A 57671-nucleotide genomic window follows, 5' to 3' on the forward strand; every position below is an offset into this window, starting at 1 on the left:
GTCCGGTCATACCCCGAGGAGGGTCGCTGCAAAGCGGCTCTCGATAGATGATGACGATGGCGGCGCAAAACCGAACCGGTCAGAACAATTTGCCCCGAACCAGTTCTCAGCGGACCGTCCGGCCCGCCCCGGCGCCACCGCCGTCGTCGATGAACGCGATATAGGCCACCCCATCCGGACCTGTCAACGACCTTAGTCGCAAAAACTTCGCAAAGTTCGATCGGATCGGCCGCGGGCCTCGGCAGGGCTGAGGTAAACTGCTGTTCAGACTGGGGGTTTTGGAAAGGCGGAGATCTCGCATGGACGATGCCGACGGTGGCGGTCCTGCAAATCGGGCGCTGGCCCGTCTGGCCGAACCCCTGGCCGAAGGAAGTGCACAGCGTTCCGATCAGCATATGGGTGCCCCACGAACTCTGATCAGAGTTCGGCCATCGGTTCGGCCGGCTGATGGGTGCGTTATCGCAGGGCTCCGAATGGAATCCGGACTGCGTCGCTCTGGAATGCGCCTCCCAGAATGCCGGAGGAGCGGATTGGGGAGGCCATGGCACTCCCCATTCAACGCTCACCCTTCACGGCCTTTCGCCTCCTGATATCTTCGCCAGCGTTGCGCCGGAGCGAAGCTCGACCGCGAGATCATCCCGGTCGTCGTCTCCTCGATCAATCACTGCCATTACTGCCTGACCGCCCATGGCGCCGCCGGGCTCGACGACCAGCGTGCCGCGATGCTGGATTTCGTCGTCCAGCTGACCGAGCGCCCGGACACCATCGTCGAGGCGGACCGGCAGGCGCTGCGCGACGCGGGCTATTCCAACCGGGGCATCTTCGACATCGCCGCGGTGGCCGCCTTCTTCGGCATGAGCAACCGCGTCGCCTCGGCCACCGACATGCGCCCCAACGACGACTATCACGCCATGGCGCGGTAGCGCGGGGGATGGGGTGTGTGCGGCGATGGCGCCGGGGGTGACGCCTGCGCCGGGGCGGCGAGGTACACGCGGTGGCAGCGGTCCGGGACGCGAAAAGTGAGCCCGCGACCGTTTGTGCAGCGGCAGCGGTTTGGCATGGGTCCTCGGGTCAAACCCGAGGATGACACCTGAGTTGGGTGATGCAGATCCCCGTCATCCGCTGCACCGAGCCGCAATCGGTCCGACTATGCGCGCCACATTGTCCTCCGAGACAAGCGCTCACCCATCCACCGCGCGTCATCCTCGGGCTTGACCAGAGGACCCATGCCTCGACCGCGCCTGCATCCTCTCCGCTGCAGAAGGCACACGGGCCGGACCGCGCGTCGAGATGGTCCGCGCAACGGCTGCGCCCCCCCCGCACCACGCCCGCTAGGCGCCTGGGTGCCCCACGAACCGGCGTTCTGCCATCCCGCCGACGCGCCTCCAATCGACGACACCCCGGCCCCGCCATGCGGGGCCTTCGCACGCCCTTTCCCCAGTATCGCGCCGTCTCCGGTATATGGAGTCGCGCGCGTACGCGTGAGAATGGAAGATCGATCGAAGGACAGCCGGTGACTTGAGACAGGCCGGCGGGCCCTGTATGCCCTATGGATCATGTCACCCGCGGCAGCTCGCCGGGGATATGGTCGATATTTCGCCACCTTGTGCGCCGAAGGCGGAAGCGGGGATATCCAGAGGCGACGACGAGAGGGATGGTGCGCTTGCCGCAACACACGCCGGCATTCGGGGACGAGCCGCCGCTGATCAGCGACCGAAGGCGCAAGCCCGACCGTCGTCAGGTCTCGGCGCGCTGGCTGGCCGGCACGCTTCTCACCGGTCTGACCTCGACGGCGCTCATGGGCATCGCCCTGTCGGCCGCCCTCGACGGCCATCGGGGCGCCGCCCGGCCCGCCGGGCTCGCCGCCGCCTTCGCCCCCAGCGAGGATCTCAACGAAAAGGGCGAGCGCGTCGTCGCCACCGCCCTGCCCGTGGCGCGCAGCCGGCAGGTCGTCGAATTGTCGACCATGACCCGCGAAGGCGACCGCGAGGTCATCCGCACCCTGCCCTTCGGCTATGTCAACATGCTGCTCGGCGCCCGCCACCAGACCAGCATCGACTACCCGGCCTTTGATCCGCTCAACATCTTTGCCGACCCGGACGCCGACGAACCGGAATCCGGTGACGAAGGCCAGGCCGCGCAGCTCTACGGCGCGCGGGTCGAGGCCGAGGTGCGGCTGAAGGTCGAGCCTTTCGACTTCGACCCCGACAGCTACGAGCGCGTCGACGACATCGGCACCAGCGAGGCCGAGCGCCTGGTGCGGCAGGTCTCGCCGTCGCTCGCCTATGCGCCGGTGCAGGTCGCCTCGCTCAACACTGTCGATCCGCTGCGCTTCAACCTGACCAGCGACGCCGCCGAATACGAGCCGGGCTCGGCCTTCCGCGTGATCGAGGAGAACGTCTCCCTCGCGCCGTCCGACACGGGCAGCGACCGGCCGGAATTCCACGAAGAGGTCATCCCGCTGCGCGAGGCCGCGAAGATCGCCGCCGTGCTCGATGCCAATGGCTATGACGAGAGCAAGAGCGGCAAGGCGGTCGAGGCCCTCGCGGCGCGGCTGGAAGCCGATGCGCTGAAGCCGGGCGACGCCCTGCGCGTCGGCGTCGAGACGATCGGCGAGGCCGCCACGGTGGTCCGGCTGTCCGCCTATCGCGGCACACGCCATCTGGGCACCGTCGCCGAAACCGAGGACGGCCCGTTCGAGCCGGCCCAGGCCCCGGAAATGGGCGGCTCCGTCGCCGCCGCCTTCGACAGCAGCGAAAGCGAGGCGCCGCTGCGCGCCAAGATGCCGACCGTCTATGACGGGCTCTACCAGGCCGCGCTCGCCTATGGCCTCAACGACCGCCTCTGCCAGCAGCTCGTGCAGATGCTGGCGACCGAGGTCGATCTGCAGTCCCGCCTCAGCCCGACCGACCGCATCGCCGTCTTCTACTCCATGGAGGAAGGCAAGGAGGAGGCGACCGACGAATCCGAGATGCTGTTCGTCGATGTCCGCTTCGGCGAGACCTCCCGGCGCTTCTACCGCTTCCGGCCGAAAGACGCCGAAAGCGCGGACTATTTCGACGCCGACGGGCGCAGCGCCAAGCAGTTCCTGTTGCGCAAGCCCGTCCCCAGGGGTCGCTTCAGCTCGGCCTTCTCGACCGGCCGCAAGCATCCTGTGCTCGGCTATGTCCGCCCGCATTGGGGTGTCGACTGGGCCGCCCCGGGCGGCACGCCGATCCTGGCGTCCGGCGACGGCGTGGTGAAGAAGGCCGGCTGGGTCAGCGGCTACGGACGGCAGACCATCGTGCGCCACGCCAATGGCTACGAGACCTCCTATTCGCATCAGAGCGGCATCGCCAAGGGCGTCAAGGTCGGCTCGCGCGTGCGCCAGGGCCAGGTGATCGGCTATGTCGGCTCGACCGGCCTGTCGACCGGCAACCACCTGCATTACGAACTCGCGGTGAACGGCCAGAAGGTCGACCCGATGCGCATCAAGCTGCCGTCGGGCCGGGTGCTGGAGGGCGAGGAACTCGCGACCTTCCAGCGCGAGCGCGACCGGATCGACGAATTGCTGCGCGAGCGGGTGGAAACGCCATTGCTGGCGGCCCGCTAGGCAGCGTTCGCGCGATCAGACTCGTGCTGCGGACAGGCCGCCGACCGAAGCCGGACGACGGCGAGGTGCCGGATTATTCGAAGGCGTTGAGGGAGCGGACGAACCGGCTTTCCTCGACCATCCGCCAGCGCAGGCTTTCGGACAGCGGGACGATCTCGTTCGGACGGCCCATATCGCCGACATCGGCGCGGATATGGGCGTCGAGCAGGGACATCGACCGGTCCAGCCGTTCTGCCGATTTCATGGCCTGGCCAGCACGCTGCGAGCGCTTTGCGATCTTCAGTCCGAACATGTCGCCACCCCTTCGGCGGATCATCATCAATCCATGGGATGTGCGATAGTCGCGCTGGCATTTCCAGCGATAAGATCTAAACTGATCGGTGAGTTGCACTCATCGGTCCCGCGCATGTCCCGGCACAGCCAGCTTCCCCTGATCGAAACCGATCTCGCGCGCACCTTCGTCGCCATCTGCGACACGGGCAGTTTTTCGCGCGCCGCCGACCGCGTCGCCCGCACGCCCTCCGCGGTCAGCCTGCAGATGAAGAAGCTGGAAGAGATATTGCGCCGCGAATTGTTCGTGCGCGAGGGCCGCACCGTGCGCCTGACCAGCGATGGCGAGGCGTTCCTGGGCTACGCCCGGCGTCTGATGGATCTCAACGAAGAGACCGTGTCGCGCTTCCTGACGCAGGGCATCGAGGGGCGCGTCGTCTTCGGCGCACCCGACGACATCGGCTACATCGCCGTGCCGCAGATCCTCAAGCGTTTCGCCTCGACCCATCCGCAGGTCGAGGTCGACGTGAAGCTGCGCTCGAGCGACGATTTGCGCCGGCTCTGCGATGCCGGCGAGCTCGACCTGGCGGTGCTGGCCTGCGGCGAATACGGCCAGCGCAAGGTCACCATCGTGCACACGGAAAACCTCGTCTGGGCGGGCCTGAAACATGGCGGCGCCATCGCCCGCGAGCCGTTGCCGCTGGCGCTCGCCAGCCGCGGCTGTGCCTGGCGGGCCATCGCGCTCGATGCGCTCGATGCCGCCAATGTGCGCTATCGCATCGCCTATTCCAGCGGCCATTCCCAGGGCCAGATCGCTGCGGTGCTGGCCGACCTCGCGATTGCGCCCCTGCCGGAAAGCCATGTCACGCCGCCGCTGCAGAAGCTCGGCGCGGCGGAAGGCCTGCCGCCCTTGCGGCAATACGAGGTGGCGCTGATGAAACGGCGCGGCTGCAGCGCCGTCGCCGACGCGCTGGCCGAGCATGTCGTGGCGAGTTTCGCCGACCTGCAGCCGACCCCGACGCTCGCCTTCGCCTGACGGCGTTCCGGCTGCGTCCGAACCTTCAGCCCCACCCCGCGGCACGACCCGCGCGGCGTCACTTGCAATAGGTCGCCCCGTTGCGACGGGCGGCGATGTCGAGATGGAAATGCGTCGCATGGTCGGCGTCGGTGCCCGGTCCAAGCACCGTCTTGAACGGCCCGCAGGCGCCCTCGCGAATCTGGCGCTGGAACGCCTGCTCGGGCGAGCCCTCCGCCTGCTTTTCGACGCCCAGCCGGCGTCCGCTGGCAAAGCCGAAATCGGCAACGTCAACGGCGCTGCCGCGGGCATGTTCGGAAATGCGGCTGCCGGACGAGCGGCTGCGGCAGACATAGGTGGAGGCGTGGCGAAACGCGGTGACCGCATCGCCGGGAAACTGCGTCTTTGCCGCGGGGACGACGCTGCTCGCCACCCAGATGTCCAGCGCCAGCGCCGTGCGGCAAAGAAGCTGTGTCGGCTGGGCGAGCGTCACGCCCGACGACAGCCGGTCGAGATCGACCGGGCGCAGGACACCGCAATCGCCTTCGCTGATGCTTTCGCCCACCGTGAAGGTGACGCCGCGCCGGGTGAGTTCGTCCTCGCAGATCCTGGCGTCGGCGATGGCGGCCGCCGCCGCGACGGCGGCTTCCGGGGTGATGGCCGGGTCCCGGTCGCGCAGCTCCGCTGGCGTCGCCCGGTCGCTCTGATCGGTGGGTGTGTCTGCTGCGGGCGATACGGCCTTGCGACCGGCGGGACGCCGCTCCGGCAACGGAATCGCGGTGACAGGACGCTCGGCGGCTTCGTCGCCGGACAACGGCGCATTGGCGGTATCGTCGATCGCCTCGGACGAAGCGTCGGTTTCCTCGCCGTCCGGGCGTTGGGCGTTCGCCGGGGCAACGGTGATCAGCAGCATCGCGATCAGGGCTGACCCGGCCACCCGACGCCGTGGCAACGGGAAGAGACGGCTCTGGAAATTCCCGGTACTCGGCATGACGCGTCGCCTTCGATTTGCCGCCGACGCGATGCCGCGGCACCGCTGCTGGCCTGAAGACCGCAGCTAGTGGCACGGGTCACGCCCGCCAGTATCCGTAGGGGAAGCGCGTCGAGCCCGTGCGGCCCTCCACGGCGCGCCGCGCATCGCGCCTCTTGCGCCGCAGCCGAAATACGACGATCTGCCCACCATCGTCGCGCATGCCCTGCGCTGGGAGGACCGGCTGCGCTTTCGCAATCAGCGATAGGGCGACATGAGCATGCGGGGCCGCAACCGATGGCGGCCCACCCTCTGACCGGCAGCCGGATATTGCGGGAATGCAGCCGTCATGGCGCAACCTTCGCCCGGCCATCCTGTTGCGGACAGTTGGATGCGAAGGACGAAACCGGGCATGGGTCCGCGAATGATTGAGATGAGTTGCACCGACCCCGAGATTCCGCAGGCCATGCCCATCGCGCCCGTGCCCGCCGGGCCGTCGCAGTGGCAGATCTTCCATTACAACGAAACCATCTGGCCGGCGGTGCTGGAGCTGTGCGACGGCGCCCGCACGAGCCTTGCGATCGAGCAGTACATCTTCGGAGCGGACACGATCGGCACCCGGCTGATGGATGTCCTGACCAAGGCCGCCCGGCGCGGCGTCCATGTCCGCCTGCTCGTCGATGCCTTCGGCAGCGCCGAGCTGGCCCGGAGCCCAGCGGGGGCCGCGTTCCGGCAGGCCGGCGGTGAACTCGTCCGCTACAATCCGCTGAGCCGGCTTCTGCGCAATCCGATCAGCGGCATGCACCGCCTGCACCGCAAGTCGGTCATCGCCGACGGGCGCCGGATGATGGCTGGCGGCGCCTGCTATTCCGACCGCATGGCCGACTGGCGCGACACGATGGTGCGCATCGAGGGCCCGATCGTGCCGGCAGCCCTCGCCGCCTTCGAGACCGCCTGGGCCTATGCCAACGGCATTTCGGCGCGCCGGAGCCGCAGCCAGTCTGCCGAAGCGACCTGCGGCGCCGGCCACTGGAATTACCTGACCAGCGATCCGGTGCGGCCGGCCCGCCAGCAGATCTACCAGTCATTGCTGAGCCGGCTGCGCGACGCCGAAACGTCGATCGACCTGGCGACGCCCTATCTGTTCCCGGACCGGAAGATCTGGTCGGCGCTCACCGGAGCAAGGCAGCGCGGCGTGCGCGTCCGCCTGCTGCTGCCGGCCGTCAGCGACCATCCGGCCATCGATCTCGTCTCGCAGCGTTTCGCCGCCGCGCTCGCCCGCCGCGGGGTCGAGGTCCACGGCTATCTGCCGGGCATGATGCACGCCAAGCTGGCGATCATCGACGACTGGAGCATGGTCAGCAGCTTCAATCTCGACATGCTGAGCATCGGCCTGAATGTCGAGAACGGCCTCGCCACGACGTCGCCGGCCTTTCGCGCGGTCCTTGCCGATCAGTATGCGTGCGACATCGCCACGTCCCGCCGCTTCTGATCGCCGTCGGCGCCCATCAGCGACAGATCGGCCCAGACCGGCAGATGGTCCGAGGCGAGCCGCGCCCGCTCTGAGCTGTGCACCGCCGCCGCATCCACATGGATGTCGAGGCTGGTGATGATCCGGTCGAAGGAGACGAAGGGCATCTGCGAGTGGAAGCTGAGCCCCGGCGCGATGACGTGATGGTCCTCGGCGAAATGCGCAAGGCACCCGCCTTCGGTGTTCCACTGGTTGAGGTCGCCCATCATCACCGTCGGCAGCGGTTCTTCGAGGCTCGCCAGTTGGTCGAGCACCGCCCGGGCCTGCCGCTTGCGCCACAGCCCGACAAGGCCGAGATGCATGCCGACGACGCGGATCTTCAGATCGCCGATCTGCAGATCGGCCAGCGCCGCGCCGCGCGGCTCCAGCGCCGGCAGCACCAGCCGCTTGCGGCGCAGCAATTCGACGTCCTTGCGCACCAGGATCGTGTTGCCGTGCCAGCCGAGACTGCCCGGCCGCACGCCGAAGCGGATCGGCCGAAAATGCGTCATCTCCGCGATCAGGCCGGGCGACAGGGACGACAGCCGGTCGCCGAGCCGGCGATCGACCTCCTGCAGCGCGACGATATCGGCATCGAGTTCGGTGAGGACGTCGAGAATCTGCTTCGGCCGCCGGCGCCAGTCGGTGCCGACGCTTTTGCGGATATTGTAGGACGCGACACGAAACATGAGACCTCGTTCCCAAGCCGGAGCCGGGATCATTGCCCCTGTCCGCGCTCTCCGCAATGACCGCCCCTCAAGGAACGCGCCGGGATGCGGGATCATCCGGCCGCAGCAACGCCGCTGTCACGACCGGGAAAATGAACCAGCGGCGCGTTCGATCCATCGGCCGCGTGCCTTCCTACCCGCGCGAGGCTTTATGCGTCTCAGGCAGCGACCGGCAGGATCACCAGTTCGAAGGTCACGCAGACCGGATTGTCGCCATGGACGAGCCGGCCCTCGAAGATCGTGCCGTCCATCGCCACCACGCTGACGTCGAGCCGCGGCTGCGATGCGCCCATTTCGATCCGGCCGTCGCGGATCAGCAGTTCCAACGCATAGGAATCCATCGCCGGGCCGTTCACAAAGCGCCCGCCGTTGAGGCTGCCGATGCCGAAGAGGCGCGCGTTGGTGATCCCGCGTTCCGCGCAGATCGCCGCGATGGCGGTGCCCACGTCCTGGTTCGGCCGCAGGGTGACGGCCAGCGCGTGGGGACCGTCGCCGGTAGCGGATCCGGACACGCCGTCGCGCAGCATCGTTTCGGCGGCGAACAGGGTGAAATTGGTCTCGGCGTCGTGCCGCGCGACGAAGCTGGCACCGACGAGGCCGGTGCCGCGGACATGCAGCGGCGCGGCCGTGCGGGTGTCCAGCGGCAGCATATGCCCCATCGCCCGCGCGCCGGCCGGATCGGTCCAGATGCCGTGGCAGTGGAGGAAGGGTTCGCCGTCGCGCCAGCCGACGATGGCGCCGGCCACCTCGACGGTGACGACGCCTTCCGGCGCGAAGGTCTCGCTGTACCAGGCCGCGTGGCTCGGGCCCGGCGAGCCCGCGGGCATCACATAGCGAAACGGCGCGAAGCGACCGCCGGACAAATCGACCCAGGCGCCGTCACAGCCTGCCGCCGCGAGACCGTCGGCGATCCCGGCATTGACGATCTCGCCGGCCGGCACGGTGAAGTCGAGCGGCACCGCGCGCGCCGGCGCGACGCAGGATCGGTGGGCCGCCTCCGGGCCCGGGTGAGCGATCCGCCGGGCCGCCGTCACGACAACTCCGTTCGCGAAGACATCGCCGGACGGAGGGCTGGCCCGATGCTCACGCCGCGCGCTCGCCGTCCAGAAGCCCGCGCTCTTCCAGCGCCTGGCGCACCAGCTTCTTGGTGATCTTGCCATAGGCCGATTTCGGCATCTCGTCGACGAAGACGAAGCGCTTGGGCAGCTTGTAGCGCGACATCTTGCCGTTGAGGAAAGCCCCGAGCTCGGCCTCGCCGACGCTTTCGCCGGCGACAGTCACGCAGACCGCGATGCCGACCTCGCCCCAGACCGGGTCAGGCACGCCGAGGACCGCGACCTCGCTGATCTTCGGATGGGTGAGGATCTTCTCCTCGATCTCGCGCGGATAGACGTTGGAGCCGCCGGAAATATACATGTCCGAGGCGCGACCGGTGATCAACAGATAGCCCTCGGCATCGAGATGGCCGAGATCGCCGGTGCGGAACCAACCGTTGCGAAACGCCTTCGCATTGGCGTCCGGGTTGTCATAATAGCCCGCAAAGACCGCCGGGCCGGTGACGCAGATCTCGCCCGTCTTGTTCGGTCCGAGTTCGGCGCCCGCCTCGTCCTGGATCGAGATCGCCATGCCGGTGCGCTCGTAGCCGCAGCTGCCGATGCGCGCTGCCGCGTCGTCGGTCGAATGCTCATGGGCCGGCAGGACGGTGATGTTGCCGGTCACCTCGCCCAGCCCGAAATACTGCACGATGACCGGGCCGAGCGTCTCCAGCGCCCGCTTCTGGTCGGCGCGGTACATGGGCGCGCCGGCATAGATCACGTGGCGCAGCGAGGAATGGTCGTATTCGGCGGCCGCGGGATGCTCGACCAGCATCTTCAGGATGGTCGGCACGGTGAACATGTTCGTCACGCGCCATTCCTCAACGAGGCGCCAGGCGGCGGCGATGTCGAAGCGCTCGGTCGGCATCAGGATCGTCTTTGCCCCCGCCGCGACCTGCGTCAGCTGATGGACGCCCGCGCCATGCGACAGCGGCGCGACCACCAGCGAGGCGTCGCGTGGCCCGGTGCCTGGCATCAGATCGCAGAGATGGTTGGTCGCCACGAAGGACATCTGGCCGTGGGTCAGCACCGCCGCCTTCGGCCTACCTGTCGTGCCCGAGGTGAAGAAGAACCAGCAGGGATCGTCGCGATCGACCGTCACATTCGCCACTGCCACCCCGCGATGGGCGGCAACCAGCGTGTCGTAATCCTCGCCGAATGCCGCCGCGCCGATCGCCACGACGAAGCCGAGATCGGGACAGGCAGCCCGGCAGGCTTCGGCATGATCGGGAAAGGCGGCGTTGCAGATCATCCCCGTCGCGCCGCTGGCCTTGGCGAGATAGGCGACCTCATCGGGCGTCTGGCGGAAATTCGTCGGCACCCAGACTGCCCCGAGGCGGAAGCAGGCAAACATGGATTCGAACATCTGGTTGCAGTTCTGCGACTGCACCAGGATCCGGTCACCCTTCGACACGCCGTAGCGATCGCGCAGCGCTGCTGCCATGGCCGAGGCCCGCGCGTCGATCTCCGCCCAGCTCCATTCCGTCTCGCCCCAGACGAGGCCGACCTCGCCGCCGAGGCGGCGGGCGGCCCGCGTCAGGAAATGCGCGAGATTGGCGACCCGCGTCGATTGCGGCGCGACGCCGCCCTTCGGGTCGCCCGTCAGGACGCCTGTCGTCACTTGGCACGCTCCAGAATGGAGACGTAGTTGGCGACCGCGGCACCGCCCATGTTGAAGACGCCGGCCATCTTCGCCTCCGGCACCTGCATGTCGCCGGCCTCGCCCATCAGCTGCATCGCCGCCATCACATGCATCGAGACGCCGGTGGCGCCGATCGGATGGCCCTTCGACTTCAGCCCGCCCGACGGGTTGACCGGCAGCCGGCCGTCCTTGGCCGACACGCCGTCGCGGATCACCCGGTAGCCCTGGCCGGGCTCGGCGAGGCCCATGGCCTCGTATTCGATCATCTCGGCGATGGTGAAGCAGTCATGGGTCTCGACGAAGTCGAGATCGTCCAGCGAGACGCCGCCATCCTCCAGCGCCCGGGACCAGGCCCGGCGCGCGCCGGCGAACTCGGTCACGTCGCGGCGGCTGAGCGCCAGGACGTCGTTCATGTGGCGGCGCGAGCGGAAGGCGATCGCCCGCTCGAGGCCGGCCGCCGTCTCCTCGTCGGCCAGAACGATTGCCGCCGCGCCGTCTGAGATCAGCGAGCAGTCGGTGCGCCGTAGCGGCGCGGCGACATAGGGGTTCTTGTCGGAGATCGTATTGCAGAACTCGAAGCCGAAATCCTTGCGCATGTGGGCGTAGGGATTGGCCATGCCGTTCTTGTGGTTCTTGGCGGCGATCATCGCCAGTTCCTCGGAGCGGTCGCCGTATTTCTGGAAATATTGCTGGGCGATCCGCCCGAACAGGCCGGCAAAGCCGCCTTCCACCTCGGCCTCTTCTTCCCGGTAGCTCGCCCCCAGCAGGATGTCGCCGGTCTGGACCGTCGGGATCGCCGTCATCTTCTCGGCGCCGACCACCAGCGCGATCCGGCCGCGGCCGGATTCGATGAAATCGATGGCGCTGTAGAGCGCCGCCGAGCCGGTGGCGCAGGCGTTTTCCATCCGCACCGCCGGCACCATGCCGAGCCCCTCATGGGCCATGCCGACGAGGGCGCCCTGGAAGTCCTGCTTGGAAAAGCCGTTGTTCATGACGCCGACGAAGACGCCGTCGACGCTTTCGGCGCCGATCCCGGCATGCTCCAGCGCCGGGGCCACGACCTCGCCCATCAGCGCCTGAGTCGTCGGCGCCTCGGACTTGCCGAAATGGCTGTGCGACCAGCCGACCATCTGTGCCTTGCTCATTGCCTGATCCTTTCGAGTTCGAACTGCGCCGCGGCCTGCCCGCTTGCGGGGCCGGTTGCTGCGGCGCGCTTGTCCGCCGGTGGCGTCGTCTGCGTTCTCGTATTGTCCTGTCGCGGGCCGTCGGGCGCGAACATCTGGCGCAACCGGGCTTCGACGGCCTTGACCTCATGGTCGATGAGGGAGGCCAGCTCGCCTTGCCGGGTCTCCCCCATGCGGCTGTCGATGGCCGAGAGGCTGAGCGCGCCGGCGACCCGGCCGTCGGGATAATGCACCACCTTCGCGATCGCCCAGGAGTTCGGCAGCACCAGCCCCGGATTGACCGCGAAACCGCGCGCCCGGGTCAGCGCCACATGCTCGCGGATGATCTCCGGCGAATAGAGCGGATAGCCCGCCGCCATGATCTCGCGATTGGCGCCCAGCACCCGCTCGATCTCGGCGTCCGGCAGCGTCGCCAGGATCGCCAGCGATCCGCCGCCGACGCCGAGCGGATGGCGGTCGCCGACCTCCAGCGCATGGGTTCGGATCGGATAGGCGCCCTCCTCGCGGTGCAGGCAGACCGCGAAGGCGTCGCGCCGCACCGACAGGAAACTCGTGTCGCCGCTGCGGGCCGACAGGGCGATGAGGCTTTCCATTGCGACATCGAGCAGGCCGTAGCGGCGCGAGGCCAGAACGCCGAGGACGAACGCCTCCTCGCCGAGATGGTAGCGCCGGCTGACCGGTTCCTGCTCGACGAGACGCGAGCGCATCAGTGCCAGCAGAAGCCGCCGCGCGGTGGCGCGGTTGAGACCGCTTTCCTCGACCACGGTGGAGAGCGACACGCCCCCGGCGTGCCGGCTGATCAGCGACAGGAGCGCCAGCGCCCGGTCGACGCTCTGGGCTCCGCCGATCTCGCGTGCAAAGGGTTGGTCTCCACCCAATCGCGCCTCCCCGATGTCCACATTATGGATGCCGTTTCTCACGGCACATTGTCGAGCAAAGGATATCCGGTTGCAAGCGGTCCGGCATGCTGGCAATGTTTGCCCCGCTTACAAGGTCGATGGTCCACCATGTGGATGCTCGGGAGGTTGAGCCGGCCTTTGACTTCATTCGATCGGGGAGGACCGACCTTGAAATTCGCCAGATTCGTGGCCGCAACGGCCATCGCCACCACGCTTGCCGCCCTGCAGCTGACGCCGACCTTCGCCGAGACGCTGCGCCTGTCCCACAACACCAACGACACCACGACCTGGCAGAAGGGCGCCGAGAAGTTCAACGAGCTGCTCCAGGAAAAGAGCGGCGGCGAGCTCGACATCCGCATCTTCCCGAACGCCCAGCTGACCGGCGGCGACCAGATGAAGCAGGCCGAGATGGTCGGCCGCGGCGCCCTCGACTTCGTCGTCACCTCGGCGATCAACGTCACCCCGCTGGTGCCCGAGATGGCGGTGTTCTCGCTGCCCTATCTCTACACCGACTATGACGACGTCGACGCCACCACGTCGGGCGCGCCCGGCGACCGCATGGAAGAGATCATGGCCGGCCACGGCATCGTCGTCCTTGCCTGGGGTGAGAACGGCTTCCGCGAGGTGACCAACAACGTCCACCCGATCAAGACGCCGGACGACCTCAAGGGTCTGAAGATGCGCGTCGCCGGCCCGATGTATATCGACGTCATGAACGCGCTGGGCGCCAACCCGCAGCAGATGCAGTGGACCGAGACCTTCTCGGCCCTGCAGCAGGGCGTCGTCGACGGCCAGGAGAACCCGATCGGCGCGGTGATCATCCCGCAGCGCGTCTACGAGGTACAGAAGTACATCACCCCCTGGCACTATTCCTACGATCCGATCTTCGTCGGCGTCAGCCAGAAGCTCTGGGACAGCTGGGATGCCGAGCGCCAGGAGATGGTCCGCGCCGCCGCCGAGGAGGCGATGGCCTACCAGAAAAAGATCACCCGCGAGGACACCGCCTCGGGTATCGAGTTCCTGAAGGAAAAGGGCATGGAGGTCTACGAGGCGGACGCCGAGGAGATCGACGCCTTCCGCCAGGCGACCAAGTCGGCCTACGACACCTGGGCCGCGAAGGTCGGCCCGGAACTGGTGGCGCTGTTCGAGGACACCGTCGCGAACTCCGGCGGCGACGCCGCCAAGCCCGCGAACTGATCGCCTGAAGGGCGGCGTTCTCCGGATCGCCGCCCGTCCCACCCTGCCGGCAAGCTGGATATGTCGATGCGCGCAGTTCTGGAGGATGCGGAGAAGATCGTCTGCGCGGTGATCTTCCTGGTGATGACCGGGATCGGCTTTCTCAACGTGGTCGTGCGCTATCTGACCAGCTATTCCTTCGCCGCTACCCAGGAGATCCTCCTCAACGGATTTCTCCTGCTGACCATCTTCGGGGCCGCCATCGCCGCCCGCCGCGGCGAGCATCTGGCCGTCACCCTGTTCGCCGACCTTTTGCCGCCGGCCGGGCGCCGCGTCGGCCTGTGGCTCTCCACCAGTCTCTCGGTCTTCCTGCTCTGCCTGTCGGCCTGGTACTGCTACGGCCTCGTCGCGCATCAATATGCCAGCGGCGTCACCTCGCCCGGCCTGCAGGTCCCGGCCTGGTACTATACGCTCGGCCTGCCGCTGGGCTTCCTGCTGATCGCCCTGCGCCTCGTCCAGCACACGCTGGGCTTCGACCGCGCCCTGCGCGCCGGGGACGAGCGGCATGCCTGATCTCGATCCGGGCACCCAGATGGTGCTCCTGTTCTTCGTCCTGTTGTTCCTGCGCGTGCCGGTGGCCTTCGCGCTCGGCCTGTCCTCGCTCTACGCCATGTGGGCGATCGGCTTCGGCCTCGACCTCGTCGGCGATCTCCTGGCCAGCGGCATCTCGAAATTCTCGCTGCTGGCGATCCCCTTCTTCATCCTCGCCGGCACTTTGATGGGCACGGTCGGCATCGCCGAGCGGATGATCCGCTTCTTCCGCGTGCTGGTCGGTTCGCTGCCGGGGGGCATGGGCATCGTCGGCACGGTGGTCTGCCTGTTCTGGGGCGCCGTCAGCGGCTCCGGCCCCGCCTCGGTCGCCGCCATCGGCCCACTGATCATCAAGGGCATGGCCGAGGATGGCTATCCGCGGCCCTTCGCGGCGGCGCTGGTGTGCACCGGCGCGGCCCTGTCGATCGTCATTCCGCCCTCGATCGGCCTCGTCATCTACGGGGTCATCGCCGAAACCTCGATCGCCGAGCTCTTCATCGCGGCGATCGTCCCGGGCATGGTCATGGGCGCGCTGATGCTGCTGACCCTGCCCTTCGCCGACCGCGCCCGCACCGCCGCCCGGTCCGGCGCCGGCCTCGCCTCGCTGGTCCCGCCGCCCTATGCCGACCGCCCCTATGGCGAGCGGCTGGCGCGCTCCTTCGTCGACGCCTTCTGGGGCCTGCTGACGCCGGTTGTCATTCTCGGCGGCATCTATGCCGGCATCTTCACCCCGACCGAGGCGGCGATCGTCGCCACGGTCTATGCGCTTCTCGTCGGTCTCTTCGTCTATCGCACCCTGACCTGGCGCACCCTCTACGCGGCGCTCGTCGAGGCCAGTTCCTCCTCGGCCGTGGTCATGCTGGTCGTCGCCTTCGCCAGCCTGTTCGGCTGGGTGGTCACGGTGGACGACCTCGTCGGCAAATATTCCTCGGTGCTGCTGGGCCTCAGCGACAACCAGTGGGTGATCCTCTTCGTCATCATGGCGGTGGTGCTGGTCGCCGGCATGTTCATGGATGCCATCACCATCATGTTCATCACCCTGCCGATCTTCCTGCCGGTGGTACGCGAGCTCGGCTGGGACCCGGTGTGGTTCGGCGTCCTCCTGATGGTCAATCTGGCGATCGGCCTGTTCACGCCGCCCGTCGGCATCAATCTCTTCGTCGCCGCCAACATCACCCGCCTGTCGCTGGAAAAGATCGCCATGGGCGCGATCCCCTTCCTGTTGACCAGCCTCGTCGGCCTTGCCCTCGTCGCCGCTTTCCCCGGCCTCTCCCGGATTCTCACCGCCTTCATGGGCTGAGCGCCGGGCAACTTGGGAACGGTGCGGCTGCCGATGACGGGCGCAGCGAAGATCGCTATCGTCGCGCGCGACGGCGCCCGCCTCCCAGCCGGCGCCCCTGAAGAGGAGCTTACCCTTGGCCGAGACCAACGCCCTGCACACGACGCCGCTCGACGCCCTGCATGTGGCGCTCGGCGCCCGGATGGTGCCCTTCGCCGGCTATTCCATGCCGGTGCAATACCCCGCCGGCGTCATGAAGGAGCATCTCCACACCCGCGCCGCCGCCGGCCTGTTCGACGTCTCGCATATGGGCCAGGTGGCGATCCGGCCGAAATCCGGCGATCTCGCCGACGCCGCGCTGGCATTGGAAACGCTCGTGCCCGTCGATGTCGCCGGGCTGAAGGAGGGTCGTCAGCGCTACGCGGTCTTCACCGGTTCCGACGGCGGCATTCTCGACGACCTGATGATCGCCAATCGCGGCGACCATCTCTTCCTGGTGGTCAACGCCGCCTGCAAGGATCAGGATATCGCCCATCTGCGCGCCGGGCTCGAGGCTTCCTGCGAGGTCGAGCCCCTGACCGACCGCGCGCTTCTGGCCCTGCAGGGCCCCGCCGCCGAGGCGGCCCTGGCCACGCTGAACCCGGCCGTCGCCGAGATGCGTTTCATGGACGTGCGGGCGCTCGACCTTCTCGGCGCCGCCTGCATCGTCTCGCGCTCCGGCTATACCGGCGAGGACGGCTACGAGATCTCGGTTCCCGCCGACGCCGCCGAGAAGCTGGCGAAAGCCCTGCTGGCGCTTGAGACGGTGGAGCCGATCGGCCTCGGCGCCCGCGACTCGTTGCGACTGGAAGCCGGGCTCTGCCTCTATGGCAACGACATCGACACGACGACGACCCCGGTTGAGGGCGCGCTGGAATGGTCGATGCAGAAGGTCCGCAAGGCCGGCGGCGACCGCGAAGGCGGTTTCCCCGGTGCCGACATCGTCCTGAAGCAGCTTGCCGAGGGTGCGACCCGGCGCCGCGTCGGCCTGTTGCCGGAAGGCCGGGCCCCCGTGCGCGGCGGCACCAGCCTGTTCACCGAGGCCGAGGGCGGCGCCCCGGTCGGCGCCGTCACCTCCGGTGGTTTCGGTCCGACACTGGAGGCGCCGGTCGCCATGGGTTACGTTCCGGCCGAACTGGCCGGATCGGGCACCCGGCTTTTTGCGGAAGTCCGTGGCAAGCGGCTGGCCGTGACCGTCACCCCCCTGCCCTTCGTCACACCCGGCTACAAGCGCCGCTGAAGCGAGAGGACGTTTACATGTTGAAGTTCACCGAGGAACACGAGTGGCTGCAGATCGACGGCGACATCGCAACGGTCGGCATCACCGAACACGCCACCACCCAGCTCGGCGACCTCGTCTTCGTCGAACTGCCGGCGGTCGGCGCCAGCTTCGCCAAGGGTGACGACGCCGCCGTGGTGGAATCGGTCAAGGCAGCCTCCGAGATCTACGCGCCCCTCGACGGCGAGATCACCGAGGTCAATCAGGCGATCGCCGACGACCCCTCCATCGTCAACAACGACCCCCAGGAGGCTGGCTGGTTCTTCAAGATGAAGCTGACCGATCCCTCCGCCGCCGAGGCGCTCATGGACGAGGCCGCCTACAAGGCGATGGTCGGGTAAGGACTGAACAGCATGGGCACCGAATTCACCGACTACGATCCGTATGATTTCGCCAATCGGCGCCATATCGGCCCGTCTCCCGCCGAGATGGACGAGATGCTCGCCTTGCTCGGCGTCGACAGCCTGGACGCGCTGATCGACCAGACCGTCCCGGCCTCGATCCGGCAGGCCGAGCCCCTGGACTGGGGCACGCCGATGACCGAGCGCCAGGCCCTCGACGCGCTGCGCGAGACCGCCGACATGAACGTCAAGCTCGTCTCGCTGATCGGCCAGGGCTATTACGGCACGATCACGCCGCCGGTCATCCAGCGCAACATTCTGGAGAACCCGGCCTGGTACACGGCCTATACGCCCTACCAGCCGGAGATCAGCCAGGGCCGGCTCGAGGCCCTGCTGAACTTCCAGACGATGATCTGCGACCTCACCGGCCTCGACATCGCCAGCAGTTCGCTGCTCGACGAGGCAACGGCGGCCGCCGAGGCGATGGCCATGGCCCATCGCGTCTCCAAGTCGAAGCGCGACGTCTTCTTCGTCGACGCCGACTGCCATCCCCAGACCATCGGCGTCATCCGCACCCGCGCCGAGCCGCTCGGCCTGTCGGTGGTGGTCGGCGACCCGATGACCGATCTGATCGCCTCGGACGTCTTCGGCGCCATCGTCCAGTATCCGGGCACCTACGGCCACGTCCACGACTTCACCGCGACCTTCTCGGCGCTCCATGCCGAGAACGCGCTCGCCATCGTCGCCGCCGATCCGCTGGCGCTGGCCCTCCTCAAGACGCCCGGCGACATGGGCGCCGACATCGCCGTCGGCTCCATGCAGCGCTTCGGCGTGCCGATGGGCTACGGCGGCCCGCATGCCGCCTACATGGCCGTCAAGGACGCCCACAAGCGCGCCATGCCCGGCCGCATCGTCGGCGTCTCGGTGGATTCGCGCGGCAACCGCGCCTACCGCCTGGCCCTGCAGACCCGCGAGCAGCACATCCGCCGCGAGAAGGCGACGTCGAACATCTGCACCGCCCAGGTGCTGCTGGCCGTCATGGCCTCCATGTACGGCGTCTTCCACGGCCCGACCGGCATCAAGGCGATCGCCCAGCGGGTGCATCAGCGCGCCGCACTGCTCGCCACCGGCCTGGAGAAACTCGGCTACACCATCGAGCCGGGCGCCTTCTTCGACACGATGACCGTCGAGGTCGGCCGGCTGCAGCGGGTGATCCTCGACGCGGCGGTGGCCGGCGGCGTGAATCTGCGCAAGATCGGCGACGACCGCATCGGCATCAGCATCGACGAGCGCACCCGCCCGGGCAATCTGGAGGCGGTCTGGCGGGCCTTCGGCGGCGATTTCGCAGCCGATGATTTCGAGATGGGCTACCGGCTGCCGGACGGCATGCTGCGCACCAGCGACTACATGACCCATCCGGTCTTCCACATGAACCGGGCCGAGAGCGAGATGACCCGCTACATGCGCCGGCTCTCCGACCGGGATCTGGCGCTGGACCGCTCGATGATCCCGCTCGGCTCCTGCACGATGAAGCTCAACGCCACGGCGGAGATGCTACCCATCACCTGGCCGGAATTCGCCGAGCTGCATCCCTTCGTGCCGCAGGACCAGGCGCTCGGCTACAAGGCGCTGATCGACGATCTGTCGGCCAAGCTCTGCGTCATCACCGGCTTCGACGCCGTGTCGATGCAGCCCAATTCCGGTGCGCAGGGCGAATATGCCGGGCTCCTGACCATCCGCGCCTATCACCACGGACGCGGCGACACCCACCGCGACATCTGCCTGATCCCGACCTCGGCCCACGGCACCAATCCGGCCTCGGCGCAGATGGCCGGCATGAAGGTCGTGCCGGTGCGTTCGGCCGAGAACGGCGACATCGACGTCGAGGATTTCCGCGCCAAGGCGGAGAAGCATGCGGACAATCTCGCCGCCTGCATGATCACCTATCCCTCGACCCACGGCGTGTTCGAGGCGAGCGTCGCCGAGCTGTGCGACATCGTCCACGCCCATGGCGGCCAGGTCTATCTCGACGGCGCCAACATGAACGCCCTGGTCGGCCTCGCCCGGCCCGGCGACATCGGCGCCGATGTCTGCCATCTCAACCTGCACAAGACCTTCTGCATCCCCCATGGCGGCGGCGGTCCGGGCATGGGGCCGATCGCGGTCAAGTCGCATCTGGCGCCGCATCTGCCCGGCCATCCCCAGACCGGCGGCGAGGCCGGCCCGGTCTCGGCGGCGCCCTTCGGCTCGCCCTCGATCCTGCCGATCTCCTGGAGCTACTGCCTGATGATGGGCGGTGCCGGCCTCACCCAGGCGACCAAGGTGGCGATCCTCAACGCCAACTACATCGCCCGGCGCCTGCAGGACGCCTATCCGGTGCTCTACAAGGCGAAGAACGGCCGGGTCGCGCATGAATGCATCATCGACACCCGTATCCTGCAGGACAGCGCCGGGGTCACCGTCGACGACGTCGCCAAGCGGCTGGTCGATTGCGGCTTCCACGCCCCGACCATGAGCTGGCCGGTGTCCGGCACGCTGATGATCGAGCCGACCGAATCCGAGCCCAAGGCCGAGCTCGACCGCTTCTGCGACGCCATGCTGGCCATCCGCGAGGAGGCGCGGGCCATCGAGGAAGGCCGGATCGACCGAGACAACAACCCGCTGAAGAACGCCCCGCACACGGTGGAGGATCTGGTCGGCGACTGGGATCGTCCCTACAGCCGCGAGCAGGCCTGCTTCCCGCCCGGAGCCTTCCGGGTCGACAAGTACTGGGCGCCGGTCAACCGGGTCGACAACGTCTATGGCGACCGCAACCTCGTCTGCTCCTGCCCGCCCATGGAGGCCTATCAGGAAGCCGCCGAATAGCGGAGGAGCGGCCGGCACCAAGGGCGTAACGTATACATTGACATGGCGCGTTGCGGCACCGATAGTCGCAGCCGGAGTTGAGGCGTCGCCGCGAGGCGGCGCTTCGAGAAGGGGAGACGGGGCAGACATCCTGCCTCTGGCGGGCAGCCATCCGGTACTGCCGCGCAACTGATCTGGGAGGATCCATGTACAGACGCACCTTGATGACCCTCGCCGCGGCACTGATGGGCACGACGCTGCTCGGCGCCGGCGCAGCGACCGCACAGGAATATCCGGACCGGCCGATCCAGATGATCGTGCCCTGGGGCGCCGGCGGCGGCACCGATGCGGTGGGCCGCATCTTCGCCTCGCTGCTGCAGGAAGAGCTGGGCGTTCCGGTCAATGTCGTGAACCGCACCGGCGGTTCGGGCGTTGTCGGCCACAGCGCCATCGCCAATGCCGAGCCCGATGGCTACACGCTGGGCATCATGACGATCGAGATCGACATGATGCACTGGCAGGGCCTGACCGAGCTGACCTATGAGGATTTCGACATCCTCGCCATGGTCAATGCCGATCCGGGCGGCGTCATGGTCTCGGCCGATTCCGAATATGATTCCCTCGAGAAGCTGCTCGAGGCGCTGAAGTCGGAGCCGAAGGGCACCTTCAAGGGCTCCGGCACCGGCCAGGGCGGCATCTGGCATCTCGGCCTCGCCGGCTGGCTCCTGTCGGAAGACCTCGCACCCGATCAGGTAACCTGGGTTCCGAGCCAGGGCGCCGCACCGGGCATCACCGACATGGTCGCCGGCGGCGTGGACATCGTGCCGTCGTCGCTGGCCGAAGGCCGCTCGATGATCGACGCCGAGCGCGTGCGTCCGCTGGCCACCATGGCCGCCGAACGCCAGGAAGCCTTCCCGGACGTACCGACCCTGAAGGAAGCCACCGGCTCGGACTGGACCCTCGCGGTCTGGCGCACGGTCGTCGGCCCCGACGGTCTGCCTGACGACGTCAAGTCCAAGCTGACGGCCGCCATCGAGAAGGCCTACAACAGCGACGAGTACCAGACCTTCATGAACGACCGCGGCTTCGGCATGCGCTGGGCCGCCGGCGAGGAAGCGACGAAGATCGTCGCCGACGACGACGCCAGCCTCGGCGAAGTCATGAAGAAAGCCGGTCTGGCCAAGTAACGGGACGACAGCGGCGGCGCCTCCGGGCGTCGCCGTTGCTTTTTCGGGCACCCGCGACCAGCAGACGCGTCGGCTCCCGACAGGCTGCCCCCGCCCGGCGGCGGTCCCGCCGCACCGCTCCACATGCTGCCCTCTGCCCTGCCCTTCGCGGCGGGAGACGCTCTTCGAACCGGCGCCAGGCGCCGTCCGATTTCCCGAACGGCCCTGAGGCGAGGATGTCACCGCGTCCATGAAACTGAACGATCTTTCCCTCGGCATTCTCGCGCTTCTGTGCGGCGGCGGGATCTACCTCTCCGCGCTGCAGTTCTCGCCCATTCCGGGGCAGGCCTACGGGGCCGAGACCATGCCCACCACCATCGCCCTCGTCGCGATGGGCCTCGGCCTGTTCATGATCGGCAAGGCGGTGGTCGCCGGGACCGACCAGCCGGCCTTCGCGCTGGCCGAATGGGCCCGTTCGCCGGTGTCGCTGATCGGCCTGTCGGTCGCGCTGGGCCTCATCCTCTTCTACATCCTGTTTTCCAAGGCACTCGGCTTCGTGCCCACCGCCTTCGTGGTGATCCTCACCTTGATGCTCACCCTGCGCACCCGGCCGGTGACCGCGATCGTCGTGTCGCTCCTGGCGACCATCGTCATTCAGCAGGCCTTCGGCCGCCTGCTGCTCGTTCCGCTTCCGCGCAGCGCCCTCGGATTTCTCTGGTAGTCGATCATGTCCGTTATCGTGGAAGCCCTCGGGCTCGTCTTCCAGCCCTATGTCCTCCTGGTCATCCTGGGGTCCGCCTGCTTCGGCATGTTCGTCGGCGCCATCCCCGGCCTGACCGCGACCATGGCGACGGCGCTCTTGGTGCCGATCACCTTCTTCATGGATCCGGTGCCCGCCATCGCGGCGATCGTCACCGCCACGGCCATGGCAATCTTTGCCGGTGACATTCCCGGCGCCATGCTGCGCATGCCCGGCACGCCCGCCAGTGCCGCCTATGTGGAGGACGCCTACCGCATGACGCGGTCCGGCCGATCCGAGGAAGCCCTCGGCGCGGCCCTGGTGTTCTCCTCGATCGGCGGCATCTTCGGCACCATCGTCCTCGTCACCGCCTCGCCGGCGCTCGCGGAAGTCGCGCTGAAATTCTCCTCCTTCGAGTATTTCTGGCTGGTCGTGCTCGGCCTCTCCTGCGCGATCTTCGTGTCGCCGGGCTCGGTGACCCGCGGCATCATCTCGCTGCTGATCGGCCTCTTCGCCGCCACCGTCGGCATCGACAATCCGGCCGGCGAGCCGCGCTACACCTTCGGCAATGTCGAGCTTCTGGCCGGCGTCCAGTTCATCCCCGCCATGATCGGCCTCTTCGCCGTCTCCGAGGTACTGCGCTCGGTCGTGGCGCGGGTCGCCCGGCCGGCCATCGCCCGGTCCAGCGGCGACGGCGTCTTCCTCAGCCAGTGGAAGAACTTCAAGCGCTACCCGGTCCAGGTGTTTCGCGGCAGCGCGTTCGGCACGGCCATCGGCGCGCTTCCGGGCGCCGGCGCCGACATCGCCGCCTGGATTTCCTACGCCGTCAGCAAGCGCTTCTCCAAGACGCCGGAGAAGTTCGGCACCGGCCATGTGGAAGGCCTCGTGGAATCCGGCGCCTCCAACAACGGCGCCGTCAGCGGCGCCTGGATCCCGGCGCTGGTCTTCGGCATTCCCGGCGATTCCATCACCGCGATCGTCATCGGCGTCCTCTACATCAAGGGCATCAACCCGGGACCGACGGTCTTCATCAACGACCCGCAGCTCATCTACGCGGTGTTTATCGTCTTCTTCCTGGCCAACATCATCATGCTGCCGCTCGGCTGGGTGGCGATCAAATCGGCCGGCACCATCCTGTCGATCCCCGAACGGGTCCTGATGCCGATCATCCTGATGTTCTGCATCGTCGGCTCCTTCGCCATCAACAATTCGATCTTCGGCGTCATCCTGATGCTGATCTTCGGTATCCTCGGCTTCCTGATGGACGAGAACGATATCCCGATCGCCCCGGCGATCCTCGGCCTCGTCCTCGGGCCGATGCTGGAGCAGAACTTCATCACCTCGATGATCAAGGCCGATGGCAGTTTCCTGGCCTTCTTCGAGCGGCCCATCGCCGCCGGGCTCGGCCTGTTCACCATCGCCATCTGGTGCCTGCCGCTGATCATGATGATGCTCATGCGACGCAAAAAGGGGTCCGCCCGGCCGGAACCGGCGGCCGGCGACTGACCCGCGTCGGCGCAGGCCGGCGGCGCGAAGCCCCTCTATCATAAGACTTGCGTAACAAACGCCGGCGATGAATTCAGACGATTCATCGCCGGCAAACGACTTTACGTGCAGTGCAGCAGAAGCTATGAGAACGATCGTTCGCTCTCAGACCCGGATGCTGCTCTTGCCTGCGACCACGCCCCTGCCCGACGGCCCCGCGATGACGGCCCAGGACCAGCGCCGCGTTCAGGTGCTGGCTGCGGCGCGGGCCTGCTTCGCCCGGGCCGGCTTTCATGGCGCGTCGATGCAGCAGATCTGCGCCGAAGCGAAGATGAGCCCCGGGGCGCTCTACCGGTATTTTCCGTCCAAGGACGCGATCATCGAGGCGATCGCCGAGGAAGAGCGCGGTAACGCCGCCAATTGCATGGCGCTGCTCGGCGGCCCCGGCAGCATCTTCGACCGCATCGTCGCCGTGGCGATGGAGTATCTGCGCCAGACGCTGGATCCCGACACCGGCGGGCTGATGGTCGAGATCTGCTCGGAAAGCATCCGCAACACCACCATTGGCAAGCGCTTCCACGAGATCGAGATGGAAGTGCGCCGGGCCTTTCGCGAAGCCCTGCAGCAGGCCCATGACCGCGGCGAGATCGCCGCCGACATCGATCTGGGCGTCGTCCTCACCGTGCTCCTGTCGGTCGGCGACGGTCTGGTGATGCGGCTGCAGATCGAACAGGACTTCGACATCGAAACCATCGAGCCGTATCTGCGGCGCATCGTCGAGGGCCTTCTGGCCCCCCGGCCACCCGCCACCGCTTGAATTCCGCGCCGCCCTGCGGCGATCACCTGACCCGACATGGTCGGCGACGGACGTTCCATCAGGCGGGCCCGGCCCGCAAGAGATCGAGGCCTCCCATGTCCCTGCGTCCCCTCGCCCTTCTTCTGGCAGCCGCCGTCGCAGCCTTGCCGGCCGGCGCCATGGCGCAGGATGCGCCGGCCGCGACCGCCGCGCTGCAGGCGCCAAGCGTCTCCGTCGTCGAGGCGAAGCGCCGCGAGATCGTCTCCACCGTCACCGTCACCGGCACGTTGCGACCGCGCGAGACCGTCGTCGTCGGCAGCGACGTCGAAGGCTTGCGGATCGAGGCGCTGCTGGCCGACGAGGGAGACATCGTTTCAGCCGGCGACATCCTCGCCCGGCTCGACACCGACATGATCGAGATCGGCCTCGCCCGCAGCCAGTCCCAGACCGCCCGTGCCGATGCCGCCATCGCCCAGGCCAAGAGCCGTATCGCCGAAGCCGAGTCCATCGCGACCGAGGCCCAGTCCGCCCTCGCCCGCACGAGGCCGCTCGCAGAGAAGGGCATTGTCGGACAGGACGTCCTCGACCAGCGCGTCTCGGCCGCCGCCTCCGCCGAGGCCGCGCTCGCCAGCGCCCGCCAGGGTGTCGCCGTCGCCGAGGCCGACCGGGCGCTGACCCTTGCCGAGCGGCGCGAACTGGAACTGCGCAAGGCGAAGGCCGAGATCAAGGCACCCACGGACGGGCTGATCCTGTCGCGGGCCGCCCGCCTCGGCAGCGTCGTCTCGGGGGCCAGCGGCGGCCTGTTCGAGATCGCCCGTGACGGTCAGATCGAGCTGGACGCCGAGGTCGGCGAGACCGTGCTGCGTCGCCTGGCCGAAGGGCAGGCGGTGACGGTCACCCTGGCCGGCGGCGGCGAACCGGTCACCGGCAAGATCCGCCTCGTTTCGCCCATGGTGGATGCGACGACGCGGCTCGGCCGCATCCGCGTCGCCCTGCCCGCCTCGTCCGAGCTTCGCACCGGCAGCTTTGCCCGCGGCGTGGTCGAGACGGACCGCTCCACCGGCGTCGTCGTTCCGCGCACCGCGATCATTGCCGATGCCGACACGGCGGTGGTGCAGGTGGTGCGCGACGGCACCATCGAGACCCGCGAGGTCACGCTCGGCATCACCACCGGCAGCGACGCCGAGATCCTCGAAGGGCTCGAGGCCGGCGACCAGGTCGTGGCGCTGGCCGGTACCTTCGTGCGCGACGGCGACGCGGTGACGGCCGTCGCCCTGAAGAGCGCGGAGGGCGAAGGATGAACTGGAACTTCTCCGCCTGGGCGATCCGCAACCCGGTCCCGCCGATCCTCCTGTTCTTCGTGCTGGTGGCGCTGGGCATCTCCAGCTTCATCAACCTGCCGATCACGCGCTTCCCCAATATCGACGTGCCGGTCGTCGCCGTCACCATCACCGAATCCGGCGCCGCGCCTTCTGAGCTGGAGACGCAGGTCACCAAGAAGGTTGAGGATGCCATCGCCGGCATTTCCGGCGTCAAGCATGTCACCTCCACCATCACCGATGGCTCCTCGGTGACGGCGGCCGAATTCCGGCTGGAGATCGACACCGACCGCGCCACCAACGACGTCAAGGACGCGGTGGCCAAGATCCGCTCCGATCTGCCGCTGACGATCGACGAACCGGTCATCCAGCGCATCGAGGTCGAGAACCAGTCGATCGTCACCTATGCGGCGGCCTCGCCCGGCAAGACGCCGGAGCAATTGTCTTGGTTCGTCGACGACGTGGTCATCCGCGCCCTGCAGGGCCTCAACGGCGTCGGCCGGGTCGAGCGCATGGGCGGCGTCGAGCGCGAGATCCAGGTGCGGCTCGATCCCGACCGGCTGGCCGCCCTCGGCGTGACCGCCGGCGAGGTCAATCGGCAGCTGCGCTCGACCAATGTCGACCTGTCGGGCGGTCGCGGCGAATTCGGCGGCCAGGAACAGGCGATCAGGACGCTTTCCTCCGCCGACACGGTGCAGGGGCTCGCCGAGACGCGCATCTATCTGCGCGGCGGCCGGCAGGTGCGTCTCGCCGAACTCGGCGAGGTCGTCGACAATTGGGAGAAGCCGCGCTCCTTCGCCCGGCTCGACGGCCGGCCGGTCGTCGCCTTCTCGATCTACCGCTCCAAGGGCGCCAGCGACACGACCGTCGCCGACCGCGCCGCCGAGGCCGTGGCCAAGCTCGCCGCGGCCAACCCGGACGTCACCTTCTCCAAGATCGACGACAGCGTCACCTACACCTACGGCAATTTCGAATCCGCCATGGAGACCCTCGCCGAGGGCGCGCTCCTGGCGGTCATCGTGGTGCTGCTCTTCCTGCGCGACTGGCGCGCCACGGCCGTCGCGGCGATCACCCTGCCGCTCGCCGCCATCCCCACCTTCTGGGCGATGGACCTGATGGGCTTCTCGCTCAACCTGGTCAGCCTTCTCGCCATCACGCTGGTCACCGGCATTCTCGTCGACGACGCCATCGTCGAGATCGAGAACATCGAGCGCCATATCGGCATGGGCAAGAAGCCCTACCGCGCCGCCATGGAAGCGGCCGACGAGATCGGCCTGGCCGTCATCGCCATCACCATGACGATCATCGCCGTGTTCTCGCCCGTGAGCTTCATGGGCGGCATTGCCGGCCAGTACTTCAAGCAGTTCGGCCTGACGGTCGCGGTGGCGGTGTTCTTCTCGCTGCTCGTCGCCCGGCTGATCACCCCGATGCTGGCGGCCTATTTCTTCCACGCCCATGCGGTGGGCGGGCCGAGCTTCGGACGGCTGCTGCGCCGCCGGCTGATGCTGCTGGCACCGCTGGCGGGCCTCGCCATCGGCATGCTCTTCGCCATCGCCTTCCTGCCTTCGGCCGGACCGGACAATCCGGTGGCCGGAGCGCTCGGCCCTTATGCCGCCATGGTGCCGGCGCTGAGCTTCGATCAGGCGACCGAGCTGTCCCTCTTCGTCATGGCCGGCGCGGTGGGGCTGGCGATCCTCCTTGCCTATCTCGGCATGCCGCACCCGACCGAGCAGAGCGACGGCCTGTTGATGCGGGCCTATACCAGCTTCCTGCGCCTGACCGTGCGCTGGCGCTGGATCACGCTGGCGGTCGGCATCGGCCTCTTCGCCCTGTCGATCGATGCGGTGAAATATCTGCCGACCGGCTTCATTCCCAAGGAAGACGCCTCGCGCATCGTCGTGTCGCTGGAACTGCCGCCCGGCTCGACGCTGGAAACCACCCGCGCCGTCACCGACGACGCCGTCGCCTCGATCCGCGAACTGCCGGAGGTGCGCAGCGTCCTGGTGATCGGCGGCGCCAGCCCCACCGGCACGCTGGAAGTGCGCCGTGCCGCACTGACCATCAATCTGACGCGCAAGTTCGAGCGCACCCGCAGCCAGGCCCAGCTGGAGCCGATCATCGACGCCAAGCTGGCGGCGATCCCCGACATCCGCTCCTATTACGTCAACGATCGCGGCGAGCGCGAACTCTCCGTCGGCATTCTCGGCGACGACGGCGCCAAGGTCTCCGCCGCCGCGGCCGACCTCGAAGCCCAGATGCGGCGCGATCCGATCTTCGCCAACCCGTCGGCCATGGCGTCCTTCGCCCGGCCCGAGATCCGCATCGTGCCGCGGCTCGACAAGGCCGCCGATCTCGCCATCGCGCCCGACGCCATCTCCGAGACGGTGCGCGTCGCCACCATCGGCGACGTCGGCGCCAATCTCGCCAAGTTCAATGTCGGTACGCGGCAGGTGCCGATCCGGGTGGAACTGCGCGAAAGCGCCCGCCAGGACCTGTCGACCATCCGCAATTTGCGGGTGACGACCGGCACCGGCGCCTCGGTGCCGCTCGACAGCGTCGCCGATATCGCCTTCGGCCAGGGCCCCTCGACGATCGACCGCTACGACCGCGAGCGGCTGGTGAAAGTCGGTACCTCCATGGCGCCGGGCTTCGAGATCGGCCAGGGCAGCGAGCGGATCATGTCGCTGCCGGCAGTCAAGAACCTGCCGCCCGGCGTCCGCATCCAGGAAGTCGGCGACGCCGAAATCCAGGGCGAGGTCTTCGCCGGCTTCGCCTCGGCCATGAGCGCCGGCATCATGATGGTGCTGGTCGTGCTGATCCTCCTGTTCGGCAGTGTCTTCCTGCCGCTGACCATCCTCGCCTCGCTGCCGCTGTCGGTCGGCGGCGTCGTCGGCGCCCTGCTCCTCACCCACACGGCGATCTCCATGCCGGTGGTCATCGGCATCCTGATGCTGATGGGCATCGTCACCAAGAACTCGATCATGCTGGTGGATTTCGCCGTCGAGCAGGAAAAGCACGGCATGCCCCAGACCGAGGCGATCATCGACGCCGGCCGCAAGCGCGCCCGTCCGATCATCATGACCACGCTGGCCATGGCGGCGGGCATGGTGCCGGCGGCCATGGCGACCGGCGAAGGCGGCGAGTTCCGCGCACCCATGGCGATCGCGGTGATCGGCGGCCTTCTGGTCTCCACCGTCCTGTCGCTGATCTTCATCCCGTCGCTCTATACGCTGATGGACGATCTCAGCCACACGGTCGGCCGGCTGTTCCGCTGGCTGGTGCGGCCGAATGCCAGCGACGACGGCGACGCGACCGGCGAGCATCCGGCCGCCCCCGCCCGTGCCGCCGCGGCCGATGCGACGCAGGATGAGCCGAACGCGCCGTCCTGGCGCCGGGTGACGGAATTCCCCCAGCGCGCCAAGGACGAACTGCCGCCGCCCAAGATGCAACCCGCCGCCGAATAGTCCCGGCGGCGGCCGGCGGTCGGTATCAGCCGGTCTTGCCGTCCGATCCGGCGAGGCCGAATTCGGCGAAGACCGCGTCGGTGTCCTCGCCGAGCGCCGGCACGCGGCCGAACTCCGGCAGCTTTCCATCGACGAGGAAGCCCGGCGCCAGCATCGTCACCGGCCCGGTCGGCGTCTCCACCGTCACCGTGCGGTTCTGGGCGTGGTGCTTGACGTCCTCCATGGTCGACAGGCGCCCATAGGCGATCTTCGCCGCTTCCAGCTTCTCGGCCATGGCGTCGCGGTCGAAGCGCGAGAACACCTCCTGGATGATCGCCTCCAGCGCCGGCCGGTTGGCGACCCGCGCATTGTTCGAGGCGAAACGTTCGTCGGTGGCCAGATCCGGCAGCTCGAGCGCCTTCGCGCAGAGATTGGCCCATTCCCGCTCGTTCTGGATCGAGAACAGGATCGCCCGCTTGTCGGCGCATTCGAAGACGCCGTAGGGCGCGATGGTCGGATGCGAGAGGCCGTTGCGCGGCGGTGTCTTGCCGCCATAGACATATTGCAGATACGGCACGTTCATCCAGTCAGACAAAGCGTGGAACAGCGACAGCGAGATGTGCCGGCCCTTGCCGGTGCGCTCGCGCACGAACAGCGCCTGCATGATCGACGACAGCGCCGTCATGCCGGCGGCGATGTCGCAGACCGAGACGCCGACGCGGGCCGGGCCTTCCGCATTGCCGGTCACCGAGGACAGGCCGGTCTCGGCCTGGACCAGGAGGTCGTAGGCCTTCAGATGCGCGAAGGGGCCGTCGTCGCCATAGCCGGAAATCGCGCAGGTGATCAGCCGGGGGAAGCGTTCGCGCAGTTCCGCCATGTCGAAGCCCAGTCGCGAGATGACGCCGGGGGCGAGGTTCTGGATGAACACGTCGGCCTCGCCGATCAGCACCGCCAGGCGCTCCCGGTCGGCCGCGTCCTTCAGGTCCAGCCGGATCGATTCCTTGCCGCGGTTCAGCCAGACGAAATAGGCGCTTTCGCCATGGACGAGACTGTCATAGCCGCGGGCGAAATCGCCCTCCGGCCGCTCGATCTTCAGGACCCGCGCCCCGGCATCGGCCAGCCGCCCCGACACGTAGGGGGCGGCAACCGCCTGCTCGACGGAGACGACCAGGATGCCGGCGAGATCATCGTTCATGGGGCTCTCCGCAGGTTTCGAGCGGCAGACAGGATGCGCTCGGATCAGGACGCGGGCCGCCTGGCGCGACCGTTCTCACGGCGGTGACATCGTAAGGCAGGAAATGCAATAACCGGCCGGCCCGTCATCGATGCGACGCGACGCGGCCATAAGCGCCGGGTATGGGCGGGGGCCGGCCGGGAGAGAACCGACATGCACACAGCGCCGATTGCCGAAGCCGACTTCATCCGCTCCGTCGCCGACGCGCTGCAATACATCTCGGTCTATCATCCGCCGGACTTCATCGCCCATCTCGCCCGGGCCTATGAGCGTGAGGAAAGCCCGACCGCGCGCAACGCCATGGCGCAGATCCTGGTCAATTCCCGCATGTCGGCGCTCGGCAAGCGGCCGATGTGCCAGGACACCGGCACCGTCAACGTCTTCGTCAAGATCGGCATGCAGGCGCGGATCGACAGTCGCCGTCCGCTGGCCGAGCTCGTCGACGAGGCCGTCGCCCGCGCCTACACCGACCCGGCCAATCCGCTGCGCGCCTCGATCGTCGCCAATCCGATCTTCGAGCGCCGCAACACCGGCAACAACGCGCCGGCCGTCACCCATGTCGAGATGGTCGCCGGGGACAGCGTGAAGGTGACCGTCGCGGCCAAGGGCGGCGGCTCGGAGAACAAGGCGCGCTTCGCCGCGCTCAATCCCGGCGCCTCCATCGTCGACTGGGTGCTGGAAACGGTCGAGGGCCTCGGGGCCGGCTGGTGCCCGCCCGGCCTTCTCGGCATCGGCGTCGGCGGCACGGCCGAAAAGGCGATGATCCTCGCCAAGGAATCGCTGCTCGCACCGATCGACATGACCGACCTTCTCGCCCGCGGGCCCGCCTCGAAGCTCGAGGAACTGCGGATCGAAATCTACGAGGCGGTGAACGCCCTCGGCATCGGCGCCCAGGGCCTCGGCGGCCTGACCACGGTGCTCGACGTCAAGATCGCCACCCATCCGACCCATGCCGCATCCAAGCCGGTCGGGCTGATACCGCAATGCGTCGCCGACCGGCACATGAGCTTCGTCCTCGACGGCTCCGGTCCCGCGACCTTCGTCCCGCCGTCGATCGATCTGTGGCCGCAGATCGCGCTGGCCGGCGCCGGGGAGACCCGCCGCGTCGATCTCGACCGGATCGCCCCGGAAGAGGTGGCAGGCTGGAAGGCCGGCGAGACGCTGCTCCTGTCGGGCCGGCTCCTGACCGGCCGCGACGCTGCCCACAAGCGCATGGCGGCGATGCTCGATCGCGGCGAGCCGCTGCCCGTCGATCTGAAGGGGCGGGCCATTTATTATGTCGGCCCGGTCGATCCGATCGGCGACGAGGTGGTGGGCCCGGCCGGCCCCACCACCTCGACCCGCATGGACCCGTTCACCGACCAGATCCTCGCCGCGACGGGACTGCTGGTGATGATCGGCAAGGCCGAGCGCGGTCCCGCCGCCATCGACGCCATCCGCCGGCACGGCGCCGCCTATCTGATTGCCGTCGGCGGCGCGGCCTATCTGGTGTCGAAGGCCATCCGCGCGTCCCGGCTCGTCGCCTTCGAGGATCTCGGCATGGAGGCGATCCGCGAATTCACCGTCGAGGACATGCCGGTCACCGTCGCGGTCGACGCGACCGGCACCTCGGTCCACACGACGGGCCCGGCCGAATGGCGCCGTCCGCAGATCCGCGTCGGCGGTGCGCCGGTCTCCGCCTGATCCGCGCGTTCGCGTTCACGCAATGGCGATTGCAGCCCTGGCCGAAGTGGCGATAACGTCGCGCGGACAGGGATGAGGAGACCGCCGTATGAGTGACGCACCGACCGACGAGCCGCGCTGGAAGCACGACGGCGTGCGCGTCATCAAGGGCGACCGGCTGGATTCCAACACGGCGCAGACGCCCGGCATGTTCCGCCAGGCGGCGATCAACCATGCCCGCGTCGGGGCGCAGAAGATCTGGGCCGGCACGGTGACCATCGAGCCCGACGCCAAGACCGGCGTGCATCACCACGGCGCGCTGGAAAGCGTCATCTTCGTCCTGCGCGGCAAGGCCCGGATGCGTTGGGGCGAGCGGCTGGAATATGTCGCCGAGGCCGAGGCGGGCGACTTCATCTTCGTGCCGCCCTATGTGCCGCATCAGGAGATCAACGCCGATCCCGACGCGCCGCTCGAATGCGTCCTGGTGCGCTCCGACAACGAGGCGGTGGTGGTCAACATCACCGATGTCGAACCGGTCGAACGCCCCGAGGAAGTCTATTGGGTCGATCCGATTCACAGCCATCCCGACGCCGACAGTAACGCGTCTTGAGCCGGTGCCGCGGATCGGCGACAAGCGCGATCAGATGACGGCTGGCACAGCCGCAGACCGGCAACCGATGCCCCGCAGAGGAGACCCCATTGATGGCCGACACTGACGAGACGACGCCGGCCGACGTCCTGGTCTTCGGCTCGCTGAATGTCGATCTCGTCTGCCGGGTGGCGAGCATCGCCCGGCCCGGCGAGACCGTACTGGCGCCGCGCTACGAGCAGTTGTTCGGCGGCAAGGGCGCCAACCAGGCGGTCGCGGCGGCGCGCATGATCGGTGGCGGCAACAGGGTCGCCATGGTCGGCGCAGTGGGCAACGACGTTCTTGGCCAGGCGGTCGCCGACAATCTGCGCGGCGAGGGCATCGATGTCGGCGGGCTGCAGACCGCCCCCGAGCGCACCGGCTGCGCCTTCATCTCGATCGACGCGGCGGGCGAGAACGCCATCACAGTCGCCAGCGGCGCCAATGGCTGCGTGACCGCCGGGGCGCTGGCGCCCGGACGGCTCGGCCCGCAGAGCATCCTCGTCCTTCAGATGGAGATCCCGCTGGCCGAATGCGTTGCGGCGGCAAGAGCGGCGCGGAATGCCGGCGCCCGCACGGTGGTCAACCTCGCACCCGTGCCGCCGGATCTCGACGAGGCAGGCATGCTGCAGCTCATGGAACTGGCCGACGTGCTGGTCGTCAACGAGAGCGAATTGCGTTCGGCCGCCACGATCTGCGCGGTCGAGAGCGGCAACGCGTCCGAGCGGGCGCGCACCCTGTCCGAACGCCTGGACCTCGCCGTCATCGCCACACGCGGGTCGCGTGGCCTGATCATCGCCGACCGGAACCGGCCGGTGCGCTCCATCCCGGCAATGAGCGTCGAGATCGTCGACACCACCGGCGCCGGCGACACCTTTGTCGGCGTCTTCGCCGTGGGCCTGTCCGAAGGGCGCGCGCCGGACGACGCGGCCGAACGCGCCGCGGTCGCCGCCTCCCTCGCCTGCCGCAAGCTCGGCGCCCAGTCGGCCATGCCGACCGCAGCGGAGGTCGAGCGCGCTTTGGCGGAGCTCAAGCCATAGAACCGCGCACCCACGGGCGGTGGCCGACCTGCCCGGCCAGCGGCCCCATCCGCCAGACCCCGACGGCAAGGCGCCGCCTCATCGGCATCTCGGCGATCCTCGTCGCGTTGGCGGGAACGCTGACGCCGGCATGGGCGGCCTCGACGCGCGTGGCCGTCGCCGCCAATTTCACCGAGGCCGCGCGGGAGATCGCCGCCGCCTTCACGGCCGCGACCGGCGACACCGCCGAACTCAGCTTCGGCTCGACGGGAACGCTCTACACCCAGATCTCGCAGGGTGCGCCCTATGAGGTGTTCCTGGCCGCCGATGCCGAGCGACCGGCGAAAGCCATCGCCGAGGGGCTCGCCGTCGCCGGCAGCCGCTTCACCTATGCCACCGGCCGCCTGGTCCTCTACAGCGCCGAGCCGTCCCGCGTGACCGGCGAGACCACGCTGACCGAGGGCGCCTTCGACCGGCTGGCCATCGCCAATCCCGCCACCGCCCCCTATGGCGCAGCTGCCGTCGCCGTGCTGCAGGCACTCGGGATATACGAGGCGGTTCGGCCGAAGCTCGTGCAGGGCACCAGCATCGTCCAGGCCTACCAGTTTGTTGCGACCGGCAATGCCGAGCTGGGGCTCGTCGCGCTGGCGCAGATCGCCGGCAAGCCGGGCGGTTCGCACTGGCAGGTTCCGGCAGAACTGCACACCGCGATCGACCAGGATGCCGTACTCCTCGAAACCGGGCGCGACAGCGCCGCGGCCAAGGCCTTTCTGGACTTCCTGAAGAGCCCGGAAGCGGCCGCCATCATCCGCCGCTACGGCTACGAGACCGGAGCCTGACGGCCGATGTTCGATGGCGGCGACATCTGGACCCCGATCCTCCTGACCATCCAGCTCGCCGCGGCGACGACGCTGATCCTGCTCGTCCTCGGCACGCCGCTGGCCTGGTGGCTGGCGCGCTCGACGGCGCGGTGGAAGGAGATCGTCGGCACCCTCGTCGCCCTGCCGCTGGTGCTGCCGCCGACGGTCCTCGGCTTCTATCTGCTGATCGCGCTGGGGCCGGAGGGGCTCGGCGGCCTTCTCGGCCTGCGCACCCTCGCCTTCAGTTTCGAGGGGCTGGTGATCGGGTCGGTGATCTATTCCATGCCCTTCGTCGTCCAGCCGATCCGCAACGCCTTCGAGGCGATCGGCGACCGGCCGCTGGAGGTCGCGGCCACCCTCAGGGCCTCGCCCCTTGATCGTTTCAGGACCATCGCCCTGCCGCTGGCGCTGCCCGGCTTTCTCACCGGCGCGGTGCTGGGCTTTGCCCATACGGTCGGCGAGTTCGGCGTCGTCCTGATGATCGGCGGCAGCATTCCGGGCGAGACCAAGGTGCTGTCGGTGGCGATCTACGACTATGTCGAGACCCTGCGCTGGGCCGAGGCTCATATCCTCGCCGGCGGCATGCTGGTCTTCTCCTTCCTCGTCATCCTGGCGATGACCCTGTTCGGCCGCCGCATCGGCCAGCCCCAGCCGTGAGCGCCGAGGCCGAAACCGGGCCGGCCGGCCTCTCCGTCGCCCTGGCGGGCCGTCTCGGCGCCTTCGCGCTCGACATCGCCTTCGCGGCGCCGGCGAGTGGCGTGACGGCGCTGTTCGGCCCGTCCGGCTCCGGCAAGACCTCGGTGCTGCGCGGCGTCGCCGGGCTGGCCGCCTTCGACGGCCGCGTCACCGTCGGCGACGAGATCTGGCAGGACGCCGCGAGCTTTCGCCCGCCCCACCGGCGGGCCGTCGGCTATGTCTTCCAGGAAGCCAGCCTGTTTCCGCATCTCACCGTGGCGAAGAACCTCGTCTATGGCGCCCGCCGCAGTCCCGGCGGCGTCGATGCCGCCCATCACGCCGAGATCGTCGAGCTCCTGGGGCTCGCACCGCTGCTTGCCCGCGCGCCGGCCGGCCTGTCGGGCGGCGAACGCCAGCGGGTCGCGCTTGGCCGCGCCATCCTCTCCCGGCCGAAGCTGCTGTTGATGGACGAACCGCTCTCGGCCCTCGACCGCTTCGCCAAGGACGAGATTCTCCCCTATTTCGAGGCGCTGCAGGCCGAACTCGCCATCCCCGTCCTCTATGTCAGCCACGACATCGCCGAGGTGGAACGGCTGGCCGACCGGATCGTCGTGATCGAAAAGGGCCGGGTCCGGGCCGCCGGCGCGCTCAATGCGGCGCTCACCGATTCCGGCCTCGGCTTCGTGCGCGATCCCCATGCGGCGGCGGTGCTGCCGGCCCGGGTCCTCGCCCACCACGCCGAAGACGCCCTCACCGAACTCGACCTCGGCGGCCAGCCGGTCTTCGTCGACGGCAGCGGCCCGCACGATGTCGGCGCGGCGCGGCGCCTGCGTATCGAGGCCCGCGACGTCAGCCTGTCGCGGGAGATCCCGACCCTGTCGACCATCTCCAACACGCTGAAAGTCCGCATCCTTGCGATCGAACCGGCCAATGCCGCCGATTATTCGGTCTTCCTGGCGCTGGAGGGGGCCGAACAGCTCAGCTTCGTCGCCAAGGTGACCCGCCGCTCGGCACGCCGCCTGTCGCTGGCGCCCGACGACCGCGTCTTCGCCCAGATCAAGTCCGTCTCTCTCGCCACCGCCCGGGCGATCGGCGGCTGACGGCGCGCCGGCCGGGCGGACTTCTGAAAGTCACCGACCTGACCTAGGGTAGGGTCCCGAGCCGGAGGTCGAGCCAGAATGACGATGCAGGACAGGATCGCATCCCACCCCCTCGCCTATCCGGTCGCCTCGCGGCTGATGCACTGGGCCGTCGCGGTTCTCGTCCTGGCGGTCTGGCCGCTCGGCGCGGTGATCAGCGTGGTCAAGGACGACGCCAAGACCGGCTTCTACTTCTTCCACGAGTCGCTCGGCTTCCTGATCCTCTGGCTGATGCTGGCGCGAATGGCCCTGCGGCTGCTCTACCCGCCGCCGCCGCATCCGCCGATGCCGGTCTGGCAGGCGCGCATCGCCAATCTCGTCCACGGCCTTCTCTATGTCGTCCTGATCGTCCAGCCGATCGTCGGCTTCCTCGCCACCAATGCCTTCGGGTTTCCGCTCGACTGGTTCGGCCTCGGCACGGTCTGGAGCCCGGTCGGCAAGTCCGACGATCTGGCCCCGATCCTGATGCAGGTGCACGAAATTTTAGCCTGGTCGATCCTCGCTTTGTTCGTGCTGCATATGGGCGGCGTCCTGCACCACCACATCCTGCGCCGCGACGCGACCTTGCACCGGATGATCTGACGCCGCCGGCTAGCGCGGCAGGGCCAGCACGTCGAGATGGCCGACGCGACAGGTGCCGCGCCCGGCATTCTCCATCCGCATCTGCCGCCAGTCGGCAAGGTCCGGCGTCGCGATCGCGCCGGTTTCCGCCACCGCATCCGCCATGCCGGCATCGAAGAGCCGCCGCAGTGGCGCCTCGTCCGCGCCGAGACGCCATGGCGAGGGCGCCGTGCGCACGGCGTATCCCCGCGCCGCGAAGGCGTCGGCGAGGGCCGGCCCCGCATCGGGTCCGAGCGCCGCGCCCAGCCCCTTGTCGCCGCCCTGATGGCCGTTGAAGGCCGCCACCACCGCCGCGTCGAGCCGATGCGCCTCGCTCCAGGCGACGCTGCCGTCATAGCTGAGCGCGGCATAGAGCCCGGCCCCTTCGGCAACGAGCAGGTCGGCCAGCCGCTCGACGAAATCGCGCGAGGCAAGATCGAACAAAGCGGACGCCGTGACCAGCCGGACGCCGGACAGATCGAGGGCATAGAGATCGGTCAGATCGGCCTGCACGGTCTCGACATTTTCCGTGGCCGCAAGCCGCCGCCCGGCCTCGGCCAGGAGCGCGGCATCATTGTCCACCAACCGCCAGCGCAGGTCTGGCGCGTGGGGCGACATGGTGCGCAGGGTCGAGCCGGTGCCACAGCCGAGATCGACGGCGAGCGGGGCGTCGCCGGCAGCCTTCAGCCAGGCGACGGCACCCTGCAGCAGGCCCGTGTCCCGCGCCGCCCCGTCGGCGCGCTCGCGAAGATCGAGCCAGTTCGTGTCGAAGCCGCTCATGCCATGGCCCTTGTCAGAATGTGTGAAAGTGTCCCGGCGCTCTCGCGCCATGACGGCAGCACCTGTCCCGCCGCATAGGCCGCGTCGCCCGTCGCGCGGCGCCGCTCCGGCCCGCTCAAGAGCAGGCGCAGCGCGTCGGCGATGCCGGCGACATCGCCCGGCGGCACGAGCATGCCGGCCGTCTCCGGCACGACCTCGGGCACCGCCCCGCCCGCGCAGCCGACGATCGGCAGGCCGTGCGCCAGCGCCTCGGCGAAGACCATGCCATAACCCTCGTAGCGGCTCGCCAGGGCGAAGATGTCAGCCGCGGCATACTCCCGGTCGATCGCCTCGCTTGCACCGCACAGGGTGATGCGGTCGCCAAGCCCCAGTTCGGCGATCCGCGCTTGCAGGGCCTCCGCCGTCGCCGGATCGGCAGTCTCGTCGCCGATAATCCGGCAGTGCCAGACGAGATCGTGGATGCGGGCCAACGCGTCCACCAGGGTCGCATGATCCTTGCGGGCAATCAGGCTGCCAACCGACAGGATCGTTGGAACGTCGCCGCTGCCTTGTGCCTTCGCGGCTGCCTCGGTACCGGGCACCACGACGGCAAGCCGGTGGTCGGCGACGGCGAAGTTGGCGACGAGCTCCCGCGCCGTGGTCGGGCTGGTGGTCACCACCTCCCGCGCGAAACCGAGGGCGCGCCGCTCGCTCGCCGCCAGTGCCGCGGCCGTTGCGGCGTCGAGCCCGGTTTCCAGCGCCAGCGGATGATGGACCAGCGCCACGAGACGCAGACGTTCGGCCTCGGCCGCGGCGATCTCCGGCATTGCGCCGAAGGCCAGCCCGTCGACCAGCACCAGCGCCTCGTCCGGCAGTCCGGCCAGCCGGCGCGCCGTTTCGGCAAGGACCGCGGCGTCCGGCTGGGGAAAGCCGTCCGGCAGCGACAGATGTTCGACCTGCCAGCCGAGGGCGCCGAGTTCGGCGATCATCCGGCGGTCATAGCCATAGCCGCCGCTGTGGGTCGCCAGATTGCCGGGGATCGCGAAATACAGCGTTCCGATCAAAGATCGGCCTCGTACCAGGCGCGCGCCACATGGGATTCATGCAGCTGGATCTTCAGGCGCTTCACCCGGGCTCCGCCGTCGCCGAGCTTCCCGGCGGCGATCTTTTCGGCGATCGCGTCGAAGAGATGCTTCGCCAGGAATTCCGTGGTCGTCACCTTGCCGGCGAAGATCTCGAGTTCGTCGAGGTTCTGGTAGTTCAGCGGCTTGACCACGCTAGCAAGGATCTCGGTCGCCAGGCCGATATCGATGGCGAGGCCATCCTCGTCGATGCTGTCGGTGAAGAATGCCGCGTCGACGACGAAGGTCGCGCCGTGCATGCCCTGCGCCGGCCCGAAGACCGGACGCGGCAGGCTGTGGGCGATCATCATGTGGTCGCGAACTTCGACGGCGAACATGGGCAGGTCCTTTCGGGAAGCGGTCGGATGGAAAATCAGTCGTAGCGGATGCGATGGCACAGTGTCGCCGGGTCGGCGAGGATGCCGGCATAGCTCGCGGGCAGGTCGGCGAAGCGGGTTTCGCCGGAGACGAGCGCGTCGAGACGCGGGTCGGCGAGCAGCGAAAGGGCCGTGGCCATCCGGCGGCCGAGGCTCCACCGCGCCCGGCGCTCGGGCGGCACATGGCCGACCTGCGAGGCGACGATCTGCAGGCGGCGACTGTGGAACGCCCCGCCCAGAGGCACGCTGACCGGACGGTCGCCATACCAGCTCAATTCGACGATGCGCGCCTCGAAGCCCGCCACTTCGATGGCGGTCGCAAGCCCTGCCGCGCTGGCGGAGGCGTGGACGACCACGTCGCAATCGGCCGGTGCCCCGGCCGGGGAGGCGAAACGACAGCCGAGCGTCTGCGCGATGACGGCGCGCTCGGGGTTCAGATCGACGAGGCAGGTGTCGGTGCCGGGAATGCGGGCGGCCAGCCAGGCGACCAGCAGGCCGACGAGGCCGCCGCCGACGATGGCGACCCGGTCACCGGGCGCGATCCCTGCGTCCCAGACCACGTTGAGCGCGGTTTCCATGTTGGCGGCGAGCACCGCCCGTTCCGCCGGCACGTCGTCCGGAACCGGAACGGCCATCGCGGCGGGCGCCTGAAACCGGTCCTGATGCGGATGCAGGCAGAAGACCGTCTGGCCGAGCCGTTCGGGCGGGCCGGCAACGATCTCGCCGACGGTCGAATAGCCGTATTTCACCGGAAACGGGAAATCCCCCGCCTGAAGCGGCGCGCGCATCCGCTCGTGCTCGCTCTCCGGCACGTGTCCCGCCGCCACGAGCGCCTCGGTGCCGCGGCTGATCGCCCCGAACCGGCTGGCGATCTCGACGGAGCCGGCGGCAAGCGGGCCGAGGTCTTCCACGCGCAGGCCCGGTCGATCCGGCCCCTCGAGCCAGAGAGCGCGACATATGGTCGTCATGGGCACAGTCGCCTTTCGATCGATCGTGGCTCGCCGGCAGCAGCGATGTCGGCGTCCCGACGCTGCACACGCCGGCCTCGGCACGCGAGGTCGTCGCGCAAGTGGCTGAATTCGCAGCCGGGGCCGCGCGGCGTCAGCGGGACTGGTGAATCTGGAGAGAGGAACTAAATCCCCGTGTGGTCCGGTCAACAGGACTGCGACGGCGCGGCCGTTTCGCAAGGGGTGACGATCTATCCCATATCGGGCGCTGGGGATTTTCCCCATCGACCCGACATAGGGTGCCAGCGATCGGGTTCCGGTCGAAGCAACGCGAACGGTCCGCGAAGGGGCCAGAACGGGCGGGTAGGATGACCATCCACACCAACGCGTCAGCAGCCGACCCGGCACAGGTGTCGCTGGCGTCCTTCGGTCCCGATGCGGCGATCCGCTGCGAGCGCGCCGCGGCGGAACTGCGCTTCGGGCGGCCGATCCGGATCGTCGGCGAAGACGGCGCGGCACTGGTCGCGCTGACGCTCGACACGGCGACGCCGGCCGGCTTCCGCGACCTGTCCGACATGTTGGGCGACCGCCTGCAGCTCTATCTGACGCCGCAGCGCGCCAGCGTCCTCGCCATCGACGCCCCGGATGGCGCCATGATCGGCATCGACGGCATGGACTTCGACACCGCCTGTCACCTGGGCTATCTGCGCGGTGCCGTTCCACCGGAAGGCTGGCAACCGGCCAGCCCCCTGGCCGAAGAGGCTGCCGGCGTTGCCCGCCTGGCGCTGCTGCTGCCGGCCATCGTCTGCGCGTCGATTGCCGCGGACGATCCGATCTTCGCCGACTGTGCGACCATCGGAATCGGCGACATCGCCGTGGCGCTCGCCGCGACGTCGCGCCGCTTCGAGGTAGTGGCCGAGACGGCCGTACCGCTGGCGGGAATCAAGGAGGCACGCTTCGTCGTGTTCCGCGGCGGCTTTGCCCAGCGCGACCAGATCGCCATCGTTGTCGGCCAGCCGGACCGCACCTTTCCGGTGCCGGTGCGGGTCCACTCCTCCTGCATCACCGGCGACCTCTTCGGGTCGCTGAAATGCGACTGCGGCGACCAGCTGCGCAACGGCCTGAAGACGCTGGAAGCGCGCGGCGGCGGCGTGCTGCTGTATCTCGATCAGGAAGGGCGCGGCACCGGCATCGCATCCAAGATGCGCGCCTACGGCCTGCAGGCCGAAGGCCTCGACACGATCGACGCCGATGCGGAGCTGGGCTTCGGGGCCGACGAACGCCGCTACGAGACCGCCGCCGCCATGCTCGACGGTCTCGACATCAAGTGCATCGACCTCCTGACCAACAACCCGCTCAAGGTGGCCTATCTGAAGGCCTGCGGCATCGACGTGGTGGATCGCACCCCGGTGACCGGCACGGTGACGGAGCAGAACCGCCGCTATCTGCGCACCAAGGCCGAACGCGGCGGCCATCTCCTGGCCGTCGATCGCCTGTTCGGCGGCTGACAGCAGGTCGATTGCGCCACGTCAGGCGGTGTCGAGGAAGCAGTAGACGTCGCCGGAATTCGCCGCTTCCGGCAGGCGTGACAGATGCGCGGCCATCGCCTTGGCGGTGTCGCCCGCCGGCGTTTCCCAGGCATGGCTTTCGCCGATCGACAGGCGAAACCGGCGATAGCCCAGCGCGCGCGCTCGGGACAGCGCGGCCAGCGCGACGTCCCGCTGCAAGGTCGTGAACTCGAAGGAGAGGATCGGCACCGGGGCGCTCAGCCCGGCAAGTACCCGGTCCTCCAGTCCCTCGACATCGATCTTGATGAAGGCCGGCCGGCCATGGGCCGCGATCAGATCGTCGAGCGTCACCGCCGGCACGATCACCACACCGTCCCAGACCTGATCGCGCCAGCCGGTCCCGCTTGCGGCGGCCGCAACCAGCGCGTGCGAACCCGTGGTGACGGTTGGATTGGCGCTGTTCACATGCAGTCGGATCTCGCCCGGCGCATCGGAAACGGCCGCCTGCATGATGTCGATGCGGCGGCGCCAGCCGAAGGCGAGGCGCAGCAGGGAGGCGAGCCTCGGCTGGGGTTCGACCGCCACCACCCGCGCGCCGAGCCCGTGCAGGACTCGGGTCCGGTCGCCGACATGGGCGCCGATGTCGAAGACCAGATCGCCCGGCCGGACCAGACCGCCATAGAAGGCTGCGAGGCGCCGCAGATGCCGGCGGTCGCCGTGATAGATGGCAAGGCTGCGCAGGATGCCCGACCAGCCCCGGAAGCTGCCGACGCCCCGCCCGCCCATCAGCGGCGGCCGATGTCCGCGTCGATCCGGATCGGCACCGGCGCGGCATAGGCGTTGCGGACAGCCTCGCCCGCGGCGGGACGCCGCCAGCGCCGCGCGGTCGCCGGCACCAGATCCTTCAGCACCATCGGCAGGGCCGATTCCTCCGGCACGGCAAACAGGCCGGCCCGCGACAGGACGCGGCCGAGGACCGGCATGGCGGTGACGACGGTGAAGGGGATCGCCACGAGGAGGCCGGCAACGAAGGGCAGCGACCAGACCAGCGCCAGCGGCGCGGCGGCGAACAGCGTGACCGCCATCACGCCGCCGAACAGGGTCTGCGGCCACATCGCCCGGATCGCCGAACCCCACCCGACGCCCAGCACGTCGCGGTTCTGGCCGCTCCATGTCACCGAGCGCCCGAAGGGCAGCCCGGCCAGGAAGATCGTCACATAGACCGCGACGACCGGCGCCATCAGCATGGACATCAGGATCTCGGCAAGGGTCGAGACGGCGAAACGCAGCGGCCCGCCATAGGAGCGTACGGCGCCCCGGGTCAGCACCACGTCCAGCGCGCCGGCAAGCTTGGGCGAGATGCTCAGGAAGAAGATCACCGCGAACAAGGCCAGACCCAGCTCGACATAGCGGGCGTCGAAGGTCCCGGTCACGGCCTTGGCGCAGGCCGCGATGGTCATCGCCAGCCAGGCGGGCGGCGCCATGTACATCAGGATCGCCTGCAGGATATGGAAGCGGCTGAGCGGCGCAAGGCCGGGCGTGAACAGGAACCGCCAGTACTGCATGTTGCCCTGGCACCAGCGCAGGTCGCGCTTGGCGAAGTCCGGCAGGGTCGGCGGATTGGTCTCGTAGCTGCGGGTCTCGACCGGGATCACCCGGACCTCGTAGCCGGCGCGCCGCATGAACGCCGCCTCGAGCTGGTCGTGGCTGAGCACCGGACCGCCGAGCGGCGGGCGCCCCGGCAGGTCCGGCAGCCTGCAATGGGCCCGGAACGCCGCCGTGCGGATGACGGCATTGTGCCCCCAATAGGGCCCGCAATCGGCGTTCCACCAGGCTGCGCCCATGGTGAAGGAGCGCATGCCATGGCGCATGCCGAACTGGAAAATCCGCGCAAAACCGCTGTTCGCCGGCATGCCGACGACGAGGCTCTGCAGGATGCCGAGCCGCGGATGCCGCTCCATCGCCGCCACCATGCGCACCATGACGTCGCCGGCCATGACGCTGTCGGAATCCAGCGGCAGGAAATAGTCGTACTCGGCCCCCTCGTCGGCGAGGAACGCGGCGATGTTGCCCGCCTTGTAGCCGGCATTGTCGCGGCGGCGGCGATAGACGGGCTCCCGGCCGGGCGCGAAGATGGTCGTAAAGCGCTCGAAAGCCGCCTCTTCGCGCTGCCCGATCTCGGCGTCGTCCGTATCGCTAAGGACGAAGAAGCGGAAATGGTCGGCAAGCCCCGTCTTGGCGAGGCTGCGGCGCATGGCCTCCAGCCGCTCGAAGCTCGGCTCCGGCGCCTCGTTGCGCAGGGTCATGACGATGGCGGTGCGGCTGGTCAGCCGCGCCGGGCGCCCCGCGGGTCCGGCCTCGAAGAACGGATAGACGCTGGCCGCCGGATCCGCGGGCCCGTGCAGCAGGACGAGACCGATCACCGCGTTCCAGAAGCCCAGCACCGTCCACGGCGTTGCCAGCGCGAAACCGGCAAGGATGACGGCCTCGAGAGCATCGATCCCGTCGCCCGACAGGATCAGCGTCACGCCCGCGGCGAGCCCGACGATCGTCGCCAGATTCAGCGCGGCGACAAACCAGCGACGCAGGGCAATTGGCCAGCCGGCTGTCTCGATGACCGGCAGCGCGGCCTCTGGCGCCGGCACGCGGTCGGTCTCGACCATCTCGCGGATGTCGCCGCCGCCTTGGGGTTCGCGCAGCACGTCTCGCACCTCGAATGACGATGAATGTCTCGGCCAAAGCCTTGCGGGCCACGCGCCGCCAGGAGCGTCCGCATGAAGCGCGGAAAACGCGACCGTTCGATGACCGTTGCATCACGAAACCGCGTCCGATCGCCTCAGGCGCGGCGATCCAGGCGCGCTAACGCTGCGCTGCCGCGGTGGTCGCCGGCGAGAAGGCGGGCCGGTCCGCATCCGGATACCAGTATCGGGCCGCCGGCTTGTCGCGCTCGATCAAAACGAAATTGTTGGCAAAGACCCGGTAGGGATGGCTCCATTCGCCATCCGGCCATTGCACGCGGATCTCCGCCCGTTCGGCCGTGCCGAGCCCCAGATGCACGAAGCCGGAGGTGCCCGAGGCGTGCCCTCCGCCGACCTGGATCGTCCGATTGAGCGACACCGTGCCGATCTTGACCGACAGCTTGGCGCCGAGCGCCGCGCGGTTGCCGCCCTTCTGGCTGAGCGCGACCTCCAGGAAATTGCCCAAAGGCCGCGTGCCGAAATCGCTCTTTCCGCCGAGATTGCGGAACAGGCTGGCCGGCCCGCCGCGATTGATCACCAGAATGTCCTCGGCGCCGTCGAGATTGAAGTCGGTGAGCAAGGCGCCGCGCCCCTTGGTCGGCACGGCCAGCCCCGCCGCCTCGCCGCGCTCGGTGAAGCGGCCGTCGAAACCGCCCATCAGGAGATTGTCCGGATCGTAGGCGGCAAAATCCGGCATCGCCTCGACATTGCCCTTGGCGATGAAGAGATCGAGCGCCGTGTCGTTGTTGAAATCGGCAAAGCCCGCATGCCAGCCGGTCGAGGGCCGGCCCTGATCGCCGGTATAGGGCCGGTGCGCCGTCGCCCGCCGCTCGAAGGCCTCGTCGCGATAGGTCGGTGCGTCCTCGAACTCCCGGTCGAGGAATTGCAGCTTGGTGTCGCCCATCGAGGTCAGGGCATATTCGGGATAGCCGTCGCCATCCACATCGCCCTCGGCGATGCCCATGCCCCAGATGGTCAGATGCTGCCAGCCATCGGCCTTGCGATAGGGACGCGGCGCCCGGCCCGGCTCGACCCGCCAGAGCTGCTCCTCGCCGCCGCGGTAATATTGCCGGTCATTGGTGATCCGCAGCGATGGCTGGCCGGAGCGGTTCCAGTCGGTGAACAGCATCGACAGGGCGCAGAAGCCGGGACTGAGCGCCGTCGGCTCGGAATAGTCCGGTCGTCCGTCGGCCCCCTCGCGGGGACGCAGCAGCACATTGTCGGCGCAGGTGCCCCAGGGCGAGCCCGGCGCGGCGCGGTCGACGTAATTGCCGAAGGCCAGCGTCGGATAGGTCGCCCCCGGCTCGACGATGGCCGAGAAGGCTGTGGTCCAGGCCCGACCGCCATCGAACTTCCAGTCGAAATTCGCCTTTTCGAAGCGGCATTCCGGCCCGCCTTTCAGGAGCAGGTTCGCACCGACCCGCAACAGCACCAGGTCCTCGTGGCCGTCCTGATCGATATCCAGCGGATAGGCGCCGGTCACATTGGCGAGATCCTTCGGGTCGATGTCCTGCGCCAGCTTCTCGAAGGCAAGCGGCCCGCCTGCCTGCGAGCGGTTGGCGTAGAAACCGGCCTCGCCCTTGCCGCCCGCCAGAAACAGGTCGGGAAAGCGGTCGCCATTGCAGTCGAAGGCTGCACCGCCGCCGCCGACGAAGAACTCCCAAGGCCCGCCATAGCTGTGCGCGATGCCCGCCGCCTCGGCTTCCTCCTGGAAGAGCGGCGTGTCGCCGGCAAATGGCAAAGGCGTGTCCGCGGGCCCCGCCGCATGGGCAAGGCCCGCCGAGGCCAGCAGCACGAGGGCAGCGCCGGTCACGCGGAGACCGCCGCTGCGAGCCGGGTTCCGGAGCGCGGTCATGGCGTAATCCTCAAGGTCTTCAGCCAGGCGATCAGGGCCGAGCGGTCGGCTTCGGCCAGATCGCTATAGCCCGCTGCACTTTCGCTGGCCGCGCCGCCATGCGCGCGGATCACCTCGTCCAGCGTGGTCATGTCGCCGCGATGGCCATAGGGCGCCGTGTCGGCCAGCCCCCAGAGCTCGGCGGTCATGAAGACATCGCGTTCGACGAAGCGCTGGGCCAGCGTCTCGTTGCCGAGATCGGCGGTGCGGGTGTCGGCGATGCGGTGGCGCTTCAGATCGCCGAACAGCGGCACCAGCACCCGCCCTTCGGCGTCGCGCGGCAGATGCCGGGCCCACTCGGTCAGGGCAAGGTCGTAGACGGCCGGCGTCTCGACATCGCCGGTGCGCAGCGTCCCCGCGGTGTCGACCGGACCGGGATCGGCGAAGGCAAGGCTGTCCAGCGGCAGCGACGGGCGATGGCAGCTCGTGCACTTGAGTTCGGAGAAGACGTCGCGCCCCCGTGCGGCGGCCTTGCGCCATGCAGGGTCCTCTGGCGCGATCTCGCGCGGCGCCGGCAATGTCGCCTGCCAGGCAACCAGGGCCGAGACCTCGCCGGCGCCGAGCTCGTCATCGTGCCCGTCGCCGTCGAAATCCGCCGTGCCGGTCCAGCGGGTGCCCCAGCGCTCGTCGGGCTGCATGCCGTGATGCTGGTTGAGCGCATTGACGGTGAACTGGCGCAGCGAAGTCATCACGCCCTTCTGGGTGAAGGGGCGCACCACCAGGTCGTCGTCGACGCCGTCGAGTTCGCCGAGATCCACCGATCCGTCGGGCAGCGCGGTGATCCGTCCGAAATCGACGCCCTTGGAGGTCAGCCTCCGGCGGACTTCCCTGCCGCTCGCGCGGGCCTCCTTCAGCGCCTCGGCCCGCGCCGCCGTCAGATCGACGGTCATTTCGCGCGCCAATAGCTCGATCAGCCCGGCGCCGAACAGATGGTTCGTGCCGCGCTCGTTGGAGAATTGTGGATCGAGCGTGTCGAACTCGGCGCTCTCGAAGCCTTCCGACACGAAGGCATTGGCAACGAAGCCACCGGCGCCGCCGGCGACCGGTTCGTTGTGGCAGGACGAGCAGGCATTGGCGTCCGGTCCGGCGAGGCGCTGGAAGGCGTGCTCGGCCGGACGTCGGCTGCGGGTCGGCACGATCGCCTGGGTCGCATTCGGCCGCCCCGCCCCGTCGAGAATGGTGAAGCGTGCCGCGAAGAACGCGCGGCCCTGTTCGGTCAACTCCGCAAGGGCTTCGGCGGACAGGGGCCCGGCCAGGGTCGCGGGGTCGATCCGCTGGCGGATCGTGCGCTCGCTCCAGGCCGGCTCCTGCGCCATCGCCGGTGCGAGGGGGCCGCCCAGCGAGCCGAGGAGGATCGTCGCGAGGATCGCCGGACGATGTCGCATCAGGCCGCCTCCCTCGTCTCGGCGCCGCCGGCTCCGGCGAACTCGCCATCCACCGCCGCCAGCGCCTTGGCCGCGGCGGCCTCGAACACCAGCTCGTCCACATCCTCGACCCGCGAGAAGGGCGTGTCGACGCCGACGCCGTCGATGGCGCTGTCGCCGATGCCGGCGCGGATCGGCGGCTCCAGAAGGTCCATGGCGTGGGCCCCGGCGCCGGTGACCACGATCGGCAGCGGGTCGATCAGCGTGAACATGCGCCCGAGACTGTAGCCGATCGCCGTGCCCGCCTCCTCGAAGGCCGCCAGCGCGGCGGCATCGCCGGAGCGGGCGAGCGCCGCCAGCCGGTGCATGTCCTCGTCGGAAATCCGCCGTGTCGGGATTTCGTCGGTCCGCCCGTAGGCGCGGCGCCAGATCGCATAGTCGCCGGCATAGGCTTCCACGCAGCCGCGATTGCCGCAGCGGCAGAGCGCGCCGCCGGGAATGTGGTTGATATGGCCGAACTCCACCGCCGAGGAACGTTGGCCCTGAAAGGTGCTGCCGCCGAGCCGCAGGCCCATGCCGACACCGAAGCCGATGAACAAAGTGGCAAAGTCGCGCCCGACGAAATCGGGCTTCCAGCGGAACGCCTCGGGCATCAGCGAGCAGTCGTTGAAGACGCCGACCTCGGCCCCGGTCAGCGCCGACAGCGGGCCGGCGATTTCCAGATTGCGCGCCTTCAGCGTCGGCGACCACAGGATGCGCCGGGCATTGCTGTCGGTCTTGCCCTGCACCGCCAGAACGATCTGCCGGGGTGGCGGCGCACCGGGGCTCGCCGTCTCCGCCTCGCGCAGGAGCTCCACCAGCAGCCTCACCAGCCCGTCCTGATCAAGATCGGCGATGTCGCGTTCGCAGGAGGCCGCACCGAGGGTCACACCGCGATAGTCGCACAGGCGCACCGACAATTCGCCGACGGCGATCTTGGCGGTTGCGACGGTGGCGGCCGCCCCCTGCAAGCCGAGGCTCTTGCCGGGCCGGCCGCGGCGCGAGGCGCGTTCGTCCTCGTCGACCTCGACGATGAGGTCGGCGCGCAGCATGCCGGTGGTGATCGCGGACGCGGCCGACACCGACAGGCCGGTGGCCGCACTGATCGCCTTGCGGGTGGCGATCCCGGTGCGTCTGAGATGGTCGATGACCGCGCGGCGATTGTGTACGCGCACGGCATCCGCATCGGTCTTGGCGAGCATGATCCCTGGTTCCTCCCCCGGCCTAGGACGGCCGCCCTCCTCGGCGGATAGCCATAGCCCATTGTCATGTTGACACGCCTGAAAATTGCTGTCACGATTTTTTCCGAGGCTTGGAAAAAGTCTCGACGGCCGGGATGTGGGCCGGGGACCGGAAAGCGGGCGCCATGGCGCCGGGAGGAAAATCATGAAGTTTCTGAAGCTCGCGCTGGCTGGCGCGGTGTTCTCGATGGCTGCCGCCGGATCGGCCGCCGCGCAGGACGGCAAGACCGTCGGCGTGTCCTGGTCCAACTTCCAGGAAGAGCGCTGGAAGACCGACGAGGCGGCCATCAAGAAGGCCCTCGAGGCCGCTGGCGCCACCTACATTTCAGCGGACGCCCAGTCGTCGGCCTCCAAGCAGCTCACCGACGTGGAATCGCTGATCTCGCAGGGCGCCGACGCGCTGATCATCCTGGCGCAGGATTCCGCCGCCATCGGCCCGGCCGTGCAGGCCGCCGTCAACAACGGCATCCCGGTGGTCGGCTACGACCGCCTGATCGAGAACCCGGACGCCTTCTACCTGACCTTCGACAACAAGGAAGTCGGCCGCATCCAGGCGCGCGAGGTCCAGAAGGCCCAGCCGGAAGGCAACTATGCCTTCATCAAGGGCTCCTCGGCCGATCCGAATGCCGACTTCCTGTTCTCGGGCCAGATGGAAGTGCTCCAGGAAGCCATCGATTCCGGCAAGATCAAGAATGTCGGCGAGGCCTATACGGACGGCTGGCTGCCGGCCAACGCCCAGCAGAACATGGAACAGATCCTGACCGCCAACAACAACGAGGTCGACGCGGTCGTCGCCTCGAATGACGGCACCGCCGGCGGCGCCGTGGCGGCTCTGGAGTCCCAGGGTCTGGCCGGCTCCGTGCCGGTCTCCGGCCAGGATGCCGACTTCGCCGCGCTCAACCGCATCGCCCGCGGCACGCAGACCGTCTCGGTCTGGAAGGATTCCCGCGAGCTGGGCAAGCGCGCCGCCGAGATCGCCATCGATCTCGCGGACGGCACGGCCATGAACGAGGTCGAGGGCGTCGAATCCTGGTCCGGCGGCCCGAACGGCACCGAGATGCAGGCGATCTTCCTCAAGCCGGTGGCGATCACCAAGGACAATCTGGACACCATCATCGACGCCGGCTGGGTGTCGAAGGACGTGGTCTGCCAGGGCGTCGAGGCCGGTTCGGTCCCGGCCTGCGACTAAGCCAGACGACAGGACGGCCGCTCCCCAACAGGGGGCGGCCTTTCACCCTCACGGCCTGCTCGAACGCCCGGTCCTCGGCCCGGCGCTTCCCCCACGGCCGGATCGGGTGCAACATTCCAACAGGACAGCGCTGAACGCCTTGCCCCGGGCCCATTTCGCCCGGCGCCGCACCAGCGTGATTGCGCCAGGGAGGCGAGCATGAGCCAGTCGGCATCCGAACCCAGCGTCGGCGCCCGCGCGTCGACGGGAGGCGGCCTGTCCCGATTTGTCCGGGCCACCGAAGTCGACACCCGCATGCTGGGGATGGTCGGCACGCTCCTGGTGATCTGGCTGGTCTTCCACGTCCTGTCCGGCGGCATCTTCCTGACCCCGCGCAATCTGTGGAACCTGACCGTCCAGACCTCGTCCATCGCGGTCATGGCGACCGGCATGGTGCTGGTCATCGTCACCCGCAACATCGACCTGTCGGTCGGCTCGATCCTCGGCTTCACCGGCATGGCCATGGCCGCGCTGCAGGCCAACATCCTGCCCGGCATGCTCGGCTTCGACAGCCCCTTCACCTGGCTTCTCACCCTTGCCGCCGGCATCCTCGTCGGTGTCGTGATCGGCGGCCTGCAGGGCTACATCATCGCCTTCATGGGCGTGCCGGCCTTCATCGTCACGCTGGGCGGCCTGCTGATCTGGCGCGGCGGCGCCTGGTGGCTGACCTCGGGTCGCACCGTCGCTCCGCTCGACGACACCTTCCGGCTGATGGGCGGCGGCGCCACCGGCTCGCTCGGCGAGACCTGGACGTGGATCCTCGCCATCCTCGCCTGCATCGCCGTCGTGGCCTCGCTGGTCTTCGCCCGCAAGCGCCGGGTGCGCTTCGGCTTCCCGCAGCGACCGGTCTGGGCGGAGGTGACCATCGCCGCCGTCACCACCATCATCATCCTGGGCGCCGCGCTGGTCCTCAACGCCTATGAATGGCCGTCCGCCATCGCCCGGCGCTACGCCGAGGCCGCCGGCATCGAGGTGCCGGAAGGCGGCCTGCATATCGGCTACGGTGTCGCCGTACCGGTGCTGATCGCCATCGTCGTCGGCATCGTCATGACCTTCGTGACCCAGCGCACCCGCTTCGGCCGCTACGTCTTCGCCATCGGCGGCAATCCGGAAGCCGCCGAGCTCGCCGGCATCAACACCCGCTGGGTGGTCATGAAGGTGTTCATGCTGATGGGCGGCCTTGCCGCCCTCGGCGCGGCGATCTCCACCGCCCGCCTCAACGCCGCCACCAATGCCTTGGGCACGCTGGACGAGCTCTACGTCATCGCCGCGGCGGTCATCGGCGGCACGTCGCTCGCCGGCGGTGCCGGCACCATCATCGGCGCCATGCTCGGCGCGCTGGTCATGCAGTCGCTGCAGTCGGGCATGGTGCTTCTGGGCGTGGATTCGCCGCTGCAGTCGATCGTCGTCGGCGTGGTCCTGATCATCGCCGTGTGGATCGACACCGTCTATCGCAGGAGGGCCGCATGAGCGCCACCGAGCAGTCCATCCACGACCACGGCGCCGGTCACAGCGACCCCGTCGACCGCAGCGGTCCGCCGCTGGTCGACATGCGCGACATCTCGATCGCCTTCGGCGGCATCCATGCCGTCGACGGCGCGACCATCGATCTCTATCCCGGCGAAGTGGTCGCGGTGCTCGGCCATAACGGCGCCGGCAAGTCGACGCTGATCAAGATCCTGTCGGGCGCCTACAAGCGCGATTCCGGCGAGATCCATGTGCGCGGCGAGCCGGCGGCGATCGCCAATCCCCGCGATGCCAAGGCCTATGGCATCGAGACGATCTACCAGACGCTGGCGCTGGCCGACAATGTCGACGCCGCCGCCAACCTCTTTCTCGGGCGCGAGATGCTGACCCCCTGGGGCACGCTCGACGACGGCGCCATGGAAGCCGAGGCCCGCAAGGTGATGGGCCGGCTGAACCCGAACTTCCAGCGCTTCAAGGAACCGGTGAAGGCACTCTCTGGCGGCCAGCGCCAGTCCGTCGCCATCGCCCGGGCGATCCTGTTCAACGCCAAGATCCTGATCATGGACGAGCCCACCGCGGCGCTCGGGCCGCAGGAGACCGCGCAGGTCGGCGAACTGATCAAGGAGCTGAAGAAGGACGGGATCGGCATCTTCCTGATCAGCCACGACATCCACGACGTCTTCGACCTCGCCGACCGGGTGGTGGTGATGAAGAACGGCCAGATCGTTGGCGGCGCACGGACCGAGGACGTCACTAAGGACGAGGTCCTCGGCATGATCATCCTCGGCAAGTGCCCGCCCGGCGCAACTCCGGGCCCCGGCGCGATGCGCGAATAGCAGCTCGTTTGATCGGGCGCGGGAGCTTCTCGCGCCCGAATACGTTTCGCGTCAGTCCGCCATGGCGGCGCGCAGCGCCGGGTAGAGCCGGCGATAGAACAGGTAGGCGTCGTCGAAGGCCCGCCCGTGGGCGTTGTCCGGCCGGAAACGCCGGGCGATCGGCGGCTCGGTCATCACCGCTTTCGGATCGTCGCCGGTCGCCGCGCAGACGCCGAGCCGGGCCGCCCCGAAGGCGGCGCCGAAATCGCCCGCCTCGGGCAGGGCGATCTCCGTGTCCAGCACATTCGCCAACAATTGCAGCCAGTAGGCCGAGCGCGAACCGGCACCCACGGCAATCAGCCGCTGCGGACGCGCCGCTTCGCCGCCCGCCTCCAGGCAATCGCGCATGGAAAAGGCGACACCCTCCAGCACGGCGCGGGTCATCGCCTCGCGGCCGGTATCGGCCTCCAGCCCGGCGAAGACGCCGCGGATTTCGGAATCATTGTGCGGCGTGCGCTCGCCCGACAGATACGGCAGGAAGGTCAGCCGGCCGGGCGCCTGCACCGTCTCGCCCAGGGCGCCGGTCAGCGCTGCCGGCTCCTCCTTCAGGAGCTTCGACAGCCATTCCACCGAGCCGGCCGCCGACAAGGTCACGCCCATCTGGTGCCAGAGACCGGGAATGGCGTGGCAGAAGGTGTGCAGCGCGGTCTCCGGCGCGGGCTCGTATCCGGCCGAGGCGGTGAACAGCACGCCCGAGGTGCCCAGCGACAAAAAGCCGGTGCCGGGTTCGGCAACGCCGACGCCGCAGGCCGAGGCGGCATTGTCGCCGCCGCCACCGGCCACCACCGTGCCTTCCTTCATGCCGAAGCGCGCGGCGAGTTCGGGGCGCAGGCCGCCGGAAACCGCCGTACCCTCGACCAGCCGCGGCATGTGGCCCGGCGTCAGCCCGGTCTTTTCCAGCATCCGCGCCGACCAGTCGCGCGCACCGGTGTCGAGCCATGCGGTTCCGGCGGCATCCGACATTTCCGACACGGCCTCGCCGGTCAGCCACAGCCGGAGATAGTCCTTCGGCAGCAGCACCCGGCGCAGCCGGGCGAAGACCTCCGGCTCGTTGCGCGCGACCCAGACGATCTTCGGCGCGGTGAAGCCCGGAAACACGATGTTGCCGGTGATCGCCCGCGATTCCTCGTCGTCGAGTTCGGCCGCCTCTTCGTGGCTGCGGGTGTCGTTCCACAGGATGCAGGGCCGCAGGACCGCGTCATCCGCGCCCAGCAGCGTCGCGCCATGCATGTGCCCCGACAGGCCGATGCCGGCCACCGCCGCGAGTTCGGCGCCATGGGTATCGGACAACTCGCCCAGCGCGGTCTCGCAGGCCGCGATCCAGCTCTGGGGGTCCTGCTCCGACCAGCCGAATTGCGGCCGCTCGACGCTGAGCGGCACCGAAGCGGACGCGATGACGCGCTGGTCGTCGCCGATCAGCAGCGCCTTCAGCGAGGAGGTGCCGAGATCGAGGCCGAGATAATTGCTCATGTCACGTCCTTCACTGGCCGCAGGTTCATGCGGATTCGTCGAGCTTGCGCCGGGCCGCCGCGGCAAGGAAGCCCGACCGGGTCAGACCGTGCCGCGCGGCATAGGCTTTCTCAAGCCGTCAGACGTAGCGGTTGACCACGCCCTCGAGATATTCCTGCCGGCCCGAGCGGGGCTGCGGGTCGAGGTCGAGCGCCCGCGCGGCGACCTGTTCCAGGCTGCGCTCGCCGGCAAGCACCGCCTTGCCCTCGCCGCCGTCCCAGCCGGCATAGCGGTCGTCGACATGCCTGGTCAGCGCGCCGTCGGCCAGCATCTTCTCGGCCGCGAGCAGGCCACGGGCGCAGGCGTCCATCGAGGCGACATGGGCGATCAGCAGGTCGTCCGGATCGATCGACTGGCGCCGGATCTTGGCATCGAAATTGAGCCCGCCCGTGGTGAAGCCGCCATGCTGCAGCATCTCGTGGAAGACCAGCGCCAGTTCCTTCACATCCATGGCGAACTGGTCGGTGTCCCAGCCCAGGAGGTCGTCGCCGCGATTGACGTCGAGCGAGCCGAACAGATCGTTGGCATAGGCGTAGCGCACCTCGTGGTCGAAGGAATGACCGGCGAGGATGGCGTGGTTCTGCTCGATATTGAGCTTCACCTCGCCGAGGAGATCGTATTTCTGCAGGAAGGCGAAGACCGCCGCCGCGTCGAAATCATACTGGTGCTTGGTCGGCTCCTTGGGCTTCGGCTCGATCAGGATCGGACCCTCGAAGCCGATCTTGTGCTTGTAGTCGACGAGCATGGCGAAGAACCGGCCGAGCTGGTCGAGTTCGCGCTTCATGTCGGTGTTGAGCAGGGTCTCGTAGCCCTCGCGGCCGCCCCAGCAGACATAATTCGCACCGCCAAGGCGATGGGTGGCGTCGAGCGCCGCCTTCACCTGCCCGGCCGCATAGGCGAAGACGTCCGGATCGGGATTGGTCGCCGCCCCGGCCATGTAGCGCCGGTTGGAGAAGAGATTGGCGGTGCCCCAGAGCAGGCGCACCTTCTGGCTCTCCATCTTCTGGGCGAAGATGTCGGTGATCGCCTTCAGATTGTCGTTGGATTCCTGCAGCGACGCGCCCTCGGGCGCGACGTCCACGTCGTGGAAGGTGAAGAACGGCACGTCGAGGAGCCGGAACATCTCGAAGGCGACATCGGCCTTCTGGCGGGCCAGCGCCAGCGGATCGTCGCCATGCATCCAGGGCCGCAGGAAGGTCTCGCCACCGAACGGATCGCCACCCGGCCAGGTGAAGGAATGCCAGTAGCAGGCGGCAAAGCGCAGATGGTCCTCCATCCGCTTGCCCATGACCTGCCGGTCCTTGTCGTAGAAGCGGAAGGCGAGCGGGTCGGTGGATTGTTCGCCGGCAAAGGCGACCGGCGTCGAGAGATCGAAGAAGGAAATGTTGGACATGGGAGAGCTTCCTGATGGTCGGGCTTTGTGCCCACGGGAATGGCGGTGGTGTCAGGCGTGAAGGGATGAGGGCGGGCCGGAAGAACGCGGCCACAATTGCCCGTACGCCCGGCTTTCGCCGGGCGCATCGCGCGCCGCGCGCGCGGCTTCTCCCGTCATCATGGCATCCTCCCGGATCGGCGCGGGGCAGTCGAGCGAGCCCCCACGCCGCGTCTTCCCGCACAGTATCGCGCAGGCTCGCCGCGTTTTGAAGTACGCACCTCAAAAATTCGCCGCGAGTGCTTTCTGACCGTCTGGCCGAGCTGTTGACGGCCGTCTGAGACAATCGTGAGCGGCACGCGGTCGCGCCGCCGCAACCTCCGTGCTCTCCTCTGGTTGCACATCGACATACCCAGACCGGAGGATCCCATGCCGCACTCGTTCGACCGCCGGACCATCCTGACCGGCGCCGCCGCCACCGGCCTTGCCGCGACGCTCGGCCTGTCCCGCGCCGGTGCGCAGCCGGCCGCAGGTGCGGGGTCACGCCCCCTCGCGACGAAGACCGTCCCGTCCAGCGGCGTCGCCATTCCGGTCGTCGGGCTCGGCACCTGGATCACCTTCAATGTCGGTGACAATGCCGAAGCGCTGGCCGAGCGAACCGCCGTCATGCAGGCCTTCTTCGAAGCGGGCGGCGGCATGATCGATTCCTCGCCCATGTACGGCTCGTCCCAGGCAACCATCGGCCACGGTCTCAGCCAGCTCGGCATCCCCGATACCCTGTTTGCCGCTGACAAGGTCTGGACGGGCTCGCCCTCCGACGGCCCCGCGCAGATCGCCGAGACCGAGCGCCTGTGGGGCGTTCCGCGCCTCGCCCTGATGCAGGTGCACAATCTCGTCGGCTGGGAGGGGCATCTCGACACGCTGGCTACGATGAAGGCGGAGGGCCGCATCGGCCATATCGGCATCACTACCTCCCATGGCCGCCGCCACGCGGAGGTCGCGGCAATCATGGAAAGCCGGCCGATCGACTTCGTGCAGCTCACCTACAATTTGGCCGACCGGGAGCCCGAAGAACGGCTGCTGCCGCTGGCCGCCGAACGCGGCATCGCGGTGATCGCCAACCGTCCGTTCCGGCGCGGGGCGCTGATCGACGCGGTTGCCGGCCAGCCGCTGCCGGCCGTCGCCGGCGAGATCGGTGCGGAGACCTGGCCGCAATTCCTGTTGAAATACATCGTCTCGCATCCGGCGCTGACCCTCGCGATCCCGGCAACCCGCCGCGTCGACCATCTGCGCGAGAACATGGCCGCGGCGACCGGGCCCATGCCCGATGCTTCGCAGCGCCGGCAGATGGCCCTCGCCTTCGACAATCTCTAAGACCGCTCTCATGCTGGCCGATCTGTCCACCTACAGCCTGCAGGATTTCCTGCTGTTCGACGCGGCGATCTACCGGGATCTCTTCGCGCAGCTCAACGCGCGCGCCTGGCCGGTTCCGGTTGTCGGCATCGCGGCGGCGCTGGCCTGCCTCGGGCTCACGACCGCACGGCATCGCTGGGCTCTACCGGCCAGCGCGGCCCTGCTGGCGTCGGCCTTTGCGGCGTCCGCCTGGCTGTTCTTCTTCGGCGTCTATGCGACGATCAACTGGGCCGCGATCTATCCGGGCTGGGCCTTCGTTGCCGAGGCCGGCCTCCTTCTCGTGGCGTCCGTCGTCCTCGGCCGGTCAGCACAGCCGCGCGTCACCCTTTCATCGCCCCGTCTCCTGGCGGGAACGGCCTTTGCCTTCTACGGCCTCTTCGTCCATCCGCTGGCCGGCTGGCTGTTCGGCCGTGCAGCAGACGGCCTCGAATGGTTCGCGCTGGCTCCGGACCCCACGGCCCTCGTCGCCATCGGCCTTCTCGCCGTCACCGTCCCGCATCGGCGGCTGGCCCTGCCCCTCGCCGCGCTGCCGCTGCTGTGGCTGGCAGTAAGCGCCATGACGCTGTGGCTCCTCGAAACGCCGGCCGAGGCGCTGCTCCTG

Annotated in this window: 46 protein-coding genes and 2 pseudogenes (1 of these 48 running past the window's edge); 29 read left to right on the forward strand and 19 right to left on the reverse strand. The window is 68.7% G+C overall.

Annotated elements, in window-relative coordinates; genetic code table 11:
• Positions 1–614: 614 nt before the first annotated feature.
• Positions 615–923: pseudogene (locus tag ACEQX1_RS09305) on the forward strand (alkylhydroperoxidase); the annotation flags it as partial.
• Positions 924–1654: 731 nt separating this feature from the next.
• Positions 1655–3592, forward strand: coding sequence for a M23 family metallopeptidase (locus tag ACEQX1_RS09310; protein WP_370194453.1), 1938 nt, complete (start codon positions 1655–1657; stop codon positions 3590–3592).
• Between the two features lie 73 nt (positions 3593–3665).
• Here ACEQX1_RS09310 and ACEQX1_RS09315 read toward each other — a convergent pair whose 3' ends face one another.
• Positions 3666–3884: a hypothetical protein gene (locus tag ACEQX1_RS09315; RefSeq protein ID WP_024351690.1), complete on the reverse strand. Its 219-nt coding sequence runs from the start codon at positions 3882–3884 to the stop codon at positions 3666–3668.
• 114 nt (positions 3885–3998) lie between these two features.
• Here ACEQX1_RS09315 and ACEQX1_RS09320 point away from each other — a divergent pair, with 114 nt between their 5' ends.
• The gene (locus ACEQX1_RS09320) at positions 3999–4898 is read left to right on the forward strand and encodes a LysR substrate-binding domain-containing protein (RefSeq protein WP_370194454.1); all 900 of its coding nucleotides are present in this window, start codon (positions 3999–4001) and stop codon (positions 4896–4898) included.
• A gap of 58 nt (positions 4899–4956) precedes the next feature.
• Here ACEQX1_RS09320 and ACEQX1_RS09325 read toward each other — a convergent pair whose 3' ends face one another.
• Positions 4957–5868, reverse strand: a complete 912-nt coding sequence (locus ACEQX1_RS09325; RefSeq protein WP_370194455.1) for an extensin family protein — start codon at positions 5866–5868, stop codon at positions 4957–4959.
• Between the two features lie 403 nt (positions 5869–6271).
• Here ACEQX1_RS09325 and ACEQX1_RS09330 point away from each other — a divergent pair, with 403 nt between their 5' ends.
• On the forward strand, positions 6272–7339 hold the full coding sequence (locus ACEQX1_RS09330; protein ID WP_370194456.1) for a phosphatidylserine/phosphatidylglycerophosphate/cardiolipin synthase family protein: 1068 nt from the start codon (positions 6272–6274) through the stop codon (positions 7337–7339).
• On the opposite strand, the gene ACEQX1_RS09335 is transcribed toward ACEQX1_RS09330, so the two are convergent.
• The 5 genes from ACEQX1_RS09335 to ACEQX1_RS09355 all read right to left on the reverse strand — a co-directional run bounded on the left by ACEQX1_RS09335 (position 7300) and on the right by ACEQX1_RS09355 (position 12883).
• A complete protein-coding gene (locus ACEQX1_RS09335; RefSeq protein WP_024351685.1) occupies positions 7300–8046 on the reverse strand; it encodes an endonuclease/exonuclease/phosphatase family protein in 747 nt (248 codons plus the stop codon). The genes ACEQX1_RS09330 and ACEQX1_RS09335 overlap by 40 nt on opposite strands.
• Before the next feature lie 197 nt (positions 8047–8243).
• Positions 8244–9119 (reverse strand): PCC domain-containing protein, encoded by an 876-nt coding sequence (locus ACEQX1_RS09340; protein ID WP_370196756.1) that lies wholly within the window; start codon positions 9117–9119, stop codon positions 8244–8246.
• Positions 9120–9168: 49 nt separating this feature from the next.
• Positions 9169–10800, reverse strand: a complete 1632-nt coding sequence (locus ACEQX1_RS09345; RefSeq protein WP_370196757.1) for an acyl-CoA synthetase — start codon at positions 10798–10800, stop codon at positions 9169–9171.
• Positions 10797–11966, reverse strand: coding sequence for an acetyl-CoA acetyltransferase (locus ACEQX1_RS09350; protein WP_228239890.1), 1170 nt, complete (start codon positions 11964–11966; stop codon positions 10797–10799). Before ACEQX1_RS09350 ends, ACEQX1_RS09345 begins: the two co-directional genes overlap by 4 nt.
• Entirely contained in the window at positions 11963–12883 is a 921-nt protein-coding gene (locus tag ACEQX1_RS09355) for an IclR family transcriptional regulator (RefSeq protein WP_370195036.1), read from the reverse strand. The genes ACEQX1_RS09350 and ACEQX1_RS09355 overlap by 4 nt, the downstream gene beginning before the upstream one ends.
• A 189-nt stretch (positions 12884–13072) precedes the next feature.
• Between ACEQX1_RS09355 and ACEQX1_RS09360 the strand changes: the two genes are divergently transcribed.
• From ACEQX1_RS09360 to ACEQX1_RS09415, 12 genes are all read left to right on the forward strand, one after another.
• Positions 13073–14101, forward strand: a complete 1029-nt coding sequence (locus ACEQX1_RS09360; protein WP_370195035.1) for a DctP family TRAP transporter solute-binding subunit — start codon at positions 13073–13075, stop codon at positions 14099–14101.
• Between the two features lie 66 nt (positions 14102–14167).
• Positions 14168–14653 (forward strand): TRAP transporter small permease, encoded by a 486-nt coding sequence (locus tag ACEQX1_RS09365; protein WP_024351679.1) that lies wholly within the window; start codon positions 14168–14170, stop codon positions 14651–14653.
• A complete protein-coding gene (locus ACEQX1_RS09370) occupies positions 14646–15971 on the forward strand; it encodes a TRAP transporter large permease (RefSeq protein WP_370195033.1) in 1326 nt (441 codons plus the stop codon). Before ACEQX1_RS09365 ends, ACEQX1_RS09370 begins: the two co-directional genes overlap by 8 nt.
• Positions 15972–16086: 115 nt before the next feature.
• Positions 16087–17229, forward strand: a complete 1143-nt coding sequence (gcvT, locus tag ACEQX1_RS09375) for a glycine cleavage system aminomethyltransferase GcvT (RefSeq protein ID WP_370196758.1) — start codon at positions 16087–16089, stop codon at positions 17227–17229.
• A gap of 17 nt (positions 17230–17246) precedes the next feature.
• The gene (gene gcvH, locus ACEQX1_RS09380; protein WP_370195030.1) at positions 17247–17609 is read left to right on the forward strand and encodes a glycine cleavage system protein GcvH; all 363 of its coding nucleotides are present in this window, start codon (positions 17247–17249) and stop codon (positions 17607–17609) included.
• A 12-nt stretch (positions 17610–17621) separates the two neighbouring features.
• A complete protein-coding gene (gene gcvP, locus ACEQX1_RS09385; protein WP_370195029.1) occupies positions 17622–20474 on the forward strand; it encodes an aminomethyl-transferring glycine dehydrogenase in 2853 nt (950 codons plus the stop codon).
• Positions 20475–20659: 185 nt separating this feature from the next.
• Positions 20660–21640 (forward strand): tripartite tricarboxylate transporter substrate binding protein, encoded by a 981-nt coding sequence (locus ACEQX1_RS09390; protein ID WP_024351674.1) that lies wholly within the window; start codon positions 20660–20662, stop codon positions 21638–21640.
• Between the two features lie 229 nt (positions 21641–21869).
• Positions 21870–22340, forward strand: a complete 471-nt coding sequence (locus tag ACEQX1_RS09395) for a tripartite tricarboxylate transporter TctB family protein (protein ID WP_370195027.1) — start codon at positions 21870–21872, stop codon at positions 22338–22340.
• A 6-nt stretch (positions 22341–22346) separates the two neighbouring features.
• Positions 22347–23864 (forward strand): tripartite tricarboxylate transporter permease, encoded by a 1518-nt coding sequence (locus tag ACEQX1_RS09400; protein ID WP_024351672.1) that lies wholly within the window; start codon positions 22347–22349, stop codon positions 23862–23864.
• A 124-nt stretch (positions 23865–23988) separates the two neighbouring features.
• Positions 23989–24660 (forward strand): TetR/AcrR family transcriptional regulator, encoded by a 672-nt coding sequence (locus tag ACEQX1_RS09405; protein ID WP_370195024.1) that lies wholly within the window; start codon positions 23989–23991, stop codon positions 24658–24660.
• Between the two features lie 95 nt (positions 24661–24755).
• A complete protein-coding gene (locus tag ACEQX1_RS09410; protein WP_370196759.1) occupies positions 24756–25940 on the forward strand; it encodes an efflux RND transporter periplasmic adaptor subunit in 1185 nt (394 codons plus the stop codon).
• Positions 25937–29422 carry an efflux RND transporter permease subunit gene (locus tag ACEQX1_RS09415; protein ID WP_370196760.1) on the forward strand — a complete coding sequence of 1162 codons (3486 nt, stop codon included), beginning with the start codon at positions 25937–25939 and terminating at the stop codon, positions 29420–29422. The genes ACEQX1_RS09410 and ACEQX1_RS09415 overlap by 4 nt, the downstream gene beginning before the upstream one ends.
• 25 nt (positions 29423–29447) lie before the next feature.
• Here ACEQX1_RS09415 and ACEQX1_RS09420 read toward each other — a convergent pair whose 3' ends face one another.
• A complete protein-coding gene (locus ACEQX1_RS09420; protein WP_370193762.1) occupies positions 29448–30596 on the reverse strand; it encodes a CaiB/BaiF CoA transferase family protein in 1149 nt (382 codons plus the stop codon).
• 192 nt (positions 30597–30788) lie between these two features.
• On the opposite strand from ACEQX1_RS09420, the gene ACEQX1_RS09425 reads away from it, so the two are divergent.
• From ACEQX1_RS09425 to ACEQX1_RS09455, 7 genes are all read left to right on the forward strand, one after another.
• Positions 30789–32318: a fumarate hydratase gene (locus tag ACEQX1_RS09425; RefSeq protein ID WP_370196761.1), complete on the forward strand. Its 1530-nt coding sequence runs from the start codon at positions 30789–30791 to the stop codon at positions 32316–32318.
• A gap of 88 nt (positions 32319–32406) precedes the next feature.
• A complete protein-coding gene (locus tag ACEQX1_RS09430; protein ID WP_024351666.1) occupies positions 32407–32907 on the forward strand; it encodes a cupin domain-containing protein in 501 nt (166 codons plus the stop codon).
• Between the two features lie 92 nt (positions 32908–32999).
• The gene (locus ACEQX1_RS09435; protein WP_370193759.1) at positions 33000–33965 is read left to right on the forward strand and encodes a ribokinase; all 966 of its coding nucleotides are present in this window, start codon (positions 33000–33002) and stop codon (positions 33963–33965) included.
• Positions 33966–34072: 107 nt separating this feature from the next.
• Positions 34073–34783, forward strand: coding sequence for a molybdate ABC transporter substrate-binding protein (modA, locus tag ACEQX1_RS09440; protein WP_370196762.1), 711 nt, complete (start codon positions 34073–34075; stop codon positions 34781–34783).
• A 6-nt stretch (positions 34784–34789) separates the two neighbouring features.
• Positions 34790–35461: a molybdate ABC transporter permease subunit gene (gene modB, locus ACEQX1_RS09445; RefSeq protein ID WP_187391970.1), complete on the forward strand. Its 672-nt coding sequence runs from the start codon at positions 34790–34792 to the stop codon at positions 35459–35461.
• On the forward strand, positions 35458–36579 hold the full coding sequence (gene modC, locus ACEQX1_RS09450) for a molybdenum ABC transporter ATP-binding protein (protein ID WP_370193758.1): 1122 nt from the start codon (positions 35458–35460) through the stop codon (positions 36577–36579). The genes modB and modC overlap by 4 nt, the downstream gene beginning before the upstream one ends.
• Before the next feature lie 78 nt (positions 36580–36657).
• Positions 36658–37200 (forward strand): cytochrome b, encoded by a 543-nt coding sequence (locus ACEQX1_RS09455; protein WP_009208151.1) that lies wholly within the window; start codon positions 36658–36660, stop codon positions 37198–37200.
• Between the two features lie 9 nt (positions 37201–37209).
• Here ACEQX1_RS09455 and ACEQX1_RS09460 read toward each other — a convergent pair whose 3' ends face one another.
• The 4 genes from ACEQX1_RS09460 to ACEQX1_RS09475 are packed head-to-tail and all read right to left on the reverse strand — an operon-like array spanning position 37210 to position 40443.
• The gene (locus tag ACEQX1_RS09460) at positions 37210–37998 is read right to left on the reverse strand and encodes a trans-aconitate 2-methyltransferase (protein WP_370193757.1); all 789 of its coding nucleotides are present in this window, start codon (positions 37996–37998) and stop codon (positions 37210–37212) included.
• On the reverse strand, positions 37995–39041 hold the full coding sequence (locus tag ACEQX1_RS09465; RefSeq protein WP_370196763.1) for a glycosyltransferase family 4 protein: 1047 nt from the start codon (positions 39039–39041) through the stop codon (positions 37995–37997). The genes ACEQX1_RS09460 and ACEQX1_RS09465 overlap by 4 nt, the downstream gene beginning before the upstream one ends.
• Positions 39038–39436 carry a 6-pyruvoyl tetrahydropterin synthase family protein gene (locus tag ACEQX1_RS09470; protein WP_370196764.1) on the reverse strand — a complete coding sequence of 133 codons (399 nt, stop codon included), beginning with the start codon at positions 39434–39436 and terminating at the stop codon, positions 39038–39040. Before ACEQX1_RS09470 ends, ACEQX1_RS09465 begins: the two co-directional genes overlap by 4 nt.
• Before the next feature lie 35 nt (positions 39437–39471).
• The gene (locus ACEQX1_RS09475; RefSeq protein WP_370196765.1) at positions 39472–40443 is read right to left on the reverse strand and encodes a zinc-binding alcohol dehydrogenase; all 972 of its coding nucleotides are present in this window, start codon (positions 40441–40443) and stop codon (positions 39472–39474) included.
• Positions 40444–40790: 347 nt separating this feature from the next.
• Here ACEQX1_RS09475 and ribA point away from each other — a divergent pair, with 347 nt between their 5' ends.
• Positions 40791–41930 (forward strand): GTP cyclohydrolase II RibA, encoded by a 1140-nt coding sequence (ribA, locus tag ACEQX1_RS09480; RefSeq protein WP_370196766.1) that lies wholly within the window; start codon positions 40791–40793, stop codon positions 41928–41930.
• A 21-nt stretch (positions 41931–41951) separates the two neighbouring features.
• Here ribA and ACEQX1_RS09485 read toward each other — a convergent pair.
• From ACEQX1_RS09485 to ACEQX1_RS09505, 5 genes and pseudogenes are all read right to left on the reverse strand, one after another.
• Positions 41952–42599, reverse strand: a pseudogene (locus tag ACEQX1_RS09485) (FkbM family methyltransferase); the annotation flags it as partial.
• Between the two features lie 116 nt (positions 42600–42715).
• A complete protein-coding gene (gene mdoH, locus ACEQX1_RS09490; protein WP_370195448.1) occupies positions 42716–44632 on the reverse strand; it encodes a glucans biosynthesis glucosyltransferase MdoH in 1917 nt (638 codons plus the stop codon).
• A gap of 157 nt (positions 44633–44789) precedes the next feature.
• Positions 44790–46523, reverse strand: a complete 1734-nt coding sequence (locus ACEQX1_RS09495; RefSeq protein ID WP_370196767.1) for an ASPIC/UnbV domain-containing protein — start codon at positions 46521–46523, stop codon at positions 44790–44792.
• Positions 46520–47947: a di-heme oxidoredictase family protein gene (locus tag ACEQX1_RS09500; RefSeq protein ID WP_370195450.1), complete on the reverse strand. Its 1428-nt coding sequence runs from the start codon at positions 47945–47947 to the stop codon at positions 46520–46522. Before ACEQX1_RS09500 ends, ACEQX1_RS09495 begins: the two co-directional genes overlap by 4 nt.
• Positions 47947–49167, reverse strand: a complete 1221-nt coding sequence (locus ACEQX1_RS09505; protein ID WP_370196768.1) for an ROK family protein — start codon at positions 49165–49167, stop codon at positions 47947–47949. Before ACEQX1_RS09505 ends, ACEQX1_RS09500 begins: the two co-directional genes overlap by 1 nt.
• Before the next feature lie 184 nt (positions 49168–49351).
• Between ACEQX1_RS09505 and xylF the strand changes: the two genes are divergently transcribed.
• The 3 genes from xylF (at position 49352) to ACEQX1_RS09520 (ending at position 52737) form a co-directional block, all read left to right on the forward strand.
• Positions 49352–50395: a D-xylose ABC transporter substrate-binding protein gene (gene xylF / locus ACEQX1_RS09510; protein ID WP_228239915.1), complete on the forward strand. Its 1044-nt coding sequence runs from the start codon at positions 49352–49354 to the stop codon at positions 50393–50395.
• Positions 50396–50593: 198 nt separating this feature from the next.
• Positions 50594–51904, forward strand: a complete 1311-nt coding sequence (locus tag ACEQX1_RS09515; RefSeq protein WP_370196769.1) for a sugar ABC transporter permease — start codon at positions 50594–50596, stop codon at positions 51902–51904.
• An 80-nt stretch (positions 51905–51984) separates the two neighbouring features.
• Complete coding sequence (locus tag ACEQX1_RS09520) at positions 51985–52737, forward strand: ATP-binding cassette domain-containing protein (protein ID WP_029703515.1); 753 nt, start codon at positions 51985–51987, stop codon at positions 52735–52737.
• Positions 52738–52788: 51 nt separating this feature from the next.
• Here ACEQX1_RS09520 and xylB read toward each other — a convergent pair whose 3' ends face one another.
• Together xylB and xylA are read right to left on the reverse strand one after the other, a co-directional pair.
• Positions 52789–54246, reverse strand: a complete 1458-nt coding sequence (xylB, locus tag ACEQX1_RS09525; RefSeq protein ID WP_370196770.1) for a xylulokinase — start codon at positions 54244–54246, stop codon at positions 52789–52791.
• Between the two features lie 118 nt (positions 54247–54364).
• Positions 54365–55678 carry a xylose isomerase gene (gene xylA, locus ACEQX1_RS09530; RefSeq protein ID WP_370195685.1) on the reverse strand — a complete coding sequence of 438 codons (1314 nt, stop codon included), beginning with the start codon at positions 55676–55678 and terminating at the stop codon, positions 54365–54367.
• Positions 55679–56086: 408 nt separating this feature from the next.
• On the opposite strand from xylA, the gene ACEQX1_RS09535 reads away from it, so the two are divergent.
• A complete protein-coding gene (locus ACEQX1_RS09535; protein WP_370195684.1) occupies positions 56087–57031 on the forward strand; it encodes an aldo/keto reductase in 945 nt (314 codons plus the stop codon).
• A gap of 10 nt (positions 57032–57041) precedes the next feature.
• Positions 57042–57671 carry the 5' portion of a DUF6064 family protein gene (locus ACEQX1_RS09540; protein ID WP_370195683.1) on the forward strand. It continues 186 nt past the right edge of the window, so only the first 630 of its 816 coding nucleotides appear in the window; it begins with the start codon at positions 57042–57044; its stop codon lies off the right edge, out of view.

The sequence above is a fragment of the Aurantimonas sp. genome, assembly GCF_964217435.1.
Classification (GTDB): Bacteria; Pseudomonadota; Alphaproteobacteria; order Rhizobiales; family Rhizobiaceae; genus Aurantimonas; species Aurantimonas coralicida.

Coding starts and splice junctions, on each gene's coding strand:
- xylB (WP_370196770.1), bottom strand. CDS start 54,246: ATGAGCAATTATCTCGGCCTCGATCTCGGCACCTCCTCGCTGAAGGCG.
- ACEQX1_RS09515 (WP_370196769.1), top strand. CDS start 50,594: ATGAGCCAGTCGGCATCCGAACCCAGCGTCGGCGCCCGCGCGTCGACG.
- ACEQX1_RS09390 (WP_024351674.1), top strand. CDS start 20,660: ATGTACAGACGCACCTTGATGACCCTCGCCGCGGCACTGATGGGCACG.
- ribA (WP_370196766.1), top strand. CDS start 40,791: ATGACCATCCACACCAACGCGTCAGCAGCCGACCCGGCACAGGTGTCG.
- ACEQX1_RS09435 (WP_370193759.1), top strand. CDS start 33,000: ATGGCCGACACTGACGAGACGACGCCGGCCGACGTCCTGGTCTTCGGC.
- ACEQX1_RS09520 (WP_029703515.1), top strand. CDS start 51,985: ATGCGCGACATCTCGATCGCCTTCGGCGGCATCCATGCCGTCGACGGC.
- ACEQX1_RS09335 (WP_024351685.1), bottom strand. CDS start 8,046: ATGTTTCGTGTCGCGTCCTACAATATCCGCAAAAGCGTCGGCACCGAC.
- ACEQX1_RS09330 (WP_370194456.1), top strand. CDS start 6,272: ATGATTGAGATGAGTTGCACCGACCCCGAGATTCCGCAGGCCATGCCC.
- ACEQX1_RS09430 (WP_024351666.1), top strand. CDS start 32,407: ATGAGTGACGCACCGACCGACGAGCCGCGCTGGAAGCACGACGGCGTG.
- gcvH (WP_370195030.1), top strand. CDS start 17,247: ATGTTGAAGTTCACCGAGGAACACGAGTGGCTGCAGATCGACGGCGAC.
- xylA (WP_370195685.1), bottom strand. CDS start 55,678: ATGTCCAACATTTCCTTCTTCGATCTCTCGACGCCGGTCGCCTTTGCC.
- ACEQX1_RS09410 (WP_370196759.1), top strand. CDS start 24,756: ATGTCCCTGCGTCCCCTCGCCCTTCTTCTGGCAGCCGCCGTCGCAGCC.
- ACEQX1_RS09310 (WP_370194453.1), top strand. CDS start 1,655: ATGGTGCGCTTGCCGCAACACACGCCGGCATTCGGGGACGAGCCGCCG.
- xylF (WP_228239915.1), top strand. CDS start 49,352: ATGAAGTTTCTGAAGCTCGCGCTGGCTGGCGCGGTGTTCTCGATGGCT.
- ACEQX1_RS09415 (WP_370196760.1), top strand. CDS start 25,937: ATGAACTGGAACTTCTCCGCCTGGGCGATCCGCAACCCGGTCCCGCCG.
- ACEQX1_RS09315 (WP_024351690.1), bottom strand. CDS start 3,884: ATGTTCGGACTGAAGATCGCAAAGCGCTCGCAGCGTGCTGGCCAGGCC.
- ACEQX1_RS09420 (WP_370193762.1), bottom strand. CDS start 30,596: ATGAACGATGATCTCGCCGGCATCCTGGTCGTCTCCGTCGAGCAGGCG.
- ACEQX1_RS09455 (WP_009208151.1), top strand. CDS start 36,658: ATGACGATGCAGGACAGGATCGCATCCCACCCCCTCGCCTATCCGGTC.
- ACEQX1_RS09325 (WP_370194455.1), bottom strand. CDS start 5,868: ATGCCGAGTACCGGGAATTTCCAGAGCCGTCTCTTCCCGTTGCCACGG.
- ACEQX1_RS09400 (WP_024351672.1), top strand. CDS start 22,347: ATGTCCGTTATCGTGGAAGCCCTCGGGCTCGTCTTCCAGCCCTATGTC.
- ACEQX1_RS09395 (WP_370195027.1), top strand. CDS start 21,870: ATGAAACTGAACGATCTTTCCCTCGGCATTCTCGCGCTTCTGTGCGGC.
- ACEQX1_RS09320 (WP_370194454.1), top strand. CDS start 3,999: ATGTCCCGGCACAGCCAGCTTCCCCTGATCGAAACCGATCTCGCGCGC.
- ACEQX1_RS09500 (WP_370195450.1), bottom strand. CDS start 47,947: ATGCGACATCGTCCGGCGATCCTCGCGACGATCCTCCTCGGCTCGCTG.
- ACEQX1_RS09470 (WP_370196764.1), bottom strand. CDS start 39,436: ATGTTCGCCGTCGAAGTTCGCGACCACATGATGATCGCCCACAGCCTG.
- gcvP (WP_370195029.1), top strand. CDS start 17,622: ATGGGCACCGAATTCACCGACTACGATCCGTATGATTTCGCCAATCGG.
- ACEQX1_RS09365 (WP_024351679.1), top strand. CDS start 14,168: ATGCGCGCAGTTCTGGAGGATGCGGAGAAGATCGTCTGCGCGGTGATC.
- ACEQX1_RS09405 (WP_370195024.1), top strand. CDS start 23,989: ATGAGAACGATCGTTCGCTCTCAGACCCGGATGCTGCTCTTGCCTGCG.
- modB (WP_187391970.1), top strand. CDS start 34,790: ATGTTCGATGGCGGCGACATCTGGACCCCGATCCTCCTGACCATCCAG.
- ACEQX1_RS09425 (WP_370196761.1), top strand. CDS start 30,789: ATGCACACAGCGCCGATTGCCGAAGCCGACTTCATCCGCTCCGTCGCC.
- ACEQX1_RS09350 (WP_228239890.1), bottom strand. CDS start 11,966: ATGAGCAAGGCACAGATGGTCGGCTGGTCGCACAGCCATTTCGGCAAG.
- ACEQX1_RS09495 (WP_370196767.1), bottom strand. CDS start 46,523: ATGACCGCGCTCCGGAACCCGGCTCGCAGCGGCGGTCTCCGCGTGACC.
- ACEQX1_RS09475 (WP_370196765.1), bottom strand. CDS start 40,443: ATGACGACCATATGTCGCGCTCTCTGGCTCGAGGGGCCGGATCGACCG.
- ACEQX1_RS09370 (WP_370195033.1), top strand. CDS start 14,646: ATGCCTGATCTCGATCCGGGCACCCAGATGGTGCTCCTGTTCTTCGTC.
- ACEQX1_RS09460 (WP_370193757.1), bottom strand. CDS start 37,998: ATGAGCGGCTTCGACACGAACTGGCTCGATCTTCGCGAGCGCGCCGAC.
- ACEQX1_RS09535 (WP_370195684.1), top strand. CDS start 56,087: ATGCCGCACTCGTTCGACCGCCGGACCATCCTGACCGGCGCCGCCGCC.
- ACEQX1_RS09505 (WP_370196768.1), bottom strand. CDS start 49,167: ATGCTCGCCAAGACCGATGCGGATGCCGTGCGCGTACACAATCGCCGC.